This window comes from Paenibacillus tritici (genome assembly GCF_013204885.1).
GTDB lineage: Bacteria > Bacillota > Bacilli > Paenibacillales > Paenibacillaceae > Paenibacillus_AQ > Paenibacillus_AQ tritici.
The window spans coordinates 1-57,671 of sequence record NZ_JABMKX010000026.1 but is presented as its reverse complement, the minus strand read 5'-3'; the positions used below and the strand labels follow the sequence as shown (position 1 = coordinate 57,671).

General features: G+C 50.8%; 50 protein-coding genes and 16 tRNA genes (1 of these 66 running past the window's edge). 11 read left to right on the top strand and 55 right to left on the bottom strand.

Annotated features, from left to right (window positions below; genetic code table 11):
- The 15 genes from HQN87_RS29920 to HQN87_RS29850 all read right to left on the bottom strand — a co-directional run.
- Positions 1–5, bottom strand: partial view of a YwmB family TATA-box binding protein gene (locus HQN87_RS29920; protein ID WP_173140638.1) — the 5' portion only. The gene continues 820 nt to the left of window position 1, outside the view; 5 of the gene's 825 nt are visible here — the first part of the coding sequence; it begins with the start codon at positions 3–5; its stop codon lies off the left edge, out of view.
- 173 nt (positions 6–178) lie between these two features.
- On the bottom strand, positions 179–838 hold the full coding sequence (locus HQN87_RS29915; protein WP_173140636.1) for a response regulator: 660 nt from the start codon (positions 836–838) through the stop codon (positions 179–181).
- Between the two features lie 16 nt (positions 839–854).
- Positions 855–1,889: a sensor histidine kinase gene (locus HQN87_RS29910; protein ID WP_173140634.1), complete on the bottom strand. Its 1,035-nt coding sequence runs from the start codon at positions 1,887–1,889 to the stop codon at positions 855–857.
- Positions 1,890–1,926: 37 nt separating this feature from the next.
- Positions 1,927–2,574: a cell wall-active antibiotics response protein LiaF gene (liaF, locus tag HQN87_RS29905; protein WP_173140632.1), complete on the bottom strand. Its 648-nt coding sequence runs from the start codon at positions 2,572–2,574 to the stop codon at positions 1,927–1,929.
- 121 nt (positions 2,575–2,695) lie between these two features.
- Positions 2,696–3,403: a PspA/IM30 family protein gene (locus HQN87_RS29900; RefSeq protein WP_173140630.1), complete on the bottom strand. Its 708-nt coding sequence runs from the start codon at positions 3,401–3,403 to the stop codon at positions 2,696–2,698.
- A gap of 3 nt (positions 3,404–3,406) precedes the next feature.
- On the bottom strand, positions 3,407–3,886 hold the full coding sequence (locus HQN87_RS29895; protein ID WP_173140628.1) for a PspC domain-containing protein: 480 nt from the start codon (positions 3,884–3,886) through the stop codon (positions 3,407–3,409).
- 4 nt (positions 3,887–3,890) lie between these two features.
- Positions 3,891–4,571 carry a PspA/IM30 family protein gene (locus HQN87_RS29890; RefSeq protein WP_173140626.1) on the bottom strand — a complete coding sequence of 227 codons (681 nt, stop codon included), beginning with the start codon at positions 4,569–4,571 and terminating at the stop codon, positions 3,891–3,893.
- A gap of 47 nt (positions 4,572–4,618) precedes the next feature.
- Positions 4,619–4,921, bottom strand: a complete 303-nt coding sequence (locus HQN87_RS29885; protein WP_173140624.1) for a LiaF transmembrane domain-containing protein — start codon at positions 4,919–4,921, stop codon at positions 4,619–4,621.
- Positions 4,922–5,076: 155 nt separating this feature from the next.
- Complete coding sequence (locus tag HQN87_RS29880) at positions 5,077–6,039, bottom strand: EamA family transporter (RefSeq protein WP_173140622.1); 963 nt, start codon at positions 6,037–6,039, stop codon at positions 5,077–5,079.
- A 42-nt stretch (positions 6,040–6,081) separates the two neighbouring features.
- A complete protein-coding gene (locus tag HQN87_RS29875; protein ID WP_173140620.1) occupies positions 6,082–6,540 on the bottom strand; it encodes a hypothetical protein in 459 nt (152 codons plus the stop codon).
- A gap of 44 nt (positions 6,541–6,584) precedes the next feature.
- On the bottom strand, positions 6,585–8,942 hold the full coding sequence (locus HQN87_RS29870) for an ABC transporter permease (protein ID WP_173140618.1): 2,358 nt from the start codon (positions 8,940–8,942) through the stop codon (positions 6,585–6,587).
- A gap of 65 nt (positions 8,943–9,007) precedes the next feature.
- Positions 9,008–9,682, bottom strand: a complete 675-nt coding sequence (locus HQN87_RS29865; protein WP_173140616.1) for an ABC transporter ATP-binding protein — start codon at positions 9,680–9,682, stop codon at positions 9,008–9,010.
- An 89-nt stretch (positions 9,683–9,771) separates the two neighbouring features.
- Entirely contained in the window at positions 9,772–10,908 is a 1,137-nt protein-coding gene (locus HQN87_RS29860) for a HAMP domain-containing sensor histidine kinase (RefSeq protein ID WP_173140614.1), read from the bottom strand.
- A gap of 38 nt (positions 10,909–10,946) precedes the next feature.
- Positions 10,947–11,621 carry a response regulator transcription factor gene (locus HQN87_RS29855; RefSeq protein ID WP_173140612.1) on the bottom strand — a complete coding sequence of 225 codons (675 nt, stop codon included), beginning with the start codon at positions 11,619–11,621 and terminating at the stop codon, positions 10,947–10,949.
- Complete coding sequence (locus HQN87_RS29850) at positions 11,618–12,196, bottom strand: GbsR/MarR family transcriptional regulator (RefSeq protein ID WP_173140610.1); 579 nt, start codon at positions 12,194–12,196, stop codon at positions 11,618–11,620. Before HQN87_RS29850 ends, HQN87_RS29855 begins: the two co-directional genes overlap by 4 nt.
- Positions 12,197–12,419: 223 nt before the next feature.
- On the opposite strand from HQN87_RS29850, the gene HQN87_RS29845 reads away from it, so the two are divergent.
- From HQN87_RS29845 to HQN87_RS29825, 5 genes are all read left to right on the top strand, one after another.
- Positions 12,420–13,301, top strand: a complete 882-nt coding sequence (locus HQN87_RS29845) for a carbohydrate ABC transporter permease (protein ID WP_254075731.1) — start codon at positions 12,420–12,422, stop codon at positions 13,299–13,301.
- Between the two features lie 39 nt (positions 13,302–13,340).
- Positions 13,341–14,177: a carbohydrate ABC transporter permease gene (locus HQN87_RS29840; protein ID WP_173140663.1), complete on the top strand. Its 837-nt coding sequence runs from the start codon at positions 13,341–13,343 to the stop codon at positions 14,175–14,177.
- A 31-nt stretch (positions 14,178–14,208) separates the two neighbouring features.
- Positions 14,209–15,555, top strand: coding sequence for an ABC transporter substrate-binding protein (locus tag HQN87_RS29835; RefSeq protein ID WP_173140606.1), 1,347 nt, complete (start codon positions 14,209–14,211; stop codon positions 15,553–15,555).
- A gap of 35 nt (positions 15,556–15,590) precedes the next feature.
- Complete coding sequence (locus HQN87_RS29830) at positions 15,591–16,502, top strand: HAD family hydrolase (RefSeq protein ID WP_173140604.1); 912 nt, start codon at positions 15,591–15,593, stop codon at positions 16,500–16,502.
- Between the two features lie 81 nt (positions 16,503–16,583).
- On the top strand, positions 16,584–17,510 hold the full coding sequence (locus HQN87_RS29825; protein ID WP_173140602.1) for a metallophosphoesterase family protein: 927 nt from the start codon (positions 16,584–16,586) through the stop codon (positions 17,508–17,510).
- A 430-nt stretch (positions 17,511–17,940) separates the two neighbouring features.
- Here the strand turns inward: HQN87_RS29825 and HQN87_RS29820 are convergent, their stop codons facing one another.
- The 15 genes from HQN87_RS29820 to HQN87_RS29750 form a co-directional block, all read right to left on the bottom strand.
- Positions 17,941–18,768, bottom strand: coding sequence for a MetQ/NlpA family ABC transporter substrate-binding protein (locus HQN87_RS29820; RefSeq protein WP_173140660.1), 828 nt, complete (start codon positions 18,766–18,768; stop codon positions 17,941–17,943).
- A gap of 89 nt (positions 18,769–18,857) precedes the next feature.
- A complete protein-coding gene (locus tag HQN87_RS29815; protein WP_173140600.1) occupies positions 18,858–19,520 on the bottom strand; it encodes a methionine ABC transporter permease in 663 nt (220 codons plus the stop codon).
- Entirely contained in the window at positions 19,513–20,274 is a 762-nt protein-coding gene (locus HQN87_RS29810; protein ID WP_173140658.1) for a methionine ABC transporter ATP-binding protein, read from the bottom strand. Before HQN87_RS29810 ends, HQN87_RS29815 begins: the two co-directional genes overlap by 8 nt.
- A gap of 353 nt (positions 20,275–20,627) precedes the next feature.
- Positions 20,628–21,590 (bottom strand): carbohydrate ABC transporter permease, encoded by a 963-nt coding sequence (locus HQN87_RS29805; protein WP_173140598.1) that lies wholly within the window; start codon positions 21,588–21,590, stop codon positions 20,628–20,630.
- Positions 21,590–22,567 carry an ABC transporter permease gene (locus tag HQN87_RS29800; protein ID WP_173140595.1) on the bottom strand — a complete coding sequence of 326 codons (978 nt, stop codon included), beginning with the start codon at positions 22,565–22,567 and terminating at the stop codon, positions 21,590–21,592. Before HQN87_RS29800 ends, HQN87_RS29805 begins: the two co-directional genes overlap by 1 nt.
- Before the next feature lie 84 nt (positions 22,568–22,651).
- Positions 22,652–24,343, bottom strand: a complete 1,692-nt coding sequence (locus HQN87_RS29795; protein ID WP_173140594.1) for a type 2 periplasmic-binding domain-containing protein — start codon at positions 24,341–24,343, stop codon at positions 22,652–22,654.
- A 112-nt stretch (positions 24,344–24,455) separates the two neighbouring features.
- Entirely contained in the window at positions 24,456–26,003 is a 1,548-nt protein-coding gene (locus HQN87_RS29790; protein WP_173140592.1) for a response regulator, read from the bottom strand.
- A gap of 3 nt (positions 26,004–26,006) precedes the next feature.
- Complete coding sequence (locus tag HQN87_RS29785; protein ID WP_173140590.1) at positions 26,007–27,830, bottom strand: sensor histidine kinase; 1,824 nt, start codon at positions 27,828–27,830, stop codon at positions 26,007–26,009.
- A gap of 79 nt (positions 27,831–27,909) precedes the next feature.
- A complete protein-coding gene (locus HQN87_RS29780) occupies positions 27,910–29,451 on the bottom strand; it encodes a response regulator transcription factor (protein ID WP_173140588.1) in 1,542 nt (513 codons plus the stop codon).
- Between the two features lie 625 nt (positions 29,452–30,076).
- The gene (locus tag HQN87_RS29775; protein WP_173140586.1) at positions 30,077–31,480 is read right to left on the bottom strand and encodes an ADP-ribosylglycohydrolase family protein; all 1,404 of its coding nucleotides are present in this window, start codon (positions 31,478–31,480) and stop codon (positions 30,077–30,079) included.
- Between the two features lie 3 nt (positions 31,481–31,483).
- Complete coding sequence (locus tag HQN87_RS29770) at positions 31,484–32,440, bottom strand: nucleoside hydrolase (RefSeq protein ID WP_173140584.1); 957 nt, start codon at positions 32,438–32,440, stop codon at positions 31,484–31,486.
- A 115-nt stretch (positions 32,441–32,555) separates the two neighbouring features.
- Positions 32,556–33,491, bottom strand: coding sequence for an ABC transporter permease (locus HQN87_RS29765; protein ID WP_173140582.1), 936 nt, complete (start codon positions 33,489–33,491; stop codon positions 32,556–32,558).
- Positions 33,488–34,534 (bottom strand): ABC transporter permease, encoded by a 1,047-nt coding sequence (locus HQN87_RS29760; protein ID WP_173140580.1) that lies wholly within the window; start codon positions 34,532–34,534, stop codon positions 33,488–33,490. The genes HQN87_RS29765 and HQN87_RS29760 overlap by 4 nt, the downstream gene beginning before the upstream one ends.
- The gene (locus HQN87_RS29755) at positions 34,527–36,089 is read right to left on the bottom strand and encodes an ABC transporter ATP-binding protein (RefSeq protein ID WP_173140578.1); all 1,563 of its coding nucleotides are present in this window, start codon (positions 36,087–36,089) and stop codon (positions 34,527–34,529) included. The genes HQN87_RS29760 and HQN87_RS29755 overlap by 8 nt, the downstream gene beginning before the upstream one ends.
- A 141-nt stretch (positions 36,090–36,230) precedes the next feature.
- Positions 36,231–37,367 carry a BMP family ABC transporter substrate-binding protein gene (locus tag HQN87_RS29750; protein ID WP_173140576.1) on the bottom strand — a complete coding sequence of 379 codons (1,137 nt, stop codon included), beginning with the start codon at positions 37,365–37,367 and terminating at the stop codon, positions 36,231–36,233.
- Between the two features lie 326 nt (positions 37,368–37,693).
- On the opposite strand from HQN87_RS29750, the gene HQN87_RS29745 reads away from it, so the two are divergent.
- Positions 37,694–38,449, top strand: coding sequence for an AraC family transcriptional regulator (locus HQN87_RS29745; RefSeq protein WP_173140574.1), 756 nt, complete (start codon positions 37,694–37,696; stop codon positions 38,447–38,449).
- Positions 38,450–38,651: 202 nt separating this feature from the next.
- Complete coding sequence (locus HQN87_RS29740) at positions 38,652–40,892, top strand: AraC family transcriptional regulator (RefSeq protein ID WP_173140572.1); 2,241 nt, start codon at positions 38,652–38,654, stop codon at positions 40,890–40,892.
- Between the two features lie 448 nt (positions 40,893–41,340).
- On the opposite strand, the gene HQN87_RS29735 is transcribed toward HQN87_RS29740, so the two are convergent.
- From HQN87_RS29735 to HQN87_RS29725, 3 genes are all read right to left on the bottom strand, one after another.
- Complete coding sequence (locus HQN87_RS29735; protein ID WP_173140570.1) at positions 41,341–42,924, bottom strand: extracellular solute-binding protein; 1,584 nt, start codon at positions 42,922–42,924, stop codon at positions 41,341–41,343.
- A 111-nt stretch (positions 42,925–43,035) separates the two neighbouring features.
- Entirely contained in the window at positions 43,036–43,929 is an 894-nt protein-coding gene (locus HQN87_RS29730; RefSeq protein WP_173140569.1) for a carbohydrate ABC transporter permease, read from the bottom strand.
- Between the two features lie 36 nt (positions 43,930–43,965).
- On the bottom strand, positions 43,966–44,832 hold the full coding sequence (locus HQN87_RS29725) for an ABC transporter permease (protein ID WP_246553795.1): 867 nt from the start codon (positions 44,830–44,832) through the stop codon (positions 43,966–43,968).
- 559 nt (positions 44,833–45,391) lie between these two features.
- On the opposite strand from HQN87_RS29725, the gene HQN87_RS29720 reads away from it, so the two are divergent.
- Positions 45,392–46,273, top strand: coding sequence for an AraC family transcriptional regulator (locus tag HQN87_RS29720; protein ID WP_173140565.1), 882 nt, complete (start codon positions 45,392–45,394; stop codon positions 46,271–46,273).
- A gap of 13 nt (positions 46,274–46,286) precedes the next feature.
- Here the strand turns inward: HQN87_RS29720 and HQN87_RS29715 are convergent, their stop codons facing one another.
- Complete coding sequence (locus tag HQN87_RS29715; RefSeq protein ID WP_216857504.1) at positions 46,287–46,667, bottom strand: MerR family transcriptional regulator; 381 nt, start codon at positions 46,665–46,667, stop codon at positions 46,287–46,289.
- 156 nt (positions 46,668–46,823) lie between these two features.
- Between HQN87_RS29715 and HQN87_RS29710 the strand changes: the two genes are divergently transcribed.
- The gene (locus HQN87_RS29710) at positions 46,824–47,744 is read left to right on the top strand and encodes an aldo/keto reductase (RefSeq protein WP_173140563.1); all 921 of its coding nucleotides are present in this window, start codon (positions 46,824–46,826) and stop codon (positions 47,742–47,744) included.
- A 108-nt stretch (positions 47,745–47,852) separates the two neighbouring features.
- Here HQN87_RS29710 and HQN87_RS29705 read toward each other — a convergent pair whose 3' ends face one another.
- Positions 47,853–48,812 (bottom strand): carotenoid biosynthesis protein, encoded by a 960-nt coding sequence (locus tag HQN87_RS29705; protein ID WP_173140561.1) that lies wholly within the window; start codon positions 48,810–48,812, stop codon positions 47,853–47,855.
- A gap of 165 nt (positions 48,813–48,977) precedes the next feature.
- Here HQN87_RS29705 and HQN87_RS29700 point away from each other — a divergent pair, with 165 nt between their 5' ends.
- Together HQN87_RS29700 and HQN87_RS29695 are read left to right on the top strand one after the other, a co-directional pair.
- On the top strand, positions 48,978–49,547 hold the full coding sequence (locus tag HQN87_RS29700) for a TetR/AcrR family transcriptional regulator (RefSeq protein ID WP_216857503.1): 570 nt from the start codon (positions 48,978–48,980) through the stop codon (positions 49,545–49,547).
- 219 nt (positions 49,548–49,766) lie between these two features.
- The gene (locus tag HQN87_RS29695; protein WP_173140559.1) at positions 49,767–50,744 is read left to right on the top strand and encodes a serine hydrolase domain-containing protein; all 978 of its coding nucleotides are present in this window, start codon (positions 49,767–49,769) and stop codon (positions 50,742–50,744) included.
- A 94-nt stretch (positions 50,745–50,838) separates the two neighbouring features.
- Here the strand turns inward: HQN87_RS29695 and HQN87_RS29690 are convergent, their stop codons facing one another.
- The 20 genes from HQN87_RS29690 to HQN87_RS29595 form a co-directional block, all read right to left on the bottom strand.
- Complete coding sequence (locus tag HQN87_RS29690) at positions 50,839–51,633, bottom strand: ABC transporter ATP-binding protein (RefSeq protein WP_173140557.1); 795 nt, start codon at positions 51,631–51,633, stop codon at positions 50,839–50,841.
- 9 nt (positions 51,634–51,642) lie between these two features.
- The gene (locus tag HQN87_RS29685; RefSeq protein ID WP_173140555.1) at positions 51,643–52,656 is read right to left on the bottom strand and encodes a FecCD family ABC transporter permease; all 1,014 of its coding nucleotides are present in this window, start codon (positions 52,654–52,656) and stop codon (positions 51,643–51,645) included.
- Complete coding sequence (locus HQN87_RS29680) at positions 52,653–53,678, bottom strand: FecCD family ABC transporter permease (RefSeq protein ID WP_173140553.1); 1,026 nt, start codon at positions 53,676–53,678, stop codon at positions 52,653–52,655. Before HQN87_RS29680 ends, HQN87_RS29685 begins: the two co-directional genes overlap by 4 nt.
- A gap of 17 nt (positions 53,679–53,695) precedes the next feature.
- The gene (locus tag HQN87_RS29675) at positions 53,696–55,663 is read right to left on the bottom strand and encodes a helix-turn-helix domain-containing protein (RefSeq protein ID WP_173140551.1); all 1,968 of its coding nucleotides are present in this window, start codon (positions 55,661–55,663) and stop codon (positions 53,696–53,698) included.
- 257 nt (positions 55,664–55,920) lie between these two features.
- Positions 55,921–55,999, bottom strand: a tRNA-Leu gene (locus tag HQN87_RS29670).
- A 29-nt stretch (positions 56,000–56,028) separates the two neighbouring features.
- Positions 56,029–56,102 (bottom strand) — tRNA-Cys (locus HQN87_RS29665).
- A 7-nt stretch (positions 56,103–56,109) separates the two neighbouring features.
- Positions 56,110–56,184 (bottom strand) — tRNA-Gly (locus HQN87_RS29660).
- 6 nt (positions 56,185–56,190) lie between these two features.
- Positions 56,191–56,265, bottom strand: a tRNA-Gln gene (locus HQN87_RS29655).
- Positions 56,266–56,284: 19 nt separating this feature from the next.
- Positions 56,285–56,360 (bottom strand) — tRNA-His (locus HQN87_RS29650).
- Positions 56,361–56,408: 48 nt separating this feature from the next.
- Positions 56,409–56,484: transfer RNA gene (locus HQN87_RS29645), tRNA-His, on the bottom strand.
- Positions 56,485–56,511: 27 nt separating this feature from the next.
- Positions 56,512–56,585, bottom strand: a tRNA-Trp gene (locus HQN87_RS29640).
- A 5-nt stretch (positions 56,586–56,590) separates the two neighbouring features.
- Positions 56,591–56,676: transfer RNA gene (locus tag HQN87_RS29635), tRNA-Tyr, on the bottom strand.
- Positions 56,677–56,682: 6 nt separating this feature from the next.
- Positions 56,683–56,758: transfer RNA gene (locus tag HQN87_RS29630), tRNA-Thr, on the bottom strand.
- 15 nt (positions 56,759–56,773) lie between these two features.
- A tRNA-Phe gene (locus tag HQN87_RS29625) sits at positions 56,774–56,849 on the bottom strand.
- Positions 56,850–56,986: 137 nt separating this feature from the next.
- Positions 56,987–57,064: transfer RNA gene (locus tag HQN87_RS29620), tRNA-Asp, on the bottom strand.
- A gap of 7 nt (positions 57,065–57,071) precedes the next feature.
- Positions 57,072–57,145: transfer RNA gene (locus HQN87_RS29615), tRNA-Met, on the bottom strand.
- Positions 57,146–57,179: 34 nt separating this feature from the next.
- Positions 57,180–57,255: transfer RNA gene (locus HQN87_RS29610), tRNA-Val, on the bottom strand.
- Positions 57,256–57,275: 20 nt separating this feature from the next.
- Positions 57,276–57,350 (bottom strand) — tRNA-Glu (locus HQN87_RS29605).
- A 23-nt stretch (positions 57,351–57,373) separates the two neighbouring features.
- A tRNA-Ser gene (locus tag HQN87_RS29600) sits at positions 57,374–57,463 on the bottom strand.
- A 3-nt stretch (positions 57,464–57,466) separates the two neighbouring features.
- Positions 57,467–57,542 (bottom strand) — tRNA-Asn (locus HQN87_RS29595).
- Between the last annotated feature and the right edge of the window lie 129 nt (positions 57,543–57,671).

Sequence of the window (57,671 nt, the reverse complement as noted above, 5' to 3'; positions counted from 1 at the left end):
CCCACTTCGCATCTCCCTCTCAATCCGTTCTAGTAATCTACTAGACAGGATATCCAACTTGAGAGAAGGATATACTTCCTGAGCTTTCCCCACGCAAAAACACTTTCAAGAGAACTGCCCCGGTCCTGCGGCGGGGTGGTTCTCTTGAAAGTGCTCATCTGCGTCCATAGACGGAAGCTTATTCCGCCAGTCCATTCTTATATGCATAAATAGCCGCCTGGGTCCGGTCTTCGACACCCAGCTTGGCGAGAACATTCGTGACATGGAATTTCACGGTCTTGATTCCGATAATTAATTGATCGGCAATATCCTGGTTGGATTTGCCCTGAGCTAACAGCTTCAATACTTCCATCTCGCGTTCGGTAAGCTCTTTGTAAGCCGGCGCTTCTCCTCTTGCATTGGAACGGAACCGGTTCATCATCTTGGAAGCTACCTGTGACTCTAGCACTGACTGGCCTCTTGCAGCCGCCCGGATCGCATCTGCGACTTCGCTTGCCCGTGAGGTTTTGAGCAGGTAACTGAACGCCCCGGCTTCAATAACCGGATACATCTTTTCATCATCCAGATAACTGGTCAGTACAATAACCTTACAGTCCGGGTACAGTTTCAGCAGCTGTCTTGTCGTCTCGATCCCGTCCATCCCGTCCATCACCAGATCCATCAGCACCACATCCGGTGTATATTCCTGGGCCAGCCGGATGCCCTCTTCGCCGCTTCCGGCTTCACCTACGACTTCAATTCCATCCTCGGTGCCAAGCACCGCTGCAAGTCCGATCCGGACCATCTCATGATCGTCTACAAGCAGGACCTTAATTGCTTCCGCTTCATCTATCTCCATGGTTACACCTGCCCTCCTATTCATTGACTACCGGTACGGTAATGTCGATGCGCATTCCTTTGCCGGGGGCGGTGATGAACTGGATCGAGCCCCCGATCTCTGTGATCCGCTCCTGCATATTCGACAGCCCGTAGGATGTCTGCTTGCTGTCATCCATCTCGAAGCCGATTCCGTCATCGCGCAGCGTCAGCCGGACAGTATCGCCCCGGCGGTGCAGGCGGATCTCCATCTTCTCCGCTTTGGCATGGCGCAGCGTATTGGAGATCGCCTCCTGCACAATACGGAACAAATGATTCTCAACGCCCTTCAGCAGCTGCACTCCCTGATCCATCTCGAACACAATATCAATCGGAACCTTGATCTTCAGTTCCTTGATCAGCTCCTGCAGCCCTTCCTCCAGCCCCTTGCCTTCCAGGTATACCGGTCTCAGGTGCAGCAGGAGTGCCCGCATCTCCGACTGGGCGACAGCGGACATCTCTTCGATCAGCGCAATTTGCCGCTGTGCCTTATCGAAGTCCTTCTCCAGCGTCCGGCCTACAGCCGTTGCCGTCATAGAGATGGCGAACAGCTGCTGTGATACCGCGTCATGCAGCTCACGTGCCAACCGCTGCCGCTCCTCCATGATTGCTGTAACCCGCGCCTGCTCGGCAAGCTTCGCGTTATTGGTGGAGAGCCGCTGCAGCGTGTTCACCTGATTCTCCCACTTGCCGCTGATCCGCCCCAGCTGTTCCCCAAGCCGCCCCAGCTCATCGCTGCCGAGGTCCGGCATGGCCGGGTTAAGATTGCCCTTCTCCCAGGCTACCAGCGTTGCCCGCAACAATTCCAGCTTGCGCTTGCTGCGGAAGCCCTGATAGAAGCCATACCCGATGCCGAAGGCCATCGGCAGCAGAATCAGCGTCATTGCGGTTCTCAGACCTACCCGCCAGTTCTCAAACGGCTGTAATAATCCATATGTATACATAATATATGTAATAACGAGCAGCATGAACAAAGAGAACAGAGCCCCCTCGCCCATACTGCGCGTTACCATATTGCTATTTTTTTTACCCATGCGGGAGCCCTCCCTTCTCTCTGCCCTAACATACCCTTTAAGGTACCCGAATGTCCAGATCTCCCATCAGATAAGAAATGTTAAATTTCACTTTATGCTCACAGCTGTCGTAGTTGGGGGATCTCCAGTTCAGCCGGTTCAGCATCCCTGTATCACGGTTACTGCCGGACTCAATCGAGCCGAACAGCACGAACGCCTCAATCTCCACCCCATAATCCTCAGACAGCAGAATATCCACATCGCCAAAAATACCCTGGAACAGCATTATCGTCTCTTGCTCTTCCGCCATGGCCAGTGAAAGATCCACATCGGCCTCACCCAGCACATGCCAGGCGCTGAGGCTGCGCATGACCCAGGGCGAGAGATCCCAGTCGAATCGGGAAGAAAAGCTTTGCTTCTGCGTAAACCCCGCCTTGCGCTGCATTCGTTTGGATTTGACAAAGAACATCCCCAGCGAAATCAGGCAGATGCCAAGCACCAGCAGCAGATGGTCCAACAGCAGCAGCACTGCTCCGATTCCCAGGAGCTTATAGCCTTGCTTCACCTTCCCCGATGTCGTCCGGTGGATTCCCAGCAGCAGGAACAGGAGCGCGACAATGGAGAAGAAGCCGATCCATTTGCCAAATATCATCAAGCAGCCTACACCGATCAATCCAATGGCAATCAAACGGTTCCGTTTATCCATTTCGCACCTCCTTTAAGTTTTGCCGCATCCGCTACAAAAGCCATACCGGTATGGAGAATCCATACCGTATGGCTTTACCTTAATCAGCATATCATATCCGGCTGTTCTTTAGGAACAGGGATTATTGTTCTTTTTTGTTCAGGGGAGGGGCTGCCGGAGTGGAATTCAGCTTGCTCTTCAAGGCTGCGAGCTGTTCTTCCACTTTCAGTTCCTTCTCGTGGTCTACCGGCTTAGCATATGCGGTTGCCGAAGGGCTATACGGAGCGCGCATCACATCTGCTTCCGCTTCGAGCTGCATGATCTTTTCTTCCATACGGTGGAATCCAAGGGATGCACTTCCGCTCTCGATGGAATGTACGCTGCTGATCTGGGACATTTGCTTCTTGGCTTTGGCCATTTGGGCGCGGGACACCAGTTCATTCCGTTTGTTGCGCAGCTTGTAGAACTCATCCTTCATATCATGAAGCTGCTGCACCAGTTCCTTGGCCTGAACTTCAGCCTGTGCATGAAGCTCGCCGTATTCGGTAAACTTCTGATCGAAGTAGATCTTCTCCTCCAGCAGCTTACGGGTAACTTCTTCCTGCCCGTTCTTGAGTGCAAGCTCAGCCTGTGCTGCGCGTTGTCCGGATACCTTAGCGGCTTCATCCACACGCTGTTTCATCCGGCGTTCATTAGCCATTTGCTTCGCTACCGTTACTTCAGCCTCATGGATCTCAGCCTCCATATCGCGCAGGTATTGATTAAGCATCACAATCGGGTCCTCTACCTTATCCAACATATCATTTACCGACGCTTTAGTCATATCTTTAATCCGTTTGAATACTCCCATGATTTACACTTCTCCCTTCTCGTATTTAGACAGTTTTTGTTTGAGCTCTTCCACTTCTTTTTGCAGGGCCTTCTTCTCAATATCCTTCATCATGGCATCCAGACCGGAATCTGGAGCCGCGTGAGTGCTAGCCTTGTCATAACCGGGATTGTAGCCCGGCTGCCCGCCATATGGGCCATATCCTTGAGGACCTTGGTGGGGTCCCTGTGGTCCGCGGTGATACTCAGGTCCGCCGGCGTAAGGGCCACCGTATGGACCGCCCGGCGCACCAGGTCCGGGACCGAACGGGTTATACTGGGTAGGTTCTTTGGGAATTACCATTGCTGCGATAAGATATACCAGGATTGTGGCTCCTCCGCTAAATGGAATACTGACCACCAGCAGAATTCTGAACAGTGTAGAGTCGATGCCGAGAGTCTCGGACAATCCGCCTGCCAGCCCTGTCATTACTTTGTCTCTTGTTGAACGATACAATCGGGTCATACTACTACTCCTTTCTGCCATCATTGTTCAGCTTCTCCTTTAGACGGGCCATTTCTCTTTCGAGCACGGTTGCCACTGTCTCTCCAGCCTGCACCGCATATTCCTGTCCCATCCGGCGCAGGTCGCTCAGGCTTTTGGCTTCAAGCTCCCAGTCGGTCATCTTGTCTTCCAGACGGCCGAACATCTTGGGAACATCCCCGCCGCCGCCGTAAGCACCGGCTCTTTGATTCATGCGCTGCTGAAGCCGCAGTGACTCCATCCGTGCTGCATAGAACTGGCGTTTGCTGTATACCGTCTGATACTCGATTTTGAGTTCATTCAGCTGGGTTTCAAGCTCAAAAAGTGATTGCTGGCTGGTTTCCAGCAGCCCGCTGTATTGCTCCAGCTTTTCTTCGTGGATAATTTTCTCCTGCAGTGCCAGCTTGGCCAGATGGTCTTCGCCTGCCTTGAGTGCGAGGAGCGCCTGCTCTTCACGTTTGTTCCTCATGGCGGTTGCCTGATTCACCTGCTGCTGCAATTGCTTCGTATGGGAAGCGTACTGCTGGTACAGCCGTTCGGCCTCCCCGATCTCTTCACGGGTTGAATGTAGAAATTGATCAATCAGCTTCACGGGATCTTGGCTCTGCTCCAGACGTTCATTCAGGTTGGCTACGGTGATATCCCTCATTCTGCGAAAAACACTCATGATTTCCTGCTCCCTCCCTGCCTTTTAATAAGTATGAAATGTAACAATTAGTATGTTCTGCTTTGTCTGCCCTTCAGCACCGAGATGCCCCATACTACCAGAGCCACACCAAGCAGTGGACCAATAATCCAGGAAAGCTTGGATATCAGGGTCATGATCCCGATGAACATTACCACCCAGCCGATAATCTTGCGTCCGCTCTTAATTCCGTAGTATCCGAGAACCACCAGTACTGCCGGGAACAAGATGCCGAAGATGCCGTGGATCAGATGAGGCAGAATCCCTAGCAGCATGACCGCTCCGATTATAATCAGCGCAATCGCAATTCCGTTACCTTTGTTTCTTTGCATTGTTTATCACCGCCTTTCGCTGATCTCTTTCTTATATCCTTATTCTAGGGCAATCCTCAGATTTTCAAAACAGACTGTGGACGGTTTTATGTACTGGACCTTAGTCGGGGACGCTTGCACGACTACAGGCGGCTGTTCCCAGGCTCTAAGTGTACTTACTGCTGCTGCCCTTGTATATCAAGCGCTGCTTGAGTATCCGCCCGCTCTGGCTTGCCGCGAAAAACAGTCACCAAAACCACAGCCCCGATAATGATGACAGCAGCGATCAGGGTGTTCAAGGTAAGCTGTTCACCAACCAGCAGCCAGCCAAGCAGCACCGCCACTACCGGATTAACGAAGGCGTAAGTGGAGACGAGTGCAGCGTCAGCATTCTTAAGCAACCAGATGTAGGCCGTGTAACCAACAATGGAGCCGAATGTGATCAGGTAGGCCAGAGCCAGATACGATCGCATAGAAATGCCGGAGATATTAAGTGTGGACCAGTCGCCGGTAAAATAAGAGAATATCACCAGCAGCGCGCCTCCTGTTAGCATCTGCGCCGCTGTCGCCATCAAGGGTGAACCCGGCATGGCCGCGCTTCGGGAGTACATCGACCCTACGGCCCAGCTGATGGAAGCTGCCAGCACGGTAATAATTCCGAACAGATCGGTAGCAGTGCCCGTCTCCCCCTTCCCCGGCTGGAAGACCAGTACGGCGATGCCGAGGAGTCCAAGTACAATTCCGGCGATGACACCGGCAGTCGGACGTTTGCCGCCTCGGCCAAACCAGCCCATCAGCATCATCCAGACAGGAACGGCGGCCACGATTAATGAAGCGATGGATGAAGAGACTCTTTGCTCTGACCAGGCCACCACCCCGTTGCCCCCAAGCAGCAGCAATGCGCCAACAATAGCAGAGGACCGCCATTCACGCCCGGCTGGACACTTCGCCCCGCTTAATCTTGCAATAATATACAGCACCACACCCGCCGCAAAAAAGCGGACACCTGCCATCAGAAAAGGCGGCATCGTCTCGATGGCAATCTTCATGCCGACATAGGTACCTCCCCAAAATAAGTAAACAAATAATAGCGCAGTCCCTACTGCGTATACCGAATTGACTTTCGATTTCTGCTTCATGCAGCATCCTCCTTCTCTCTGTTGCTAAAATCACATTATACTCTAAGAATCTGCTGTGTATCTCAATGTCAGCGGCTGCTCCTCATTAATTCCTATATTCGTTATATCTCCATCTTCAATGACGTTGTTTATAAATAGCTTCCATTGGTTAGTTTGATTATTCTCTATCTCATCCACCTTAACTATTTGTCCTTTCTGATCCTTTTCGATTGTCATCCCCTGTTCAGCATGGTCTGAGATGGCCTGAAGTGCTTTCCACACTGTAGGGTGATCATCAATAACCTTAACCGTCTGCAGAAATAGAACCTCATCTTCATTGTAAATAACCACATTAACTTTTGTTTCCAAAGTACCTTGTCCTGTGTACTTTACGCCATTATACTCAGGAGCAATACCTTCTCCCTTGTTCGTTCCGCATGCTGTTAAGGAAAGTGCAATCAAGATGAATACAATTAAGCAACCGTAGCAAGGTTTTGTAAATTTCACTTTATACTGATGCACAGTTATAGTCCTCCTATAAAATTCAGTTATTTGCTTTCCCTCATTTATTCACTAAACCGGATTCGTTCCATTAGGCTCTCCTTGCTGAGGCGCCACTGCATATAGAAGGTAGTCACCACTTGAACTGTACAATAGGCGCATACCAGGGTCAGCATGGCTGCCATTGGCAATTGATACTGAACATAGCTGGCTGATTGCTTGAACATTCCCACGCCAAAGTATCCGGCAGGTATCCCCAATGAAAAGGTGATTAACAAGCTGAACAGAATGACAATGAAACCTTCACTGCCTAGCTGCATGGTTAGTTGACTCCGTGACATGCCAATGGCTTCAACTAAACTAATTTCCCGCTTCCTGGCATACATACTGGTCAAATTAGAATTAATTAAGTTAAATATACTGATAATCAGCAATGCTGAAGTAAGGCTATTAGCCGCCAACTGGAGTACTTTCTTCATTCCATTGAACTCCTGATAAGTCTCCTGGAACGAAGTGAATGTTATTCTTCGATCAGCAGTTGCAATGCCTTTTAAGTTCCGTTCCACTTCCCCTTGTTGTCCTTCATTAACTTGAACGCTAACCTGCTTGATACGCTGATCCAGATCCAATCGTTTAAACAGGTCCTGATGGGCAATAAGAACTCCTCCATCTGAAGAATTACCTTTATACGTAACATAGTTGGGCAATACACCAACAATAGTGAATACACGTTCTTTCTGTCCTTCGCCAAACTTTGCCAATCGTATTTTGTCTCCCACTTGGTACCCTCCATCTTCCGCGACCGCAATGAGATTATCGCCACTTCTCAGTTCTGTAAGCATAGAATCATCTTTCCCAAGCCTTTTGAGTGTACTTGTCATTAAGGCGTCATCGTAAGCATAGATATCCGTTCGAATATCCGGGTTTTTCATACTTGCCAAGTCCTTGAGATGAAGGTTTGCATCCTGCTTGTTATAAATTAATACATCATACATTTCGGTCAATACAGTTGTGACCCCAGGCATAGTCTTCACTTGCTGCATAACCTTATCGTTCAACAAATCGAGTTGTTCGTCAGAGTCAAGGTTAGCAGCACTTAGTTTATAGTCTCCAGGCACCATACTTCCAGCCATATTATCAATATTCATACTACTGAAGATACTCCCTGTGACCACAAAAATAAAACCCGTCAGCGTAATGGATATTACAGTTACCCAGGTACGTTTACGATATCGAATAAGCTGTGCCGACACCAGGGAGAACCCGCTAATTGAATTTTTCAATTTGCTCTTGGTGTCGAGGCTTCTCTTTCCCAGGGGTCCAGCCGGATTATAACGAATCGCTGCAATCTCTGTAAGGCTTCCTACTTTTCTAGCAGGCATATAAACAGATAGCATAACGAGAATCAGACCCATAACAAAAACAGCACAAGCAATATAAGGGGACAATTCAACATATAATGCGGAGTTTCCACTAGCCATATTTCCTAAGAAGGGAATGAATGCCGTGCTTCCCCCTCCCCCCAACAGAAGACCCATGGAGCTGCCCGCCAGTGAAATAATAAGCCCTTCTGTAAGTATCATGCTCCGTAGTTGCTTAGGAGTCATTCCTATCGCTTTCATCATCCCGAATAAACGGATCTGCTCGGATAGATATATATTGAAAATATTATAAATAACCATGGCTGCACTAATTAAAATTACAAATACAATTATGGCTGCTTTCAGAATAGATACAGGATTCTGCTCATATGCGCCGCTATAACGCTCATTGATTTGGATTTGATCTTCTTGTAACTTAGCTCCCTCACCAATTTTGTGTGCCGTTGATGTGGCATTGAAGTCCGAATTTAAAAGAGCAAATATAACAATATCCGGATCAGGACTATAACGCTGGGAGAGGGTTTTGGAAATAAACATTAGGCCGGCCCTAGCCGCCTTACGTACAGCTATATCATCAACAATGCCCACCAGCTTAAAACTTTTTGTTATATATTCCGTTTTCCCTGTACTCTTAATTTGTAAATCTAAGGGTATTACTTCTCCCAGCTTGGAGGGAAAACCCATTTCCTCTATGACCCACTTATCCAGTACCATTTCGTCGTCCGTTACCGGGGCTCTTCCTTCCCTTAATTGAATCAGCCCTGCATTAATTCCTTCCATATAACCTATAGCCATATTAATATTCAGTTTTTCAAATAAGCCGGATTTAACATTTTTACTGTTATAGGAAAGATAATGTTTTTGGATCTTGGGATTATTCACAATTTCTTCTTGCTGCTTCGGTGACAGATGCTCATATTGCACATGATAGGCACCTAGTTCATTAGTCGCTTCCCGTTTACTCCGCTGGTCATCGGAATAGAAATAAGTCAGCACTACAAAAATCAGGGCTACAGCTAAAGCAACTGTACCTACAGTCAATACTGTCCTGCTTTTGTGATGACGTAAATTTTTTAGGGATACCTGGTGAACCGAAATCCTATTTTTCATTGTTCTACCTCTGCTGCAATGGAACCGTCTACTACCCGAACCGTCCGGTCTGCAAGCTTCGCCACTTCGTCATTATGCGTTACAACAATCAAAGTCTGATTGTATTTCTCAACCGATAAACGCAGCAGATCCAACACGTTGTTACTGGAACGGCTATCCAGATTTCCTGTGGGTTCATCTGCGAGTACAATAGCCGGTCTGGCTGCCAAAGCGCGTGCGATTGCTACCCTTTGCTGCTGCCCGCCAGACAATACTGTGGGCAGACTGGTCCGTTTTTCATAGATCCCCAAAGTATTTAATATATCTTCAATATAGCTAACCTCTGCCTTCTTTCCATCCAGCCCGATGGGTAAAATGATGTTCTCCCACACATTAAGTGAGGGTACCAAATTAAAAGCCTGAAACACAAATCCGATCTGGCGGCGGCGAAATACGGCTAATGGACTCATTGGCATTGTATAAATAGAAGTCCCATTGATGATGACCTCACCGCTAGTAGGTGCATCTAAGCCGCCAATAATGTGCATTAATGTGCTTTTTCCAGCACCCGACTGCCCGACAATAGAAATAAACTCCCCTTTTGCCACAGCGAAATCCACATCATGAATGGCCTTCACTTGACTCTCTCCAGTGCCATAATATTTGCACAATTTCTTCCCTTGCAGAATCATATCGGCGCCTCCCTTTATATATGGATACAAAAATATCCTCCCCCAGGTTGTTCTCTAGGAAAGGATATCCAATAAATATCTATTTTTTATCAACTTTGGTGCAGCATTATCCATACTTTCACACAGGCGCCGCCTGACTTGTGGTTTGTTAGCTGAATACCGCCCCCCAGCTTCTCAGCCAGTACCTTGCAAATATTCAACCCCATGCCGTAATGGCTCTCCTCAGCTTCCGTCCTGCTAGTATAAAACGGAGTGGTAGCGAGCTTCAGATCCTGGCTTGAGAACCCTTTGCCATCATCACTGACTGTAATCGAAAAGAATCCCTCATCCATTTCAAATCGGACAGAAATCGTCTGACTCGCATAACGAAGGGAATTGGCAATCAGGTTTTCGTATATCCTGGTAACCATTCCTGTATCCAAATACAAAGATGGTTCAGATATATGATTTTCAAATGAAAGTTCCAGTGACTGTTCCCGTGCCAGAAATTCAGCTAAACTGCTTAGTTGTTCCAAAAAAACGGAAACCTCTACTTTGGTCCATGCTACCGAGATATCGTCGAGTTTTTGGGCCTCGCCCATAATTTGCACGTAGTTCTCCAGCCGTAATATATGTGTACTCATGGTTGATATCGTATCCAGCAGCTTCTCTTTGCTTATTTTATCTTCTGGCAGATATTTATTTAAAAAATCCGCGTAACCTCTTAGTACTGTCAGTGGTGTCCGCAAATCATGTGAAAAAGCTGCATTTAACTGTTTTCTATCCTCTATGGATCGCCACATCTGACGGTTATTATCCTCCAGCGCGGCTCTCATGCGCTCGAAAGACCCGCATAGCTGTCCCATCTCATCTTCACTAGCTTGCGGAATATGAAAGTTCAAGTCGTTGCCGGATATTTTTTGAGAAGCCTCGCGCAAAGTCCTAATCGGTTGTTTGAGCTTATTATGGTAAAACAACCAGGAGGCCAACAAGGTAGCCAACCCAAAAAATATCAAAATGGACCAGGAGTCCAGAAAACTGCATAACTTAATAATTTGTTGATCTTTATACGAATAGTCTGTATTGAAGTCCTTCATATTATAGATAATTGCCGGGTTCTCGATATCCGCTGAGGTGTAAGACGCATTATACTTCAGGAACATATTATTACGTATCTGGCCTACCCCAGTAATGGTAATCACACTAAGGAGTCCGGCAATAAGTACAAATATAAGCATATAGATCATAAATGTCACCCTGATGGATAAGTTACGAAAACCTTGTCTTAACCTACCCATTTATAGCCCACACCCCATACTGTTGAAATGTATACATGATCACTAACCTCAGTGAACTTAACCCGGATTCTTCTGATATGCTCTGCAACAACGGCGCTGTCTCCTTCATGCTCCAGGCCCCAGACCCTTTCAAAAATATGTTCCTTATCAAATACTTGACCGCTGTTCATGGATAATAATTCAATGATCCCAAATTCTTTCTTGGCAAAAGATATTGGACATCCTTTGCAGTAAACCATTCTGGAAGAATAGTCTATTACTAAATCCTCTGAAAATTTGGTTTGTGTCTTAATGGACTGTCTCTGCTCGCGGCGCAGATGTGCCTCCACCCTCGCTCCAAGCTCGTCAATGCTGAAGGGCTTCACGATATAATCATCACCACCGGCACGAAAGCCATTGATTTTATCAATTTCTTCTATTTTGGCGGTTAAGAATATAATAGGGCAGGATACATAATCCCGTATGCGGGCGCACACTTCAAGACCATTAATCTCCTGCATATTAATATCCAATAAAATAATGTCTGGACTATACGCTACCTTTTGCAAAGCCTCCGTTCCACTTCGTGCGGTTAAGACCTGATAACCATTGATCTCAAAATAATCTTGCAGCAGCTTAATAATATCCGTCTCATCATCAACGATCAAAATTTGATTGGTCATAGCTGATATTCCGCCCCTCCACCCGGCAACTCCCCGCCGAAGATCTCCCCTTCCGCAAGTCCTGACACGAAGCGCTGCAGCCAAACATAATATTCAGCCGCATGTTTCAGCTTCTCCAGATCCCGGAGGCAGGTCTGCCGCTCCTCTTCGGGAGTGTCCTCCGCGCGGGCCAGCGCCTCCAGCGCGGGCATTGCTGCCCCCATGGCTTCCTGCATCACATCGATCTCCCGCTGAAGCTTCAGGGTGAAGAAGTTGCGGAAGGCCTGGAAGAAGTCCGTCTCCGCTGTGTACAGCTCCTTCCGCTCACGCTTCTCCGGCAGCTTCGTTACCATCCGGGAGGCGATCAGGGAGCGGACACCGTAGCTCATGTTGCTTTTGCTCATATTCATTACCTGCTTCATTTCCTCCAGCGTCATCGGCTTGTCCTCAAAGAACATCACCCCGTACAGCTGTCCGAAGGAATAATTCGCTCCATATAAATCCATCGTCTGCGCTATGGCATCAATCATCGGGCCGAGCAGTTGCTCCCGGGGTGAACGATGCGGCTTGTCCCCGCCAAATGCGGCCTGCTTCATCAGGTGGCACCTCATTTTCGGATAGAATCGTTCCCTCTACATTACACAATACTGAAGCTTTAAGGCAGTCATTCTACAAATTTTACACAAATTCCGACTCGGCTTTACTCCCGCTTGACCATAGGTCTGCTTGTTGAGTGTACAATTTTTTTTGAACAGAGGAACTGGCCTCTGCATTATATCGCATCAAACAATGTGAATGGAATGGGGAATCCGGACGAAAATGACACGTTCAAAGTTTATCGGCGGCTTGAAGCCCGTGCTGTTCACCCTGCCGGCCATGGTCCCGTTCGCTGTGTTCTGGCTCGCACCGCTGCTGTATGTGCTGTATCTCAGCTTCACGGAATGGGATTTCATGAGCCCGGAGAAAACCTTTGTCGGCTTGCAGAATTATACCGATCTGCTCAGTAACCCGGCTTTTTACAAGGCGCTCAAAGTCACTGCGCTCTTCTGTATCGGCAGTGTGCTGCCAGTGATCCTGCTGGGACTAGGGCTCGCCCTCCTAATGAACCGCAAGCTGAAAGGCTCCGCCCTCTATCAGGTGCTGCTGTTCTCGCCCTGGGTGACGCCAACCGTAGCAGTCTCGATCGTCTGGTCCTGGATTTATCAGCCTGAAGCCGGGCTTGCGAATGCTGTACTAAATTTCTTCGGCCTGGAGTCTATCGGCTGGCTGCAAGACCCCAAATGGGCATTAACCGGCGTCCTGCTGGTGACCATCTGGAAATCGGTAGGCTGGGCAATGATCTTCTATCTGGTGGCGCTGCGGAATGTGCCCTCTGATCTGCTGGAAGCCGGGGATCTAGACGGGGCAAGTCCGTTGCAGAAGTTCCTGCGGATCACGCTGCCGCTTATCTCGCCAACCACTCTCTTCCTGTTCGTGGTTCAACTGATCTCGGCGCTTCAGGCCTATGACCAGATCAATGTGCTGACCCAAGGCGGTCCGTCTGGTTCCACCCGTACGCTGCTGTATCTGTATTATCAGTCCGCCTTTGAATCCTTCCAGATCGGCGAAGCTTCATCTGTAGCGGTTGTCCTGATCTTCCTCTGTATGCTGCTGTCTGTCTTCTCATTCAGCATCAGCAAGCGCACTACTCATTATCAATAGAAGCTTCATTATTCACAAGGAGGTCTCACCGCTTTGCGTATGCTCTCATCTCTCGGCGGGCTGGCCCGCCAGATTTTGTTCGCCGCACTGGCTCTCTTGATGGCCTTTCCGTTCTACTGGATGGTCACCAGCGCCCTCAAAACCAATGATGAAATCTGGCGCTCCCCGCCCACTCTCTGGCCCGAGGTGCCTCTGTGGGGGAACTTCGCCGCAGCCTGGAACGAGGCTCCGTTCGCCAGATATATGGGTAACAGTATCTTTGTCGCAGGCTCCATTGTCATCCTGCAGATCATCAATTCCGGGATGATGGCTTATGCGCTGACGCATATGAAATTCCGCCTGAAGGGCGTTTTTGCCGGAGTGATTCTGTTCGGTTATATGGTTCCCGCTACAGCAGTCTACCTGCCGGGCTACCTGATCCTGTCCGAGCTTCATCTGCTGAACTCTTATGCGGGACTGATTCTCTCCAACTCTGTGAGTATCTTCGCCATCTTTCTGATCCGGCAAGCCTTCCTCCAGGTCTCGCATGAGCTGGTGGAGGCCGGTGAAGTGGACGGTGCCTCGCATATGCGGATTCTATGGACCGTACTGGTGCCCGTCACCAGATCATCGTTCGCCGTGCTGGCGCTGATTACCTTCATTGACCAGTACAATAATTATTTCTGGCCGATGCTCATTACGAAGGACCCCAGCCTGCAGCTGGTCTCGGCCGGTCTGCGCAGCTTCTTCGTGGAAGGAGGTGCATACGGACTGAAATGGCCGCTCATCATGGCCGCCAGCGCCTTCACCATCGCCCCGTTGCTCCTGGTCTTCCTGCTGGCCCAAAGGACGATTATGCAAAGTGTCAACATGACCGCAGGCTCAAGCAAAGGCTGAAACCTAACTTAAACCCCAGAGGAGAATGATGATGAACGTATTCAAAAGGTTGTCCGCAGTATCCATGATCGCCGGTCTCTCCGTACTCACCGCTTGCGGCGGGAATGCTGCTTCGGGTGAGGTTACAGCAGCAGACGGCGCAGCAGCAGTCCCTGCTGCCAATGCCGCTCCGGCAGGAGGCGCACCGGTCACGATTGAATTCTGGTATGGGCTCGGCGGCAAGCTGGGTGAAAATATGGAATCGCTCATTCAGAAATTCAACGCCTCCCAGCAGGAGGTTATTGTCAAGGGGATCGTGCAGGGGGATTATACAGAGACCGAACAGAAGCTTCAGGCAGCGATTGCTGCCGGGCAGGTCCCGGCGGTGGTCCTCTCCTCCAATATCGCTTGGGCGCGCAAGGGTTATTACGCCCCGATGGATGAGCTGATTGCCGGGCAGCCGGACTTCAATAAAGAGGATTTCGTCCAGACCTTCCTGAACCAGGGCCAGGTGGACGGCAAGCAGTATTTCCTCCCGATGTATGGATCGACCCAGGTGATGTACTACCGTAAGGATGCTTTTGCGAAAAGCGGCATAGACGCCAGCCAGATTAAGACCTGGGAAGACCTCGCTGCGGCCGCGAAAAAGATGACCGTCTCCGAAGGCGGCAAAACCACCTTCTACGGCTGGGAACCGATGTGGGGCCCCGGCAATATGGTTGATGCCGCTCTCAGCAAAGGAGGCAGTATTCTTAGTGAGGACGGCACCAAGGTCACGATTGATTCCCCGGAGTGGATCGACACCTGGGAGTTCTTCCGCAAGTCGATTCATGACGACAAGATCATGCGTATCCACTCCGGCGGACAAGGCTGGGAGTACTGGTACAAGACGATTGACGATGTGATGAAAGGCCAGGCGGCCGGATACACCGGCTCCAGCGGCGACCAGGGCGACCTTGATTTCAGCGTCGTCTCCGCTATGGAGCAACCGGGCTGGGCCGGAGCCGGCGAAGCCAAACCTGTCGCCGGGGCGAGTATGGCCGGTATTCCTGCCCAAGCCGGAGACGCCCAGAAGCAGGCAGCGATGAAATGGCTGGCCTACTTCACAAGCTCCGAGAATACCGCGTTCTGGTCCATCCACACCGGATATATTAGCGTCCGCCAGTCTGCGCTGGAAGATCCGGCATTCGTCACCTTCAGTGAGAGCAATCCGCAGATCAAAATTCCGCTGCAGCAGGCAGCTCACGCCTCGGCCCCCTTCCAGGACCCGACCGGCGGCAAAATTAATGATGCCCTGACCATCGCAGCGGATAAGGTGCAGATCGAGAATATCCCGGCAGCCGAGGCGCTGAAGGAAGCGCAGCAAACGGCGCAGGCGGCTCTGGATAAGCTGAAATAAACGAAAAAATCGTGAAAGGCAAAGGGGAATGCAGCATGACTGAGCTTATCACTCCGCAAGGGAACTATCCTGTATCCGCCATTCTGTTCGACAAGGACGGAACACTGCTGCAGTTCATCTCCCTCTGGGGAAGCTGGGGCGAATGCTTCCTCACCCAGTTCAACCGTCAGCTTGAGCAGCGCGGCCTGAGGTTCCCCATGCAGCATCTGGCCTCCCTGCTGGGAACGGTTCATGATGCTGAGGGGAGGATTACAGATTATGACCGTAACGGCCCCCTCGCTATGGGTACGATGAGCGATCTGTATGCCATTCTGTCCTGGCAGGGTTATCTGCTCGGCCTATCCTGGGCGGAAGCGGTGGTGCTGGTGGATTCCTGCCGCCAGGCGGCAGATGCCATGCTGGAGCGGAGCCGTCCGGTCCGCCCTCTTTCCGGTCTGGTGCCTTTTCTGGAAGAGTGCGCTGCGCAGGGTATTCCGCTGGCTGTAGTGACTGCCGATGAAACGGCTGCGGCCGAGAGTCACCTCCGCTGGATGGGCATCCGCCAGTATTTCACCGCCGTGATCGGCACGGATCAGGTGGAGCGGGGCAAGCCCTTCCCCGACATGGCGCTGCTGGCCTGCCAGCGGCTCGGGGTATCTCCGGCTGAAGCCGCCGTCATCGGCGATACGAACGGAGATATGCGGATGGCTAAGGCGGCTGGTGCTGCTGTAGCCATTGGGATTGCCGGCGGGATGACCGCCGGACAGGCGGCTGGCGGCAGCCCGGCGGTGGCTGAGAGCCGGGTTACCGCCACGGCAGACGCTGACGGAAACGGGCAGGCTGATGCCGGTGGACCTGCTGACACTGCAGGAAACGTGCAGACGGCTAATGCACAGTCTGTCCGCAGTCTTTTGCCGGATGCAGATTGTGTGGTGTCGTCTTATGCGGAGCTTGGCGTTATGATTTGAAGAGCGGCTGACTCTCTTCCCTCTCCTATGAGGACCATCATTGTGGCCGGAATCATTACATTAAGGAGGAGTTTCTTACAGATGAAGACATCAGGCACACCAGGCGGACAAGATCCGCTGCTGACGTTCCAGATTATCACCGATACCCATGTCACCGCCGATCCGGAACACGAGTACAACCAGAACTTCGGGCGGGCATTGCAGGATTTGGCCTTACACGCACAGGGCAGCAGCGGCATCATGCATATTGGAGATATTACGAACAATGGCTTCCCGGAGGAGTATGAGGAGGTCCAGCGTATTCTTGAACAGCATCAGGCCTCACTGCCGCAGATTCGTTACACCCTGGGCAACCATGACGTCGGCCTCGGCCATTGGGATTCCCGTCTTGCGATGTATACTTCCCGCATGGGGATGCCAGGTCCTTATCATGATCACTGGATCGGCGGGTATCATTTCATCTTCCTGGGTACTGAGGAAGGGCTGCAGACGTTCTGCCATTTATCCGGCGGGCAGCTCCAGTGGCTGGACCGGAAGCTTGGGGAGAGCGCCCCGGACAACACGGAGCTTGGCGGGCCAATGGAGCTGGATCTTGGTACAGTACCACTGCATGATCGGCCCGCCTTCGTCTTCCTTCACCAGCCGCTGAAGGATACCGTAGCCGGTTCGCTGGAGTCTCAGGAGTGGTACGGAGTGACTCAGGATCAGGAACTGCGCTCTATTCTATCGCGGCACCCGCAGACCCTGCTGTTCACCGGGCATACCCACTGGGAGCTGGAAGTCAGCAATACCATGTATCCCGGCAACGGACAGACAGCCACGATGTTCAATGCCGCTTCTGTAGCCTACCTCTGGACGGATCGGGATGAACATAAGAGCGGCAGCCAGGGCTTCTATGTAGAAGTTTATACCGATAAGGTGCTTGTCCGGGGACGGGATTTCACTACGGGCACCTGGATCGAATCCGCCCAGTATGAGGTGGCCTATCCCGTCAGCGCTTTCCTGTAACTCCTCTATAGGGCTGAAATTCAAACGTTAAAAAAGCAGCGATTCCCGTTATTGGAGAATCGCTGCTTTCTGTTTTTGGTCCATTGCTGTTTGCTTTAATAGATTATGGGCGAGCAAGCAAACTATTGAATGTACAAAAGAAACCTGGTTTCCTTTTGTGATTTTAGAAAGATGTGAAGAACCTTTTTCCGCTTAAACAGCGGAGAGGACGGACTGATTGTGGAAAAGCGGCAGCGGTCGCCTTGGTCTCCGGATTTTCACCGCTAAGGGGAATGAAAAAAATCTGGAGACCACAGTGATTGGAACAACGGTCCGTTCGCGCAGCGTTCACCCAGACGCTCACGTTGATCCTTCTTAAAAACATAGGGCTATCCCAAAGCTTTTGGGACAGCCCCTTACCCTTTTATATAAAATTTAATTCGTGTATCTACTATTTAAAAGCAGGCAGCGCTATGTCCGCATAATTGTCCTCAAGGAACTTCTTCACTTCCGGACCGCTGATGGCCTTGGCCAGCTTCTGGATCACTTCGGAATCCTTGTTGTCCTCACGGGCAACGAGTGTAATGGTGAATGCCGAATCCTCACGCTCGGTGATCAGCGCATCCTTCTTGGGAGTCAGGCCCAGCGGACTGGCATAGGCCGGAGTCATGGCGACCAGATCGGCATCATCCAGCATCCGGGCCAGCATCAGCAGATCGACTTCCTCGAACTTATAGTTCTTGGGATTGCCGGTAATATCGGCCTGCGTAGCCTGAATCCCTACCCCTTCCTTCAGCGTAATCAATCCGGCATCTGCGAACATTTGCAGGGAGCGCCCAATGTTGGAGGGATCATTCGCCATTACGAGGGTAGCACCCTCAGGCAGATCAGCGATGGCCTTGAACTTCTTGGAGTACCCGCCATAGATGGCATCGTATACAGGTTGAACAGGCACCAGCTTTGCCCCTTTGCTGGCATTGAATTGTTCCATGTACGGGACATGCTGGAAGAAGTTCGCGTCCACCTCTTTGTTCGCCAGCGCCTCGTTCGGCTGCACATTATCGGACAGCACCACGATCTCCATATCCACGCCTTCTTCCTTCAGAACCGGCTTCACAAGTTCGAGGATATCCGTCATTGGCGGAATCAGCGAGGCTACTTTGATCTTCACAGGTCCGGTGCTGGTAGCTGCCGGTGTCTCCTCAGCTTCTTTGCTGTTGCCGCAGCCCGCAAGCGCCAGTGTTAATACAAGCAGTGTTAGCGCGAAGGTGGTTACCATTCTTTTTCCTGTTCTCTTCCCCGTTGCGGTCCTTACAGTCATCGCCTTCTTCATGATTTATCCCAAGCCCCCATTATTATATAGTTTGTTTAGCGCTTATCCAGCAGTCTGGCCACTGTGCTTCCTGTGAATTGGATGAGCTGCACCAGCACAATCATCACGAGTATGGCGTAGACCATCACTTCTGTCTCGAAGCGCTGGTATCCGTAACGGATGGCGAAATCTCCAACCCCGCCGCCGCCGACAACCCCCATGACGGTTGAAAAAGAAATGAAGCTGATCGTAGACGCAGTCAATCCCAGCACCAGTCCCGACCGGGCTTCTACATACAGAAACTTGAAGATAATCCCCGGCTTCGAGGCGCCCATCGACAATGCCGCTTCAATTGTTCCTCTGGGCACCTCCAGCAGAGACTGCTCCACCAGCCGTGAATAATAGGCAATGGCGACGATCGACAGCGGCACGGTTGCCGCCAGGGTGCCAATCGCAGTACCCACCACCAGCCGGGTGAACGGAATCAGTGCAACCACCAGCAGCAGGAACGGAAATGAACGGATTACATTGACCATGCTGTTCAGCACGAGTGACAGATTTCTATTCTCATATAACTGGCCTTTGCGGCAAAAATACAGCAGGGTCCCCAGCGGAAGCCCCAGCAGCAGCGCAGCACCTATGGAGATTCCGACCATGACAAAGGTCTCTCCGATCGACTGCCACATCTGATCCTGGTATTTCAGCATGCTCTCAAACATAGGGTTCCCCCGTTCTGCCCGTAATCCGCTCCCGGAAGGAACCTGAATGCGTTCCAGGCGGAAGAAATCCGCCCTCCTCCCGGGAAAAGGAATCCACGATCCGTCCGCCCTCCATGACAGATACCTCTGAGCAGATGCTCCGCACTACGTCCAGCTCATGGGTAACGATGACTATGGTTACACCGAGCGAAGCATTGATATGGCGGAGCACGCCCAGAATATCCGCCGTGGTCCCCGGATCAAGCGCAGAGGTCGGCTCGTCGCACAGCAGCAGCTTCGGACTGTTCGCCAGCGCCCGGGCAATAGCCACCCGCTGGCGTTGCCCGCCGCTGAGCTGGGCCGGATATTGCCCGGCTTTGTCTGCAAGCCCGACAAAATGCAGACATTCCATAACCCGCTTCATCCGCCCGGCACGCGGGACTCCGGCAAGCTCCAGCGGAATGGCTACATTCCGGCTGACGGTGGCATTGCCTACCAGATTGAAATGCTGGAAGATCATGCCGATTCTCTGCCGCTGCTCGCGCAGCGCCTTGTCCCGCAGCTCCGTAAGCCGCTTGCCGTCTACAGTAACAGTCCCGGTGTCGGGCCGCTCCAGCAGATTCATCAGCCGCAGGAGTGTCGACTTACCCGCGCCGCTTGCCCCGATAATACCGTGGATGGCACCGGCCTTCACTGCAAGCGATACCTGATCAACAGCCGTATAAGGGCCGTCCTTCAGCATGAAGCTTTTACTAACCTGACTCAGCGAAAGAATACGAAGCCCTCCTCTACCCACTGCCCAGACTTCCCCGCTTACCCTCGGGGCCTATTGTACTATAATTATTTAAAATCTGTTTCATTAAAAATCTCTTTAAATAATAAGGTATTTCTTGCGCTGTGTCATTACTTTTTTCAAAAAGTTCTATAAAGACTGTTAAAAGCAGAAGGCATTATAAGGATGCTCGGAGCCGATTGGGATTATTCTACAGTCCAGGAGGAAACCAAACAACGTTGTGCCTATAAAGCTTTCATCCAACCAAAAAGGGCGCCGCCCCTGATAGGACAGCACCCTTTTTCAGTTAAAATATAAGCAATTCCCGGCCAAAACCCGGCTATAAGGCAAGCGTCTTATTCTTTGACACTGCCGACATTGAGGCCCACTACGAAGTACTTCTGCATGAACGGGTACACCAGCAGTATAGGTACGGAAGCCACAACCGTAATTGCTGCGCGGATCGACAGCGGCGTCACCATCGCCCTGGCTGAATCCTGATCCATCCCCACCCCATTGGACACGTTAGGGTTACCGTTGGAGTTCATCGTTGAAGACAGCAGCTTCATCAGCTCATACTGCAGAGTACTCAGATGCTGCTTGGAAGAGGTGTAGATAAAGGCGTCAAACCAGGCATTCCAGGCTCCGACAGCCACAAACAGTGCAATGGTTGCCAGGACTGGCTTACAGAGCGGGAAGACTACCCGCATGAATATTTTGAAATCCCCGGCGCCGTCAATTCTGGCTGATTCCATCAGGCTCTCCGGTATAGTCCCGATATAAGTGCGGATAACGATCATATTGAAGGCGCTGATCATCGAAGGAATGATATAGACCCAGAAGCTGTTCAACAGATTAAGGTCCTTAATCAGGAAATAGTTCGGGATCAGACCGGCGCTGAAATACATCGTAAGCACGAAGACTACAGTAATAAACTTACGGAATACGTACTCCCTGCGGCTTAAGGTATAAGCCAGCATGGTGGTCAGAAAAATATTAAGTAACGTAGAAATCACTGTACGGGCTACTGAAACCAGGAATGCATCAAATATGGTTCCGGTAGCAAAGATCGCTTTGTAATTCTGAACGGTCCATTGTCTCGGCCATAAGTAGATGCCGCCGCGGATCGTATCATTTCCTTCATTGAATGATACAGCTATCGTATTGATGAATGGATATAAAGTCACAATCACCAGACAGACCATGAAGACCGTATTGAAGGAAGTGAACAGGAACGGTTCAAGTCTGCCGGTGCCCAGGTTCTTTTTCGCTGTAAAGCCTGCTCTATGCCCGGGGCTAATCTGCCGGTTATCCGCCATTATAACAACCTCTCTTCCCCAAGCCGCTTGGAAATCCCGTTAGCCATAAGCAGCAATGTTACGCTGACAACCGTTTTGAATATACCTCCAGCTGTTGCGAGTGAATAATTCCCTTGGGCAAGCCCGTATTTAAGCACGAAAATATCTATCGTTTCGGCCCAGTCTACTACAAGTCCGTTGCCAAGCAGGTACTGCACTTCAAAGCCTGCTTCCAGGACATGTCCTATGGACATAATCATCAGAATTACAATGGTTGCCTTGATGCCGGGCAGGGTTACATACATCATCTTCTTGTAACGGTTCGCACCGTCAATCTCGGCAGCTTCATACAGGGCAGGATCAATGGAAGCGATGGCCGCCAGATAAATAATAGTGTTCCAGCCCACTTCCTTCCACACATGCGAAGCCCCTACGATTCCCCAGAAATACTTGCCTTCACTGAGCCACAGAATCGGCTCTTTAATCAGATGCAGCTTCATCAGTACGATATTTACAATCCCGTCATTGATGGACAGCGAAGTGGCCACGATTCCGGTAACGATAATCCACGATAAAAAATGGGGCAGATAGGAGATCGTCTGCACGGTTCTTTTCCAGAATACTTTCTTGATTTCATTAAGCAGCAGTGCCAGCACGATGGCGGTAACAAAGCCGAGAATCAGATTGATAACCCCCATGGCCAGCGTATTGCGCAGTACACGAATGAAGTTATCATCGGTGAACAAAAACTTGAACTGCTTCAGTCCTACCCATTCCTGCTCGCCGAAGGACTTGGCCGGCTTGTAGTTCTGGAACGCCATGGTCCAGCCCCAAACGGGAACATAGGCAAAGAGAATAATGTAGAGCATCAAAGGCACAGACATCCAGATAAGCTGCCTCTGATTCTTAATCAAGCGCCAGGTAATCGGCTGCTTTTTTTTCTTCCTGTTCTTCTTCGGACGCCGGACGACAGTATCTATTTCTAGGGTCTCATCCATATTCGTTGTCTCCTACTCCATCATATTAAGGTAAGTGGAAGGCCAGTCCGGCCCTCCACCTTATGCCCTGTACCAGACCTTCCGTTATTTACTCCAGTTCTCAATTCTCCACTTAATCTGCTCATTGATCTTGTCTTCGTAAGCCTTCACATTGGCCTTCTCGATCTGTCCGGTATAATCGGCCCAGACGGAATCGAATTCAGCCGGCTTGGCAAGGATGGCTTTTGGCAGGAACTTGGTCTGGAGCTCATTCAGCTTGGTGTTGGCGATTTTGGCATCCGAGCCTTCAATCAGGTCGATGGACCAGGCAGGATAATAGACCGGGTTAGCAGGCGGTTCGCTGAAGAAGTCTACATAGGAGTTGAAGCCATAGGCATCAAGGACTTCCTTATCGAACGGCTTCAGACCCGCTTTGTATTCTTCAGGCTGTGCAGCAGCATCCGTTGAGTTGCCGTCGCTGTAGCTTCCTTCTGTTTTGGGCAGATACTCAAACAGCGATTTCGCTTTGTTGCCAAGCTGCCACGTAGCATCGGCTGCATTATCACGCTGTTCCTGGGTTCTCATGAATCTGCCGTTCTCAACGATATAATCCTCGCCTTCCACACCCCATGAGAACAGCTTCTGCCAGTCTTCCTGGATCAGCGTGTCCAGCAGCTTGATGATCTTCACCGGATCTTTGGCATTAATGCTGATACCGAAGCCGTTGTTAAGGTTAAGCACCGCAAGATCGCGGTAGTGGTCCTTGGTCGACTCTTCGTATACAAGCGGAAGACCTACATACGTGCGTTCAATTTTATTTTGGGTCGTCAGTGAATCCTCAGCCGCATTGAAATTCCAGTGCTGGTCGAACATCCCCAGGACGGTGCCGCTGGACAGCTTTGCCATATACTGGTCGTAATTCTGTACGAAGGTTTCTTTGTCGATAATCCCTTTTTCATTCATCTCATTCAGCTTCTGATAGTACTTTTTGGCATAGTCCTTGTTCGCAAAAACCTCTGCCACGCCGTCCTTCACAACTACGCCGCCATCATTCGGATGTCCGATCAGATGCTGCGGAGCGTTGAACAGACCCCAGTTCTTCCAGTCATAGTTCAGAATTTCAAACCCGATGGTCGGGCTGCCGTCAATTTTCGGATATTTGGCTTTATATTGCTCGATCAGGTCAAAATACTGATCCAGAGTCTTCACCTTCGGATAATTGAATTCCTTAAGGACTGCTTTTTGAATCCAGAAGGCAGGTCCCGAATACCATGAACTGTTGACCTTACCGTTGTATACGCCGTAGTTAGGCAGGATATAGATATGCCCGTCGTTCGGGTCCTTCATCATGTTCCAGTAGTCTGCATAATGCGCTTTCAAATTTGGCGCATGCTCTTCAATCAGGTCTTCGAGCGGGATATAAGCTCCTGCTGCGGTAAGTTTGGTGCTCCCGGTCATAAGATCCGGATAATCCTGGCCGGCAATCATGACGCCCAGCTTCTGGTTAATGTCGCCTGCTAAGAATTCCATATCGAAGCTGGCTCCGGTTTCTTCCTTGATCTTCTTGTAAATCTTGTTATCCGGTGTCGGCTGTTGCCCGGCTACACCGATAAATGCACTTACTTTAAATGGTTCAATCTTTCCTCCCGTGTTAGCTGAAGCAGATTCTGTGGATGCTGGCTCCTTAGCTTTGCCTGTAGTAGCAGCATTGTTGCCCCCGCAGCCTGACAGTGTGAAGCTAAGGGATAACAGAGCAATCAGGGAATACTTGTACGTAACTTTCAACTTGCCCCCCATAAAGCACCTCCATAGTGTATTTTCTTTAATTTGTAAGCACTTACACAAATGAATTATAGAGGTGAACCGTCTCTTAAAATACGACCGAACTAAAGGTATACCCCTGAAAAGTTTAGAACTTGGCATGGCGGTACTCATTCGGACCCATGTGCATCTCCTTCTCAAAGCGTTTCAGAAATTGCCCGTAGTTGGCATAACCCACACGTTCGGCAATCTCTGATAGCTTCAGCTTGCTCTCGCGCAGCAGCACGGCCGCAGCCTGAATCCGCAGATGATGCAGCTGCTCATTGAAGGTTATCCCGTTCTTCTTAATCAGTAATTGCCCCAGGTATACCGGATGCAGGAAGAAGATCTCGGCCAGCTTCTGGATGCTCAGGCTCTCCTGGTAATGCTCCCCGATGTACTGGTTAATCTCCCGGACAATCCCATGCGACTTATAATTCTGCTCGCGCACCAACAGATCTATCGCCTTCTCCCCGCAGGACAATAAGCGGCTGAGCAGCCCGCTCAGCGGGGTCATCGTCTGCTGAATCTCTGAGACTTCAAGGCTGGAGGCTGTCCCGTGTCCTTCGCCTGCGGATTCCGCTCCGGGCGCGACTCCGAATATCCGGTACATGAGATGGATAACGAATTTGCGCACCACCTCCGGCGCCACCAGCTGTTCCCGGAAGCTTCGTGCCGCCGCTTCGAGTGCCTTGCGGTAGCCGTCCGCGTCCAGGAGATTCACGCAATCCAGCAGGGCATCCATCAGCCCGATATGATCATAATGATAGCTGAAGGGCTTGCCCTGCACCCCGTTGTAAGCCAGAATTCCCGCCCCTTCCGGTTCATAGAAGAAATGCAGCAAGGTCTCTTTGGCTCTATGATAGCTGTCCTCTATGCACAGCAAGGAGTTCTCTTGTGTTCCCACGGCGATATGAATGTTCGCTCTGCCATATTCCTGCAGCAGGATATCCAGCGCCTCCGTGATTCCGCCGTCCTCCCCCCTGCCTGTAGTCATTCCGTATACGATTCCGAGCAGCCCCGCCTCCAGATCCATGGTCACGGCTGCCTTACATCCGGCCAGCAGAGAGACTGCCTTGCAGCGCACCTCTGGACATAGCTCCGGGACCGTCTGGATCAGGCAGATATTCCAGGCCACGCTCTCCCGGAAGCCGGGCAGCGTCTCCAGCAGATCCATAAGCTCCGGGTCTCCCTGCCTCCCGTACAACAGCCCTTTGATTAAGGCGGCCGCCTCTTCCCCGGAGGCTGTCTCATGAATCCTTCTGCGGTTCGCCTCCTGCTCCAGCTCCAGGCGGATCTCCCGCAGCTCCTCGGTCGCTTCCTCCGGGAAGACCGGCTTCAGCAGGTAGTGGTTAATCCCGTAGCTGATTGCTGTGCGGGCATATTCAAATTCACTGTAGCCGCTCAGAATGACGAACTTAATGGAATCCGTCTCCTCCTGACGCCATTCCCCGATCATCTCCAGGCCATTCATCAGCGGCATATGGATATCGGTAATGACCAGATCCGGCTGCAGCTGCTTCATCAGCTGCAGCCCCTCCCGGCCATTGCCGCAGGTTCCGCACAGCTCGAAGCCCAGCTCCTGCCAGTCAATCCACATCTCCATACCTTCAAGAGCGCTCGGCTCGTCATCAATCAATAATACTTTGTATTTCATGGTCTATACCTCGCTTTCCGGGGAATGAGTCGTCTCAAGCAGCCTCAGGGGAATGCCGAAGGTCACCACGGTTCCCTGACCCGGCGTGCTGGAGATCTCGAAGCGTACCTGATCCGCGTAATTGAGCTCCAGTCTACGGTATACATTGCGGATACCGATGTTCGCTCCGGAGTAATCCTCCTTGCGCACGGCAAACATTAATTCCTTCAGCTTCTCGGGTTCCATGCCTTTACCGTTGTCAGATACCGTAATCTGCAGCCGGTTATCCAGAACGGCTGCAGCAACCTTGATCACACCCAGCCCCTCAATGGTCTGCAGGCCGTGCTTGCAGGAATTCTCAACCAGCGGCTGCATACTCAGCTTCGGGATTTTATAATTCAGGGATTGCTCATCAATCTCGAACGTATAATCGAATTTATCCCGGAACCTGAATTTCTCAATCTTGAGATACATGTCGATGAATGCGATCTCCTCGCGCACGGACACCAGGTCTTCCTTCCAGCTCAGCAGTCTGCGCAGCAGCCTCGACAGGCTTTTCACAATATCGGTGACATCGTTATATTTGTTCTTGGTACATACCACCAGAATCGCATTCAGCGTATTGAACAGAAAATGAGGGTTCATCTGGCTCTGCAGGAAGTTCAGCTCCGCCCTGACGCGCTCCATCTCCAGGTTCTTGCTTTGGATCTCCAGCTTGTACACATCGTTGATCAGCGAATGGATTCTGGAGGTCATCCGGTTGAAGTTGCGGATCAGCCCGCCGATCTCATCCCGGCCCTCATCAATGGCGATCAGCTCGAACTTCTCATTCGTCACCTTCTGCATATGCCGGGACAGGCGTTTCACCCGGTAGTTGTAGGAGCGCAGCATCATGTATATGAATCCGCTGGTCAGCAGGGTAAGCGTTGTCGCCAAGCCCGCCGCATATAGCCGGATATCCAGGATCGCCTGGGAGATCCGCTCCCCTTGCGTAATTCCGACAATCCGCCAGCCCTTGAGATAGTTCGCCGTGCCTACGGCCATTACCCGCACATTCTCGCTATCATCCCGGCTGTCGCCCCATTGATCGAATACCGGATAGGGATCATTAGTAATATGCTGATAGCCACTGTCCGCTGACATCACAATCTTGTCCTCCCCGTTGATCAGATAGAGGCTCAGGTAATCTCTTTCCCGGACAATAATGTCATAGATTTCGTTAAGGTCCAGATCAATCCGCAGCACTTTCTCATAGGTGTTCAGACTGCGGTAATTATCCATCGTCTCGATCACACTCAGCGTAGGGGTGGAGGAGGCCAGATTCTTATTCTCCGTGGTGCGGTAAGCGGTAACATAGACCTGGGTGCTGGCCTTCTTCGCCTGCCGGTACCAGTCACTGAACCATACCTTATCGTTCATAACCTGATAATTCCCTCCAGACACAACCGTCTGGTTATTGGTGTATATGCTGATCCGTTCGAGCTGGTTGTTCACCGGCATATAACTGTTCATCCGGTCTCTCAGCTGTTCGTTGAACATGCTATAGAATTCGATAGAGTCCGTATACGTCCGGTCCAGCATCTCGTACAGGTTCTTATCCGCAGCCAGCGTGTAGCCGACAGACACCCCCCCTTCAATAAAATCATGAATATCCTTGCGCGCCCGCTCCATGGAGATCTCCAGATTCTGCTGCTCTCTCGATTTGATGAGATCCGTGATCCGGTCCAGGAACACAAGATTCAGCACCATGATCGGCAGGAGCACTCCCACAATGTAGATGAGATAGAACTTGTAGCTAAGCGGAATATCATTGATGATGGTGCCGAATTTCACCCTTCTTGTAGCCATCCCTCACACCCGGCTTTCTTAAGATTTCGGGGTCCCCGCACAGTATCTGAGTAACCTTCGACGGCAAAGCCGTTTCCACTTAGAGCTGCTTATTCTTATGGGCATTCTTGTACACCGAAGGGGATGAGCCCACTTTACCCTTGAACTTGTCGATGAAATAATCCGTATTGGAAAAGCCCACCTGCACCGCGATATCCGATATTTTGAGCTGGGTGCGCTTCAGCAGACCCTTGGCCGCTTCGATCCGCTTCTCATTCAGATAATCGCTGAAGCTGCGGCCCGTCTCCTTGCGGAACAGCTGGCCCAGGTAGGCCGAATTCATATGAAACTGCCTGGCGAGATCCTGAAGCTGCAGCTTGCTGCGGAATTCAAGGTCCACGTACTGGATCACATTATAGATGGTGTTCCCTTCGTTGCCTGCCCGCAGCTGAGCCAGATAGAGCGCTGTCTCCTGGCAGAGCTTATCCACATACAGGCTCAGCTTGTAATAATCCGCAAGGCCGCCCAGATTGCCGTATTCCAGACGCATGGCGCTCATAATCGTATCGGGATCTCCCTGCATTTCAGCGATGCTCCGGCACAAGGTAATCTCCAGATGGGCGACCTCTGCCCGGGCGGCGTCTATAGTCACCCGCTTCGCAGTCATGGCAGCAAAAGCATCCCTGACAGCAGCCCGGATCTGCTCAGGCCCTCCCTCCTTCACCTCATCCAGCACACGCGTAAAGTGTCCTCCTGCGGATTCGGGAGACAGGCGGGCGGTTCTCAAATCGTTGTAATAGAAAATCCCGCCCTGCTCCTTCCGGTATTTGAGGCCCCAGACCTCCAGGGTCTGGGCGTACAGCTCCTGGATGGAGCGCAGACCTGTCCTTCGGCCGCTGATCATTACAGCTACCGGCACCCCCAGCTTCTCAGACTGCACCCTCTGCACTTGGACGGCTGCCGCCTCAAGCGCCTCAGAGGATAGTCCGTCAGACCTTACAAGGAGTCCGGCCCTTCCCGCCGGGTCTTGAAATACATACCCGAGATCCCCAGGGAATCCTTCGGTATTTCCTTCGTTCAGGCCCACCGTGCCTGAAATGGCAGCAGCAAGAATGCACTGCAGCTCCGTATCAGGCTGAAGTCCCAGCAGACTGTAGGCTGCGCGCTCCAGCTCCTCATTCCATTCCCCCTGGAGGCAGCGGCTGATCAGATTATGTACCAGGAGGTTATGCTTCTTGCGCCCCTCTAATCTGGAAGCGGTTTCATTTTGAATAATAGCTCTGATCTTCCCCAGGAGCTCCTCAATCTCCTCCTCATCGACCGGCTTCAGCAGGTAGCCGTCCACCTTATGGCGCAGCGCAGTCCGGGCATAGTTGAAATCATCATACCCGCTCAGAATAACGAACCGGGGCGGCGGGTCCAGCACTTCCTTCACCGCTGCGATCAGCTCCAGGCCGCTCATCACCGGAAGATTAATATCCGTAAGCAGCATATCCGGCCTGTGCTCCCGGATCAGCCGGAGAGCATCCCCGGCGTTAAGCGCTTCGGCGCATACCTCGAACCCGGATTTCTCCCAGTCCACCATCGTTCTAAGTCCTTCCAGAACCCAGGGTTCATCATCCACAATCATGACTTTTAGCATGAGCTCCGCTCCTATCTCCATAATCAAAATTTGGTAAGTAATTGAATTACAAGTAATGCTAACATACAAGTTGAATCATGTGAATGTTAACTTAAAACTCAAGCTTGGTCATCACTGCGGTGAACACTTGGACTTCCGGCCGCTGTTATATTTGGATTTCATGATGGAAACCACTCCTCGCGGGAGAAATCCAAATATAAAGACGGTCGCTACCGCTCCTACAGTTCCAAATTTCCCCTCCGCTTCTTTTTGCTTTTTGACATTTCCAGTTGTGACATTGGCCTATATACAGCCCACTTACCTTAACAACAGCACATTGTGTTCGATTTTCCGATTACATTTGGCTTACGCGGTGCACCCAGTCCAATTGTATTCGGTTTTTCGATTACATTTGGCTTACGTGGCGTACCCAATCCAATTGTGTTCGGTTTTTCGCATACCATTTAGGCTCCTCACTCTAGATGCGTCTGAGCACTTATCCCCCAACTGTATATCATCCAGAACAAGTGAAGGTAATAACTTCCCAGACGACAAAAAAGCCGCCCAATCGCACCAGCTGTTTTCCCCTGAAAACAGCTGGTGCGAGGCGACTTAAAAAAGCGCTCAAATATAATTAGTATCTGTATTAACCCTGTTGCTCTTCTCCAAGCTCCGCCCGTAGCTTCAGGAACACCTGATAGCTCCGCTCCGCGACCTCAGAGATGGGAATCGGGTGGAAGCCCGGCAGATCCGCATACAGCAGGTCGTTCAGCGGTGCGGTCCAGCTGGCGGGAAGCCGGGCAGCGCCCAGCTTCGCTCCCATGATGGAGCCGACCGTGGCCCCGTTGCAGTCGGTATCCATCCCGGCTGATACCGAGGTAACTACGGCTTTCTCGAAGTCATCGCCGCCGTATATTAGCGAAGCTGCCACGATCGCTGCGTTGTTGTTCGTATGCACCGGGTCATAATGACTGAACTCGTTCCATAGTGTGCTGACCAGCTCCCGCTCACTGCGAGCCTGCTGCGCGATCTCCATACCCCGCCGCACATCCCGGGTCAGCCTGCTGGTCTGCGGGATCTCGCTCAGCCCGATCTCTACAATCTCTTCATTGCCGAGGCCCGCGAACGCAGCAGAGATCATCGCGGCATTGAACATTTCGCCGTAGATTCCGTTCTTCACATGCGAGAAGGACGCATCCCGCCAGCCCAGCTCTGCCGCCAGCTCGGGGCGGCCGGCCACTCCATAAGCCAGGCCGTCCGCACGGATGGCTGCACCGATCCATTCCCGGTACGGATTCAGATGCATCCGCACCCGCTCCTGCCGCAGCGGCCAATCCTCCGGCTTCTCCCCGTGCAGATGGGAGGTCTCCCCGGCAAAGTTCATATAGGCCTGGGTCTCCGCCGTACAGACCTGGGCGTAGGTCAGATGCCCGTGCCACAGCTTGCCGATATCCCAGGAATCCCAGTCCAGCCCTTTTTGCTCCAGCAGCATCAGGCCAAGAACCGTATAACGGATATCGTCGTCACTCTCCATGTAGCTGATCTTCTCGCGTGTACTGGTGAAGGACCAGTCGCTTAAGCCCAGACCATATTCCTCCCGGGCGGTGGAGAACTCGGGTGTATACCCTGTAATCGGCCAGGCATCGGCACCCCGAAACCACAGCTCGATGTTCTCCCAGCCGGTACGGCCGTCCTTCCCGTACAGATAATCCCAGTATTCCAGCGGCTTGCCCAGCGCACAGCCGACACTCCGGCCAAGCCAGGCTCCATAGAACCTGTCCCGCCACTGGTCCGGCGTCCAGTCCACCGCAAGCTTACGCGGACCTTCGGGACGCAGCCGTCTGATCGACGCCAGATCCGAAGGCTCCTCGTAAGGGAAGTCCTCCGCCACGGGAAGGGCCATCAGCTCCCGGTAGACCTCCATGAGCTTCTGCTCATCATCGCCGGCAGCGGCCAGCTTCTCAACCAGATTGCCTGGCTGGCAGCCTTCCTCGATCCGCTGCTGCAGCTCGAACCGTACCGTCTCCTGCAGACGTTCCCAGCCTGCCATCTCCTACAATGCTCCCGCTGAAGATTCAAGCTCCCGGTCTAACCGGTCAAGTGAATCATACAGCAGCTTGATGAAGGCTTCACGATCTACGCCGAGCAGCACCTCCGTATTGGCAGGCAACTCGGGCTTCTTGCGCCGGTCGGCAACGGTCATTCCCCGGGTCAGCTTGCCCTCGGTCTCCACGGTAACATGCAGGTGCTCGGATTCAAACAGCTCCGGATGCAGCAGCCAGGCAATCGCACACGGGTCATGCAGCGCGTTGCCGACAAAGCCCATCTTTTTGCCATAGATCGAATAGAAATCCAGCAGCTCTCCGACCATTACGGATACGGGTCCACGCGTCTTCAGCTCCTGGATCTCCTCTTCGAATATAGCCGCTTTATCCGTCACATCCAGTCCGCTCATCACAATGGGAATCCCGGATTCAAAAACAATCCGCGCCGCCTCCGGGTCCACATAAATATTGAATTCCGCCGTCCGGGTCACATTGCCGTAAGCCAGCCCGCCACCCATCAGTGAGATCTTCTCGATTCTGTCCTTCACCTCAGGATAAGCGGTGATCAAGAGGGCGATATTCGTCAGCGGAGCTGTAGGCACCAGGGTAATCTTCTCTTCAGAAGACCGGATAATATCCAGCATGAATTCCACCGCTCCCTGTTCCACCGGCTTGAACTTGCTCGCCGGAAGCGCCGGGCCGTCCATGCCGGACTCCCCGTGGGCTTCCTCTCCGGTAACCAGCTTGCCGAGCAGCGGCTCTGCCGCTCCCTTGGCCACGGGAATATCCGCATTTACAAAGCTGAGGATCTTCAGTGCATTATCGGTGATTTTGTCCAGAATCTGGTTGCCGCCAACCGTGGTAATGCCCCGGATCTCCAGCTCTCCTGGATGGGCCAGCGCAAGCAGAATGGCAATCGCGTCATCATGCCCCGGATCGCAGTCAATTATGATAGGTGTTGGCATCGTCGTCGCTCCCTTAGATTAGTCATGTGAAAAGCTATATAAAAGACGCACTTAATTTTTGAACTTGAAGCTTCATCGTCACTGCGGTGAATTTGGACTTTCTAATATATTTCGTTTATTTAGCCGTCGTCTTCAGCTTCCTGTTCTTCTTCCGCGTCTCTGAGACCGCGTAGATGATCAGACCGATCACCGTTGCCACATAAGGAAGCGTAGCAATCAGCTCAGCCGGAATCTTCAGCACCTGCAGAGCATTGGAGAGCGCATCAGCTGCCCCGAACAGCAAGGAGGTCAGCGCTGTACCTACAGTTGTACTCCGGCCCATGGACTCTGCAGCAATCGCGATCCAGCCCCGGCCGGCAATCATATCACGGGTGAACAGTGACAAATACCCCATCGACATATAAGCTCCGCCCAGACTGGCAAAGAAGCCGCTGAGCAGCAGCGCACTGTACTGGATACGCACCACACTGACTCCGACGGACTGGGCCGCATGGGGATTCTCACCCACCGAGCGGATACGCAGCCCCAGCGGCGTACGGTTCAGCAGATAATAGACCACAAGTACAGACAGGATAGAGAAATACGTCAGAATATGGTGTCCCGACAGAATCGGCCCCAGCACCGGAATATCCCTCAGGAGCGGAATCTCTATACTCGGCAGCACTTTACTCGCCAGGGAGGTGGAGGAACCCTTGTCCCCGCTGAGCAGATACAGAATAAACACCGTTCCCCCTGAAGCGAACATATTGATCGCCACACCGCCGAGAATGATGTGGGTCTTGAATTTCAAGGTAAAGAAAGCCAGAATCCCGGCAATAAGCGTCCCCGATAATACTGCGCCCAGCAGCCCGACCCAGGCACTTTGCGTATACGCGCTCACAATGACCCCGGCCAGCGCCGAGACCAGCATAATCCCTTCCATCCCGATATTGATGATTCCTGCACGGTTCGAGATGAGCGCCCCCAGCGCTGCGAACAGAATCGGCGTAGTCACACGCAGTACAGAGAAGGCAAAATCCGTCGTCAGAATGACATTCAGCAGACTGTTCATGCTTCCTTCGCCTCCTTCAGCAGCATGCGGTTCTTCCAGAACTTAAGGAACTGCTCCGCAGAGATCAACAGGATAATTACAGCCTGAATGATCGAGATCATCTCGGACGGCACATCGGACAGGCGCGCCATCATGTCGGCGCCTATACGGATATAGGCCAGGAAGAGCGCCGAGACAATGACAGAGAGCGGATTATTCTTGGCCAGCATGGCCACCAGCGCACCATCCATACCGTAGCCCGGCAAGGAGGTCCATTGAAACCGGCTGTACATCCCAAGCACTTCCACCGAGCCGCCCATACCGGCAATGAACCCGGCAATCAGATGGACCATAATGATGACCTTGGCTGTCTTCATGCCTGAATAACGGGCGAATTCCCGGTTGACCCCGGTCATACGCAGCTCATACCCCCACTTGGTCCGGTAGAGGAACAGGTGGGCCAGCACAATAAGCACCAGTACGATAATAAGTCCGGTATGAATCCGTGTACCTGTGAACAGCTTGCTCAGCTGTGCCGTCTTCTCGAATTTAAAAGATACATTGGCGAAGGCCTTGGCATCCCGCAGATGATAGTTAAGCAGGTACAGCCCCACCCCAAACAGAATATTATTGAACATCAGCGAAGTCACCAGTTCGTTGGCATTCCACTTCGCCTTGAGAATGCCGGGAATGGCTGAGAGCAGCGCTCCCACAATCGAGCCGGCGAGGATCGCCACCAGCGGATGCAGCCAGCTGTTCAGGCTAAGATGAATCGCCAGTACCGTGGTCACAACACCGGAGAAGTAGAAGATCCCTTCCGCCCCCAGGTTGAACATATTGGCCCGGAACAGCAGGGAGACGGCAAGTCCGGTGAACATCAGCGGAATAGCCATCTCAATGACATTCCCGATATGCCCCTTCGTGGACAACGGCTCCCAGAGGAAGATGCCTATCGTCTTCACCGGGTGGTCACTGACCAGCGAGATGACCAGGAACGCGATAACCAGTGCAATGATAATGACTGCTGCCGTCCGGATTGCCTCGAAATATTTTACTCTAAACATGATTTACGGCCCTCCCGGTCTGCTCTTTGTCCTGCCGGTTGATCCCCAGCATATAGAGCCCCAGCTCTTCCTCACTGACAGCCGAAGGATGATCGAAATATGCCACGATCTGACCCTCATACATGACAAGAAGACTGTCGCTCAGTTCCAGAATTTCATTCAGATCCGCCGATACCAGCAGGGTGGCACAATTCCCCGAACGCAGCTCCAGCAGCTTCTGATGGATGAACTGGGCAGCCCCGATATCGACACCCCGGGTCGGCTGCTCCGCGATCAGCAGCTGCGGATTCGTTGAGCATTCCCTGGCCACGACCACCTTCTGCATGTTGCCGCCGGACAGCATCCCAATCGGCTGCTGCGGACCGGAGCAGCGCACTTTGAATTCCTCCACCAGGGCTGAGGCCAGCGCGGCGATTTTGGAACCGTGAAGAAAAGGCCCCTTATTCATATCCTTCTGGCGGTACCGCGTAGAGATCAGGTTGTCGGCAATGCTGGCCTCTCCGGCCGAGCCTTGACGCATCCGGTCCTCAGGGATATAAGAGACTCCCAGGTTACGGATATCCAGAATATCCAGCTCGCGGATCTCCTCCCCCTTCACCCGTACCGATCCGCTGCCGGTAACACCGCGGAGACCGCCGGTCAGCGCTTCAATAAGCTGAGTCTGTCCGTTCCCCTCCACGCCGGCAATGCCGACGATCTGTCCTTCACGGACCGAGAAGCTGATCTCCGAGAGCAGCGCTTTGCCCTGACTGTCGGATACATTCAGCCTGTCTACCGTAAGCACCGGCTTGCCATGAGGTATAGTGCTCTTGTCGTACTTCAGCACAACATCCCGGCCGACCATCAGCCGTGAGATTTCCTGCTCGGTCACTTCACGGGTCTCGAAGACCCCTTCGCTTCTGCCGCCGCGCATGATGGTGATCCGGTCACAGATCGCCTTGACCTCCTTCAGCTTGTGCGAGATGAACACAATCGTGTGCCCTTGCTCCTTCAGCTGCTGAAGCTCGCGGAACAGCTCCTCCGTCTCCTGCGGAGTCAGCACGGCTGTAGGCTCGTCAAGAATGAGGATTTTGGCCCCGCGCACCAGTGCCTTCAGAATCTCCACCTTCTGCTTCATGCCGACGCTTAAGTCCTCCACCTTGGCCTTGGCATTCACCGCGAGGTTATATTTACGCGCCGTGGCCTCCGTCAGACGTACAGCTTCACCAACATTGAAGCCCACCCCTTTGCGCGGCTCCATGCCCAGCACCATATTCTCGGCCACTGTAAAAGAAGGCACCAGCATGAAATGCTGATGGACCATACCGATGCCGCGGTCAATCGCGTCCTGCGGGGACTGCAGCTTCACCTGTTCCCCCCGGATGTAGAGCTCGCCTTCACTGGGCGACTCCATGCCGAACATAATCTTCATCAGAGTCGATTTACCGGCTCCGTTCTCACCCGCAATCGCATGGATCTCCCCCTCACGCAGGGAGAATTCAACGTCCTTGTTGGCTACTACGCCGTTCGGATATACTTTGGTGATTCCCCGCATTTCCAGCAGAGCATTTGCCATGGGTCATCATCGCCTTTCAACTTGGGTGATCTGCAAAAATAGGCAGCGGAAGCCCTTCCTAAGAGAAGAGCCTCCATCTGCAGACTGCCTGTTTCCATTCAAGCCAAATATTTTATTCAAGCCAAAATTCTATTCATGTCCTTAAGGTTTAACAGCATTACGGATCGCTTCGACTTCAGAGGTTTCCATGCCCATAGCATTATCCACCTTAATTTCCTTATTGATCAGCTTCTGCTTCACTTCTTCAATCTTGGTCTGCAGCTCTGCCGGGAACGCTTCCTTGTAGATCTCATTCTCGGCAATGCCCACGCCGTCTTCGACGAAGCCAAGCACATCACGTTTGCCCATCTCCAGTGTCCCGTCTTGCAGCTTCTTCACTGCGCCAAGGATGGCGGAGTCGATCTTTTTGATCGCAGAGGTAACGATCAGGTTCGCTTTCACACTATCTGTATCCTTCAGCAGCATGGCCTGGTCAGAATCGACGCCAATCGCATATTTACTTTTTTCCTTCGCAGCATCGAAGATGCCCAGTCCCGTACCCCCGGCTACGTTGAAAATAATATCCACCCCGGAGTTGTACTGGATCAGCGACAATTCCTTGCCCTTGGCCGGGTTCACGAAATCTCCGGCATAGGATACCGCTACCTTCACCTCAGGATCAACATATTGTGCTCCCTGGATGTACCCCACCAGGAAAGCATTGATCCCGGGGATGTCCATTCCGCCCAGGAATCCGATTACGTTGTCCTTGTTGGCATTAGCCATATCGGACTGGGTAGCCAATGCCGCTGCCGCTCCGGCCAGGAACGATACCTCATTGGTCGAATAGGACATGTTGTACATATTTTCAGGTGCTTCTTCAATGTCAGTGTCGTAGTTGATGAATTTTTTATCCGGATTGGCTTCTGCGGTCGCATTGAACATTTCCGTAATTTCCGAGCCGCCCGAGATGACAACATCCCAATCCTCGGCAGCGATATCATTGAACGTCGGCTCCCATTTCGTCTTGTCCGCGCCCATTTCCACCACTTTGGTTTCCGCGCCAAGCTCGCTTTTCACTTTTTGCAGACCATTGTTCGCCGCATCAAAAAACGACTTGTCCCCCAGTGTCCCCGGAATCAGCAGCACAACCTTGAGCTTGTCCCCCGCAGTCGCGCCTCCGCCTTCCGCATTCGTACCTGGAGTGGCTGTATTTCCATTACCGGACTTGCTGTTTCCGCATGCAGTGACCAGTACCATAACCGCCAGCAGCAATAAAGTGAGCATTTTCTTGTTCATCTCTTAAGTTCACACCCCTGTTTGTAATGGATCAACCCTGTGAAGTAGCATAAAATCCCAGTTACACGTTTTGTTGGTCCCATCCAATCGGGTACCATGAATAACTGAATGTTGAAATTCTGAAAATTAGCATTTTACTCTGAAAACCAAACATTTCATGTTACATTTCGTCAAAAAACCGTGAAATATCCGAACAAGATGGCCAGTCCAGTTGAGAATCTTCGGTTTTATTGATAAGATCATATCAAATGAAAACATAAATATTTATATATTTTCGGTCAACTTTTTGTACGATTCGGCTAAATGACCAGGAATGGAGGCTCATCATGGATCGTGTCCTATATATTGTAAATGCAGAGCACGAGGCAGGTACGTATATCCCCCCGCATCAGCATGAATGCTTCGAGCTTGTGTATTACATTCAGGGTCAGGGAACCTGCAGCATCGGTCAGCGCAGCTATCATTTCCGGCCCTCTACCTTTGCCCTGATTCCGGCGGGCTTCAAGCATGACGAGAATCACCAGCCCAGCCCGGAGGTGCTGTTCGTCGGTTTTCACTGCGGGAATCCGGTGATCAACTCGCTGTCCGGTGTTTTTGACGATGATAAGGAGCATACCGTCCTTCAGACCCTGCAGCGGATGAATGCAGAATTCAAGCGCAAGCGCGACGGGTTCACCGAGCTGCTGAATCTGCAGATGAGCGAAATTACCGTCTATCTGCAGCGGCTGCTGAGCGCCTCGGACTTCCATTCCCCGGCAGAGGATCAGATGCAGTATGTGCTGAATTATATGAACGAGCATTACCGTCACAAGCTTTCGGTAGCCTCCCTGGCAGAGATGTCCGGTTACAGCTACGATCGCTTCAGGCATCTGTTCAAGGAGAGATTTCAGCATTCGCCACACCGTTATCTTTTACTAAAACGCCTGGATTATGCCAAGTCGCTCCTGCTCCACAGCCAAATGCACATATCCGAGGTCTCTGCGGCGGCCGGATTCGTCAATGATGCCCAGTTCTGCAATATGTTCAAAAGAGAGATCGGCCTCTCCCCGCGCACCTTCCGTATTCAAAGCAGAGTCATGTAGGATAGATAGAGCCATCCCCCGCTCTGGTAGCTTTTGTACACCAATCTTGCATTTGTTCACTGCCCGGCGGCCCGGTCTGTTCACTGATGTTATCTTGTTCCACTGTCCTGTTCATAGCTTGAAGCTTATAATCGTACTATGAACAATTCGGATGAGAACAGTACCTGCATGAACAGACAGTAAGTCAGGGGGGCTACTTGAGATGAGACTGAACAAGATCGGCAACCAACGGGCACTATACAGCAGATTATTAATTAGCATTACGCTTTGCGTCTCCTTAACCTTCCTTGTCTCCACCATCATCTATTACAACTACTATATCGGCGTCGAGAAGAAGCAGACCTTCCAGTCGGATCTTGGCAACCTCACGCAGACCAGCAGGGAAGTCGTCAACATGACCGATGCTGCGCAATCGCTTTCTTTTCAAATTTACCGTAACAGCACCATCTCCAAAATTGTGTTCTATGACAAGCCCGATATCTATGATGTCACAGCGGCCATGTCCGAGCTGGGCAACTATCTGAGCTCCATGCCATATATCGAATCTATTTATGTATATAATCCCAAGGGCGGGCAGCTGTATATCGCTTCCTCCCATGGCCAGAACGGTGTATTTACCGAGCAGGAGCTGGTGGACACCTCCATTCTGGATATCCTGAGCCATTATCAGAACTACAGAGCGTTCACTCCGATTCCCAGAGTATATTCCAATGGGGCGCAGGAGAATGATCAGGTGCGTGCTTACACCTTCCTGTGTCTGGATGCCATCGGCTGGGACCGGGCCATTAATTCGGCGGTTATCGTCAATATTTCAGCCCCATGGATCAACAAAGAAATCGCCAGTCCCGCGGATTCAACCAGCTCCACTTACATTTTGGACGATCAGGGCGCCTTCCTGTCCAGCAACAGCCTGAAGCAGCAGGAACTCACTCCAGAAGAGGCCGGATTCATTGAACAGCGGATCAAAGGCAAAGAAGCCGGTTATTTCATCGCTCCCTTCGGAGGCGTGAACTCGCTGATCTCGTATACGGCACCGGATGACCTAAGCTGGCAATATGTACGGATTACACCCTATGAAATCATTACGCAGCAGACCAACACTATCCGCAACACCACCCTGCTCATTGCAGCCCTTGTTCTGGTGGCCGGTATCGGTCTCTCCTGGATTATGTCCAGAAGCCTCTATCTGCCGATTGACCGGATTGTCAGCGAGATGAATATTCTCGAAACAGAGAAACGCGACAGCATGTTCATGATCCGGCAAAATACACTGCGCGACCTGATTCTTGGCCTGAAGCCCCTGCAGTCCATGCAGCAGGTGGAGAAGCTGCGCCAGCTCGGGATTCACTTCACCTTCAATAATGATTACCGCCTGATTCTGCTCCGGATTGATCATTACCAGGCGTTCAGGGAAGCCCGTTCCTCCTACCTGCTGGCCTCGAAGTTTGCCATTATGAACATCGCTTCGGAGATTTGCGGCCAGACCTACCGCGTCGAGACTGTGGATATGAACGATGACGGCATCCTGGTGCTGCTGAATATAGTCGATCCCGTGGAATACACGGATACCGGCCTGATTGAGGCGCTGCTCCGGCAGATTCAGCAGGCCTGCTCCGATTATCTGAAGCTGAGCCTTACACTAACCTATAGTCATATTGACCGTAACGCCACTCAGCTTCACCAGCTCTATAAGCAGGTCCGTGAGGCGTCGAATCACCGCCTGTTCTATGGACATGGCTGTATCATTAAGGCCCAGGACATCTGTGCGCTGGAGTCCAGCACTTATCATTATCCCGCCGATAAAGAGAAGAAGCTGGCCGACGCGCTGCTGAGCGGTAAGCTGGATGACGCCGCCGAGCAGTTCAGCAGCATCATCCGGGAGACGGAAGCCTTCCCCTTCCAGACCGTTCAGCTAACCGTATCCAGACTCAGCGTGACCGTCCGGGAGCTTGTGAATACCGTACAGACACGTAACCGCTTACAATACGATGGACTTCACGAGCTGCCTGGTCTGGAATCCGTTGAGACCCTTGCCGAGCTGGAGGAGGCCTTCTCTACCCTCTTCCATACCTTGCAGGAGCAGCTCGCCGGTAAAAAAAACGCCAAGCAGCATGATCTGATCTGCCAGATTAACGCCAAGATCAACGAGGATTACATGAAACCCCACCTTAGCCTTAACCAGATCGCCGATGAGCTGAATATGTCTCCCATCTACGTCAGCCGCCTCTACAAGCAGCAGACCCTGAACAGCATCGTCGATGTCATTCTGGAGGTGCGGATGCGGGAGGTCTGCGTCCTGCTGGAGAACACCGACCTGCCCGTAACCGCGATTGCCGAGCGCTGCGGCTTCACCAGCAGCTCTTACCTGCACCGGATGTTCAAGCGCAGCTTCGGCACGACGCCTACGGATTACCGGCGGTTAAAGAGTGCGCGGATGAACTAAGGTTGCTTTGGTGGAACACCAAGCCATCCTTTGCCTTGCCTTGGCCCTTGACCTTGCTTTGGTGGAACACCAAGCCTGCTGTTCGCTTTGCCTTGCAGTTGCTGTGTGTGGAACACTAGCCCGTCTCCAGATACATGGAGACGGGCTTCTGCTCTCCCCTCCTGCCCCGGAGGCCTTAGGGCTGACGCGGCCTCCGCGGCTGAGGTCTCGTTGCGCCGAGCGCTTAAACAGCGGAGAAAACGGAATGAATGTGGAGAAGCGGAGCGTTCGCCTTTGTGTCCGGATTTTCACCGCTAAGGTAAAATCAAAAAATCCGGACACAACAGCGATCGGAACATCATTCCGTTTTCGGAGCGTCCACCCAAGCGCCCAAGCACCAACCTGCGCCCCAAGCGCGCCCGCCACAGCAAAAAGCCCCAAAAGCCATACGGCTTCCGGGGCACCACCTCTACTTTACATAAGCTTCCCACTGCTTCGTCCACTCCGTCTGGATCTTCTCCAGGCCAGCCTGCTTGGCCTTCTGCATGAAGGTCTCCAGGCCCTTATCCACATCATCCACGAGTCCGGCTTCCAGAGGGAACAGGTACTGCTTCTCAACCTGCTCCAGCGCGGCCTTCTCCGCCTGATAGGAGGTGTAGTCTTCGGCGAAGCCTAGGAACAAATCCGGCTTCTGGATTTTGTCCAGCTCATCAAAGATGGCCTTCACCCCGTCGAAGCCCTTATCCAACAGCATGAATTCCGGGTTTCTCCACGCCCAGCCGTTCATACCCTCACGAGTGAAGCCATTCGATGTACTGGTGCCGACCAGCTTGTAATACCCATCCTCTACAGTGTAGTTCTTGCCTTCAATTCCGTATTGCGTCAGCTGGTTATACCGTTTATCCAGAACCATCTTCTGATAGAAGGCCAGCGCTCTTTCCGGGTTTTTGCTGCTCTTGGGAATAGCGAACCCGTTATGAATCGGATGTACAGGTGTAGCATAACCGGTGGTTAAGCCGAAGGGAGAGTACGCCAGCTCCCAATCCGGATGGGTGGTGCTGATCTTCATCTTCATATCATTGAAGCGGTTAGGGTTATCCCCGAACATACTGGCCGCTTTACCTGAAGTAACCGGGTCCTGCATCGTATCCTTGATGTTCAGCACGTTCTTCGGAATGAAGCCTTTGTCTGCCCAGCGCTTCATCATTTGGAGCTCTTCTTTTTGCTCATCGGAACCCCAGTAGGAGTATACCGTCGTAGGTGAATCATACTTCACACCCATGCCGTACGGCAGAGCGCCGATCATTTTATGCAGCTCCGTATAGATATAGTGCAGGTTATTGCCCACATCACTGTTCAGTGACATCGTCATCATATCCGGCTCATTTTTGGCGATGCCGTCCATATAGGCCTCATAGCTGGCCAAGTCCTTGGGCTCCGGAAGATTATATTTCTTGCGCAGATCCTCGCGGTAGACAAAGCCGTTCGTTACATATTCTTTGAAGGTGGCAGGAACCGTGTAGATTTTACCGTCCACCTTCACATCCTCCCACATCGGCGCAGGAACGAATTGTTGCAGCTCGGGAGCCGCCTTAGGGAGCAGATCATCCAGTGCCAGGAAGGCACCGCGCTTCGCATAGGATTGATATTGAGTCCAGTCCGCGGTAAAAATCAAATCAATCGCCTGGCCGGAGGACAGCAGCAGCTTATATTTCTGATCCCAGTCCGTCCAGCTGGTGTAGTTGAACTTCACGGTAGCATTCAGCTCTTCCTGGGCCATCTTGTTGATCTCAGCCTGAATCGCCGGAAGATCCTTCGGAGCATCGCCGAGCATGTAGAATTGCAGCTCCACCTTCTTCGAGGTGTCGATACCGGTATCCGCTCCTGTGGCTGCAGCCCCCTGTGTTGCGGCCGCAGTGCCGGGGTTGCTGTCCGTCCCGGTGCTGCCGGTGCTTCCATTACTGTTGCCCCCGCCGCATCCCGCCAGAAGCGATAGAGCGAGCACGCCTGTTGTAAGCGTTACCAGAGATTTTCTGCCTGCTTTCTTTCTCATAAATGAACCCTCCTAAAAGTTTTGTGAGCCTATACTTCCCCGCCCTGGCATGTAACTCTATGTTAGCCGAAATAACAGATATACGGTAAGGGTACATTCTGTCAGATGGTTCTAACCTTTTACCGCCCCGATTGTCAGCCCCTTCACGAAATAACGCTGAATAAACGGATACAGGAACAGAATCGGACCCGTAACTACAATGGCCATCGCCATCTTGGTAGATTCCGTAGGCAGATCACTGCCCAGGCTGACCCCGGTACCCGCGCCCATATTAGCGATGAAGGATGCCGAGTTAATTACATTGTACAAGTGGAACTGCAGCTGATATTTATGCGGATCATTGATGAACAGTGAGGAGGAGAACCAGTCATTCCAGTAAGCCAGAGCCAGGAACAGACCTACAGTAGCGATGCCGGGCATCGAGAGCTGCAGCACAATGCGCCAGTATATTTTGAAATCCCCCGCCCCGTCCATCTTGGCCGATTCGAACAGCTCCTCCGGAACAGCCGAACGGATGAAATTCTTCATCAGAATAATGAGGAACGGCGTCATCAGCCCCGGAAAGATCAGCGCCCCGTAAGAGTCCGTCAGATGCAGGTATTTGGTGATCATAATGTACCAGGGCACCAGCCCCCCGCCGAACAGGGTCGTGAAGTAAATATAGAAGGAGAAGGTATTGCGGTATTTGAAATCCTTACGGGCCAGCACATAACCAGCCATAGTCATAAAAAACAGCCCCAGCGTCGTCCCTATCACCGTAGTAAACAGCGTCACCCCATACGCCCGCAGCACCTCATCGGGGAATGTGAATACCGTCTTGTAGCCCTCCAGCGAGAACTGCGCCGGTATGAAATGATAACCGTCCTTGATAATGGAATCATTGGCCGTCAGGGAGGCGGAAATGATCAGCAGGAACGGAATCAGACAGGCCAGCGAGCCCAGGATAATAACCGTGTAGGCCACTCCCTGCAATAGCCGGGTATAATGATCGTCTTTGATAGTCATGCTCTTCTTCTCCTTCCGCGTCAAGTTCAGCACCTTCTAGAACAACGCGTAATCGTCATTTATTTTACGGATAATATAGTTGACCGTCATGATCAGGAAGAAGCCGAACAGCGATTGATACAGACCGGCCGCAGTAGCCATCCCGACATCGAAGGTCACCTTCAGCGAGCGGAACACATACGTATCCAGAATATCTGTTGTATTGTACAGCACCCCGTTATTGCCGATCAGCTGGTAAAAGAGGTCAAATTGACCCTTCATAATACTTCCCAGCGAGAACAGCAGCAGCATGACAAAAGTCGATTTCAGCATCGGCACCGTGATATACCAGATCCGCTGAAAGATATGCGCTCCGTCGATTTTGGCCGCTTCATAATATTCCTCGCTGATGCCCGTGATGGATGCCAGGTAGATCACCATGCTGTAGCCGAGATTTTTCCACAGATAAAAGAGAATAATCAGCAAAATCCAGATGACCGGATTATTGTAGACATCTACAGGATTCGCCCCGAATTGCGACAGCAGCGTATTGAGGAAACCGTTATCATAATTGAACACGTTGTAGACGATAACACTCAGTATAACGAACGAGACGAAATACGGCAGGAACATCACCGATTGGGTCAGCTTCTTGAACCATTTCACCCGCAGCTCACTGAGCAGAATAGCACAGACAATCGCCAGCACGTTCCCCAGCAGGATGAAGGCCAGGTTGTAGCCGATCGTATTGAGCGTCAGCTTCACCAGCGTCCCGGATCTCCAGAGGAATTCAAAGTTCTTCAGCCCCACAAAGGGAGCGTTGAACAGCCCGGAATTGAAGTCAAATTGCGTGAATGCATAATACACCCCGACCATCGGAAAATACGAATTAACCAGGAAAAACAGCAGTGTGGGCAGCAGCATCAGGAACAGCACCCGGTTATGGACCAGCTCATGCCAAAAGCCCTTCTTCCTTCCCTTACGGGTGCCGGACACGATCTGCGGCGATAGCCCGCCCGTTCCCTTCAATGGAAGCTGGGTGACGAGCAGTATACCGGACTTGCGTTTGCGGTGTCTCAAAGCCTTCACTCTCCTCCTATGCCTATATAAGTTGCCGCGGTACCGGTCCGAAGCCTCCGCCCTTGATGGCCCTTATGGCTTCGTCCAATGGATGACCCCAGTATAGAAGCTGTGGCCTGCGGCTGAATAGTGAAGCTTCCGGCTATTCCTGTATTTTATTGCCAACTGGGCTGTGCACATATCATACTTTTGTGCAGTAACTGCAGCTGAACGCAAATAAGCCCCGGAATGCGCTCTTGATCAGAGCAGCATCCGGGGGTAAAGATCTGTATAGGCCACAGAGAGGGCAGATTTGCGATTTAAACTTGCTTGAATTAAATTATAGGTGATATACTCGGGAAAATGTACTAATTCTCCAATCTAAACTTTCATTATCTAAACCATGCTTCAGGAGGCCATCCTAATGAATCCGCTTCTATTCCGTATCCCTCCCCTGCCGCATTACATTGCCAGCGGCTTCAATCACTGCCAGCCCGGCTATCAGCACCGGAGCCGCCAGCATATCAAGGTATTTGATCTGCTGGTAGTCCGGCAAGGCAGCTTATATATCGGCGAAGAGGATCAGCGGTTCGTCGTGAAGGAAGGCGATGCCTTAATTCTGCGCCCGGACTGCCACCACTTCGGAACCGGAGGCTGCAAGGAGGAGACCTCCTACTATTGGCTTCACTTCCAGACCTTCCATGACTCACCTCCATTATCCGTAGCCGGACCGGATTCCGGTAATCCCAACGAATCTGCAGGAGAGCTTCCTGCCTCATTCTTCAATATCAGCTCATTTCATCTGCTGTTATCGCAGTTTGTCACCCTGCTTCAGCCGGACAAGGTATATGAGGTATTGACCCGGCTGGAGCAACTGCAGGACACCGCTCACCTCGAAGCCGTCCGTTTCAGCCAGCAGATTCTCTTCCAGGATATTCTGCAGCACCTGGCCGCCTCTGTGAACCCGGAGCACCGCAGCTCCCAGTCTACTGTATGTGCCGAGCAGGCTGCTTCTTATCTCCGTGCCCACTACCGTGAAGAGATCACTACAGCCATGCTGGGAGACAGCCTTAACTTTCATCCGGTCTATATCGCCCGCTGTATGAACAAGGAATATGGCTGTTCGCCCATGGAGTATCTGCTCCGCTACCGGATCGGCCAGAGCAAGCTGCTGCTTATGCAGACCAGCTTCCCTATCGCCCGGATTGCCGAGGAGGTCGGCTTCAACCAGGCCTCTTATTTCAGCTCCAGCTTCATGAAGCTGGAAGGGTTATCGCCGCGGGAATACCGCCAGCGTTTCTCATGAGACAGGCCAGGAATCAGGAATTTGCTGCTTTTGCCTCATTCGCCAAGGAGGAGAAATAAGCGATTTTATGATCTATTTTCTGGGCAAAGCTCTGAAAGAACTGAATCTTCTCCTCTATATGCTGTTTATGCTCCTGCAGTAACCTGCATTGGTCGGACAACGCATCGCTGCCTTCCTTCGAAAGAGCAATGAATTGCTTAATATCGGCAATCGCCATTCCGGTATCCTTGAGACAGCAAATTAACGAAATCAGCTCCAGATCCTCATCATCGAAACACCGGTTGCCGTTAACATCCCTTGCCACAACCGGCAATACGCCCTCCCGTTCGTAGTAACGCAGCGTATATTGGCTCAGTCCACTTTTTTGTGCTATGGTTTTGATGCTGTATCCCATCAGTATAACTCCTTTCCGGGTAAAGCTTTGCTGGCTTCACTTATAAAATACCACTGATCCGTTTCTATGAAAAGGCTCTCTATAATTCTATTGACTTACACCTAACTCTAAGGTCTAAGCTGAAGACAGTACTTTCATTGAAGGAGTGAATAATTAATGGTAAAAAGAATTAACGTGGCTAATGGTGCACTTGAAGTGGCTGAGATTTCACTAGGCTGTATGCGGATTGCAGATTTATCGCCAAAAGAGGCCGAAGTACACATTCATAGCGCTCTTGAAGTTGGCATAGACTTTTTTGACCATGCTGACATTTATGCCGGCGGTAAAGCTGAAGAAGTGTTCGGCAACGTTCTGGCTGCCAATCCCGGCATGCGGGACCGGATGATGATTCAGGCCAAATGCGGTATCCGCAACGGCTTCTTCGACTTCTCCAAAGAGCATATTGTAACTTCGGTTGAGAACAGCCTGAAGCGGTTACAGACCGATTATGTCGATGTACTTCTCCTTCACCGCCCTGACACGCTGATGGAGCCGGAGGAAGTAGCGGAAGCCTTCGATGATCTGGAGCGCAGAGGTCTGGTCAAGCACTTTGGGGTGAGCAACCAGAACCCGTTGCAGATTGAATTGCTGAAGAAGAACGTTAAGCAGCCCCTGCTCTTCAATCAGCTTCAGCTCAGCATTATGGTTACCGGCATGATTGACTCCGGCTTCAATGTCAATATGACCAACGCCGGTTCTGTAGTCCATGACGGAGGCATCCTGGAATACAGCCGTCTGCATGACATGACCATCCAGCCTTGGTCCCCGTTCCAGCATGGATTCTTTGAAGGTGTATTCCTCGGCAACGAGAGATTCCCCAAGGTCAATGAAGTAATTGACCGTCTCGCTGCGGACAAGGGTGTAGCCGATACGGCTATCGCTATCGCCTGGCTGCTTCGCCATCCGGCCCGTATGCAGCCGATTGTCGGCACTACCAACACGGCCCGTCTGCTCGATATCGCCAAAGCCTCTGACATTACCCTCAGCCGCCAGGAATGGTACGAGATTTACCGCGCTGCCGGAAATGTGCTGCCATAACGAAGAAGCAAGGTTAGATTGGTTATACGCATTTAGGACTGGAGCTTCCAAGAAAACACCGCTGGCTTTAGACGAAAGAGGTCTAAAGTCTGGCGGTGTTTTCTTTAACTACTTCGCGATCGGACTTGCTTTTTTACCCATCTTATAAATTCCAATCCAGGCTAACATTAATAAGATCTGAGCCAGAACGACCAGCCACAATACTTCCGTGAAACCTCCTATCAGGCAAAATATTGTATTAACCAGTGGGAACCCCAAGAAAGTAAACATGATCGGAAAATCTTTTTTGGGAGTGATTGAATAAATAACCTTCCGGTCCCAGAACTTTAGGAAAGCTAATGCTAAAACTCCGATTGTAATTACAGAAAGTGCAATCAAATTCACCCATTGCATATTAGAGGTTCTTTCGAAGAACGGCCCCATATAGTTAAAAAAGTTAGATAAAGGTGAGAACATACAAGCCAATGACGCAATGGCCGCCAGAAACGGATAGATGTAACCAACGGATTTACTGTAGCCTTTCTTTTTATGCCACCATTCCCCAATTAGAATAAAGACTGTCCAATACCCCGCTATATAAATCCATCCTGTAAAATTCATCACTGGTTCCCCATAGATTTGAGGTTCACCGGCCAGCGGATAATAAGTCCATCTTGCAATGCTTCCTTCCATGGTCTGAAATACCTGTTTAACGGCCACCGGGTCCAATGAAAAGTCAAACACCATAGCGCTTAATCCCGTAATAAATGGTTTCGTCCATGATGGTATATTTATAGACTTTAGAACACGCAAAGTGGAATAAATGATCAGAAACTCAATAATAGGGACAGTAATCGGTATATTAAATAACATTAAAATACTCCGCCCATATGCGTAGAAACCTTCCCCAAGCGATGACGCAGTAATTTCAAAAACGGCTGCGTAAAAAAACACAAAACCTATAAATTGCAGTAGAACCGTTTTAGGATGTGTTTCTTTATCAAGGATATAGAAAACCATTAGAACAGCAGCTATTAAGACGATAATGTCTTGAATAATCCATACAGGCACTACAGTTATATCACTCATTTTTTCCCTCCATTTAGTTTAATTTGAATCGAATGTTCAAATAAATTATAATATCACTGTGTTAGTAAAACAACAGGCTGTTCGTTTGACTTCTGTTAGTTATCATACAAATCACATTAGATTTGTTCATTTATTATTTCATTATTTTAAATTTGGGAGGATAATATGTCAGACAAAAAAACAGATCACAGAGTGAGGTATACAAAAATGGTTATAAAAGAAAGCTTGTTGAAGCTTTTGACAGAACAGTCTATCAATAAAATTACAGTAACCGACATTTGCAGAGAAGCAAATATTAATCGCAACACCTTTTATTCACACTATGCGAATCAGTTTGAGCTTCTTGCAATGATCGAAAATGATCTTTACGAAGAAATTAAGCAAGTTGGGATTAGTTCTTCAAACCCTCAAAAGCTATCTTATGAATTATGTAAATATATAAAAGCGAATAAAACGATATGTGAGGTTCTGTTCTCAGAGCATGGCGATAAAGAATTATTAGAAAGAATCCTTTATATCAGTCACGATTTAACCATTGAGCGATGGAAGCAGGAATTAAAATATTATGATCCACAATTGTTTGAGTCCTGGTATACGTTTGCCGCTCATGGCAGTATAGCCATTATTAAAAAGTGGGTGAGCAGCGGTCTGAAGGAAAGCCCAGGTAAAGTTGCAGCTTTTATTGATAAAGCCACAGAGGCAGTCTCCAAAGCATTTTATGCCGAAGAATTATAAATCATTTCATTCTATTCCTTCAGCCGCCAGGAATGGTACGAGATTTACCGCGCTGCCGGAAACCTGCTGCCATAAGGCAAAGCATCTGTATGACAAAACCCGCACACCTCCTCTTTAGTATAGGGGGTGTGCGGGTTTTTTTATCGCTTGCAAAAAATTTTATATCATCATACGCTTTTCACAGACATCGATGTACTTATATTTCGAAGGAGAACAAGGGTGAATAACAGAATTGAAAATTTCGAGAATCTGATTAAAACAGACTATGGCAATATTGCTGGTATTGTAGTACTGATCGGCAGCGAAAAGGTATATGAAAGCTATTTTGACGGCTACACCGCTTACGATACAATCCATGTTGCATCCGTGACCAAGAGCATTATTTCTGCACTTATCGGCATTGCCATAGATCAAGGCTTTATTAAAAGCATAGATCAGAATGTATTGGAATTTTTTCCGGATTACACGATCAAGCGCGGCGAAAAAACGATACAGGATATCACAATTAAAAATATGCTGACAATGACCGCACCGTATAAATACAAATCGGAGCCCTATACAAAGGTCTATACCAGCGGGGATTGGACCAAAGCTGCGATGGACTTGTTGGGTGGCAAAGACAATCCTGGAGAATTCAAGTATTCCACAATCGGCATACAGGTCCTGTCGGGAATCCTCACCCATGCAACAGGCCAATCTGTACTTCATTTTGCCACCGATCATCTGTTTGAACCGCTTGGCATTAAAGCACCCGCCAGTGCAATGATCCATTGCAAAGAAGATTATTTGGCTTTCCTCAAAAATAAACATGTAAGCGGTTGGATGATGGACCCTATAGGCACCCATACTGCCGGTTGGGGGCTTGCCTTAACCGCCATGGATATGGCAAAAATCGGCCAAATGTACTTAAATCAAGGATGCTGGAACGGCAGACAAATTCTATCCTCAACATGGATCAAAGACAGCACCCAAGAAAGCAGCCGATGGGGAGATTTACCGTACGGATATTTATGGTGGATTGTTAGCAATGAGGGATTAGGTTGTTATGCGGCTTTGGGCGACGGCGGAAATGTGATTTTCGTAAATCCCGCGAAGAAAATGGTAGTTGCGATTGCTTCCCGTTTCATGCCGCGTGCGAAGGACCGAATCGAATTAATTAGAACGTATATTTCACCGTTGTTTGAAGAGAATCAGTGAGGTAAAGTCTCGCAGGTTTTTTCGCAGAAGAGGAGTCAAAAACCCGCGAAAAGCCTTGTGAAATAAAGGTTTTTCGCGGGTTTTCATGTTTTTATCAACGATGATCACGCAACAGCTCGTACGTCACATACACCGGTCGTCCTGTTCGTGGTTCAAGCATAATTTCGGCATCAATGGCAAACACCTCACGCAGCGTCTGTACCGTCATTACGCGCTCTGGCGAGCCATGCTCCACCACTTGGCCCTCACGGATTGCCACCATGTAGTCGGAGAAGCGTGCTGCCAGATTCAGGTCATGCAGCACCATCACAATCGTCACCTGCTGACTTCGATTCAGTTCAAATAGCAGCTCCAGCACTTCAAGCTGATGCGCCAGGTCCAGATAGGTGGTCGGTTCATCCAGCAGGATCAGATCAGTCTGCTGGGCGAGCGCCATCGCAATCCATACGCGCTGACGCTGACCGCCAGATAGTGTATCCACCTCACGATGCTCAAACGCAGTAAGCTGTGTAACCGATAAGGCCCAGGTGACGACATGCTTATCCTCTTTGGAGAGCTTGCCGAAGCCCCGTTGATGAGGGAAACGCCCATAGGCGACTAATTGGCCAACCGTCAATCCGCTCGGTGCAGTCGGTGTCTGGGGCAGAATCGCCATCTGCTTGGCCACTTCCTTGGTGGTCAGCGTACCGATATCAGCTCCATTCAGATAGACCGCACCATTTTCCGTCTTGAGCAACCGGCCTACTGCCTTAAGTATGGTTGATTTACCGCATCCATTGGGACCAATAATCGAGGTAATCTGTCCGCGCGGAATCTGTAAATCCAGTTCTTGTACAATAAGCGTGTCATTATAGGCAATATCGAGTTGTTGCGCTGTAATACTATCCATGATGTCCTCCTAGTTAGCCTTCGCCAGCAGATACAGAAAGTACGGAACACTGATGACCGTAATGATGATTCCCGTCGGCACATCTCCTCCAAGGCTAACCGTGCGCGTAATCGTATCCGCAAGCACCACGATTAATCCCCCGGTCAGGCTGGCAGCCGGAACGAGCATTTTGTGATCGGGTCCGACCAGTTTTCTTGCCATGTGAGGAGCGATCAAGCCCACGAAGAAGAAGCTTCCGCCTACAGCCACACTGCCAGAGGATAAAGCAACAGCAGCGATCGACAACCCCAAGAACTGCCGCTTCACGGCAAGACCCAGCCCTTCTGCTGTCTGATTGCCCAGATGGAGAACATTCAGCATGCGAGACTTGTAGAAAATATAACCGAGTATAATCAAAACCAATGGTGCCAGTATGGAAATATAACGCCAATCATCGCCCCACAGACTCCCAGCCAGCCAGTTCAGCATAAAGTTCATCTGCGAATCATCCAGCTTGAGGGTCAGGAAGGTGGTCAGCGCCCCATATCCGCTTCCGAGCGCAACCCCGGTTAAGATCAAGCCGATGGGCGAGATGTCCCGGCCACGGCGATACGACAATAAGAAGATCAAGCCCGCCGCGAGCAGTCCGCCAACCAAAGCCAGCAGTGGCAGAGCAACAAAGGAACTCCTTCCTGTCGATGCGATGAATACGACGAACAACAGGACAAACAAGCCTGATCCCGAACTAATCCCCAGTGTTCCCGGACTAGCCATATCATTGCGCAGCAAACTCTGCATCACGACCCCTGCCGCTCCCATTCCCAGACCTACCAAGATCGACAATACGATTCGTGGCATTCGAAAATCAAACACAATCAGATTTTGCTTGTCGGTACCATTTCCCAGGAGAACATTCAGCACTTCCAGCGGTGAAAGATTCATCTTGCCTGAATTCATGCTAATGACCGCAAACATAAAGATAAGCACCAGTAGCACTACATTGACGATGATTCCCCGTTGCACCGTATAACGCTGCCTGATCATTCAAATTCCCTCCTTTGCCTGCGAGCCAGGAAGAGGAAGTACGGCACCCCAATGATAGAAAATATAATACCAATCGGTGTTTCGAATGGCTTATTGATCAAGCGGCCAGCCAGATCGGCTGATACCGTCAACAACGCACCATATATCGCAGCTGCCGGAATAATGTACCGGTAGTCGACACCCACCATATATCGCACCATATGCGGTGTAATCAGACCCACAAAACCAATCGGGCCAACCACAACAACAGCCAGTCCGGTCAGCACGAGCACAACAATCGTCGATAACCCTTTGACCAGTCCGCTGCGGATACCAAGTCCACTTGCCACCTCATCCCCCAAACTGAGCAGGGTAACAGAAGGAGATAACGCCAGAGCCAACAGAACACCACTAACAAACAGCGGAGAGATGATCAGTAATTCCTCCCACTTGGCCCCCGCTGTACTTCCTGATGTCCAGAACGCCAATGCTCTCCCCAGATTGTAATTGATCGCTAAATACTGACTGAGCGCGCCAAACAGCATGGAAATGGACAAACCTGCCAGTACCAGCCGCTGGGGCGTCATCCCTCGCTTGCCTAGTGACGCAACGAAGTAAGTGATCCCGGTGGCGAGCGCTGCCCCCAGACAAGCCAACAGCATCATCTGCCCATACGAATAACCCGGCATGAAGGCCAGGCAGCATGCAATTGCGAAGGCTGCCCCAGAGCTGATCCCCATCAGTCCGGAGTCGGCCAGCGGATTGCGCGTCGTCCCCTGCATGATCGCACCACAAACTGCAAGGCTGCATCCGACAATCAAATCAGCTACGGTACGCGGAAGACGCAGGGTCTGAATAATTTGATGCTCAGTGAGTGTTGGATCAAATCGGAAAATAGCCTCCCATGCAGTTGCTAACCTCATATCGGCGGCGCCGAAGCTAATCGACGCCGCCGATATGAGAACCGTTAACCCAAGCCCTACCACCATATACATGGTGAATTTAATCGCCCCGCGGCGTTTTTGTTGAGGCTTGTTTGTCATTATATTTCCCAATCCCCTTATTTCGCTAATGCCAGCAATTGATTCACAATATGATCTATCAATGCACTGGAAGTCATTATATCAGTGGACCAAGATAGCGATGAACCCACCATTACGATCCGATTTTGTTGCACAGCCGGTAGCAATTTCCAGATTGCCTGATCAGCAGGAACTTCCGTATCTCCTAAAGCGATCAAGTAATCCCCCATGTAAGCAGGCAGAGCCTCCATAGAGACTTCTCCCCAATATTTATCTGCAGCAATGATATCAGATTGGACTTTTGGCGGTGCCTTCATTTGAAGTTCATTATAGATAAGCACACCCACTGCATGTTTGGCTCCAGCGACGGAGCTACTTTTATCACTGAATTCTCCTAGAGTCACTGTCTTGTCTGAAAGGCCTGCATTTGTAAAAGCCAGCTTCGCTTCTTCAATTTTGCTCGCATAAGCATTCAACACAGCCTCAGCCTCCTCCGGCTTATTCAAAATATCGCCCATAAAACGGATTCGCTCTTCTGTAGTCATATCACCATAAGGAACATAAATGGTTGGAGCAATTTTGGATAGATCATCATAATTCTCTTCGCCCCAGGCTAAGATGATTAAATCAGGCTCAAGACTCATCACATCTTCCGGCTCCATCTTTATGTTAACAGAATCTTTAATCTGGTTAGAATATACAGCCTCTGTCTCCCCCCTTGTCGCTCTCGCAACACCTAGTGGAGTTACACCTAAAGCCACCACATCACCAACCAGATAATCGACTACAACACGCTGAGGGTTGCTAGGTACCTCAACATCACCTTTTACTGTGGATATCGTTCTGGTCTGCGAGGCTGCTTCGGAAGCTTTCGTCTCCGGTACTTCCGTTTGCTTCGACTGTTGTGTCTCTGCGGGCGGATTCACCGTTCCCCTGTTATTCACTGGCGTCCCCGACGTACATGCCGTTAACAACAGCATCAAGCTCATCGCCGCCGCAAAGAGCATTTCTTTACTTCTAACTTGTCCAAACATGCTTGATTCCCCATCTCTATGAGACTTGACCAGATTCGCCAGTTCCCTCTCATTGTAATGAATATGAGAATCATTATCAATACCATCAACCTGCATAGATAGTGCGTTTATTTTCCGGTAATCACTCGGCGTCATTTTGTAATACTTCTTAAACATCCGAAACAGGTTCTTCTCATCCACAAAGCCGGTTCCTGCTGCGATTTCTTTAATGGTTGCTTCTGTATTCTTTAAGCCATGGCAGGCAGCTTCTATCCTCCTCTGAATGAGGTACTCCTGTAAGCTCATCCCTTCCTTCTTTTTGAAGAGCCGCGTCAATTGCCCGCCGCTAATTCCAAACATATCGGCAATTTCTTTAAACATAATCGGCTCTCTATAATGTTTATCAAGATACACCTTCGTAGAAAGGGATGGATCTGGCTGGAGATACCGGACCTCACCCTCCTCAAAATCTCTGTACACCCCATGAATCAATTGATATAGAAAACTTTTGGCCTGCAACTGATTCATCGCCTTGCCGCCGTTCCAGGCATTCATCATCTGTTGGAACAAATCGAGGACCAAGATGGGGTTACTTGGCGTATAACCATACTGTTGAACAAATGGATTCACCTGATCCAGTAATTGCTGCAGATACCTTTTGAGAAAAAGAGGTGATTCTGCTTTATAAAACACCATAAAGGTCCTCACACTCTCTCCTGTAGGCGAAATGCTAAGCAGGCTCCCCTTCCCGCCGTGAACCAAACCGAAACGTTCTATACCAAATGCGGTTTCATTCAGTTGAATTTGCGCTTCTCCTCCACATGCATAGATAAACATGCTACTAGGCATTTTGTAATGTTCCAAGGGGTATTGGGATACTATATTCTGAACACGCACATCTATTAAAGTAATGATCGAACGTGCCCATATACGGGCCATCGTATCAATGATCTCTGGTGTAACCATCTGGCTTACCTCTGCTTTTTCTTGCACCAACCCGCACTCCCTCATCTCACTTATTTCTAATTTATAAATCTAAATTATTATCACTCTAATATATATCATCCCAATATTATGATTTTGATTATCATTATCATTTATAATAGATCAAGTATATCATCATTTGGTGATCTTTGAATCCAAATTCCAAATTGATAATTCGGTGGCTCCTTGGCCGCCAGCTATATGGGCAAGAACGCAAAAAAAGTCCACCAGATAATGTATCTGATGGACTCTTAGCTTTAATATAATACCGGCGAGAGGACTCGAACCTCCACGGTTTCCCACTCGATTTTGAGTCGAGCGCGTCTGCCATTCCGCCACGCCGGCGTATTCATTGATTAGTTCAAAAATAAAAATGGAGGTGCCACCCAGATTTGAACTGGGGATAAAGCTTTTGCAGAGCTTTGCCTTACCACTTGGCTATGGCACCAAAATAATGGAGCGGACGACGGGAATCGAACCCGCGACCCTCGCCTTGGCAAGGCGATGCTCTACCGCTGAGCCACGTCCGCATATAATGGCTGGGGATATAGGAATCGAACCTATGAATGACGGAGTCAAAGTCCGTTGCCTTACCGCTTGGCTAATCCCCAATAAGTTGTTGAATAAAAATGGGGCGACTGATGGGTCTCGAACCCACGAATGCCGGAACCACAATCCGGTGCGTTAACCCCTTCGCCACAGTCGCCATATTAAGCTTTTTGAATGATATGCCTTATAATTCTTATAAAAGAAATGGGGCGACCGATGGGTCTCGAACCCACGAATGCCGGAACCACAATCCGGTGCGTTAACCCCTTCGCCACGGTCGCCATATTAAGCTTTTATAGGAAATTACTTGGCAGGGGCAGCAGGAATTGAACCCACACCAACGGTTTTGGAGACCGTTGTTCTACCTTTAAACTATGCCCCTAAAAATGGTGGAGGCTGATGGATTCGAACCACCGAACACGTACGTGAGCAGATTTACAGTCTGATGCGTTTGGCCACTTCGCTAAGCCTCCACGGGATGGTGCCGGCGAGAGGACTTGAACCCCCAACCTACTGATTACAAGTCAGTTGCTCTACCAATTGAGCTACACCGGCATATTAAATTGTGTATGGTGGCGCGGGAGGGAATCGAACCCCCGACACAAGGATTTTCAGTCCTTTGCTCTACCGACTGAGCTACCGAGCCATATAAGTTATTTCATAAAGATAAAGATGGCGGAACCGACGGGATACTCTTCACTTCGTTACGAGATTGCGAAGTATTCCTTACGATGCCTATGCTTCAACGAACCCAGGGAATTCTCATCCCTTAAGCCATTAAAATGGCGGAACCGACGGGATTCGAACCCGCGATCTCCTGCGTGACAGGCAGGCATGTTAGGCCAACTACACCACGGTTCCAAAACAATTGCGGGGGCAGGATTTGAACCTGCGGCCTTCGGGTTATGAGCCCGACGAGCTACCGGGCTGCTCCACCCCGCGTCATTGGTAAAGATCTATTCAGTTAAATCATAGATGGTGGAGGCTGAGGGGTTCGAACCCCCGACCCTCTGCTTGTAAGGCAGATGCTCTCCCAGCTGAGCTAAGCCTCCATGTATCAGTTCCAAAAAAATGGTGACTCGTATGGGATTCGAACCCATGTTACCTCCGTGAAAGGGAGGTGTCTTAACCCCTTGACCAACGAGCCATGCTGTATAAAAAGTATTGCTACGGAGAGAGAGGGATTCGAACCCTCGAGACGCTTGTGGCGCCTACACGATTTCCAATCGTGCTCCTTCGGCCAAACTCGGACACCTCTCCATATGGCTCCCCGAACAGGACTCGAACCTGTGACAACTCGATTAACAGTCGAGTGCTCTACCAACTGAGCTATCAGGGAATATACATCAGGCTTGATCGCCTGAAAACTGAATCCGAAACGAATTTGTGTGTTAGTGTATTTGGATAAGCCCTCGACCGATTAGTATTGGTCAGCTCCATGCATTGCTGCACTTCCACCTCCAACCTA

Coding starts and splice junctions, on each gene's coding strand:
- HQN87_RS29895 (WP_173140628.1), bottom strand. CDS start 3,886: ATGACCCGATTGTATCGTTCAACAAGAGACAAAGTAATGACAGGGCTG.
- HQN87_RS29840 (WP_173140663.1), top strand. CDS start 13,341: ATGCTCTCATCTCTCGGCGGGCTGGCCCGCCAGATTTTGTTCGCCGCA.
- HQN87_RS29790 (WP_173140592.1), bottom strand. CDS start 26,003: ATGAAATACAAAGTATTATTGATTGATGACGAGCCGAGCGCTCTTGAA.
- HQN87_RS29685 (WP_173140555.1), bottom strand. CDS start 52,656: ATGATCAGGCAGCGTTATACGGTGCAACGGGGAATCATCGTCAATGTA.
- HQN87_RS29750 (WP_173140576.1), bottom strand. CDS start 37,367: ATGAACAAGAAAATGCTCACTTTATTGCTGCTGGCGGTTATGGTACTG.
- HQN87_RS29700 (WP_216857503.1), top strand. CDS start 48,978: ATGTCAGACAAAAAAACAGATCACAGAGTGAGGTATACAAAAATGGTT.
- HQN87_RS29780 (WP_173140588.1), bottom strand. CDS start 29,451: ATGCTAAAAGTCATGATTGTGGATGATGAACCCTGGGTTCTGGAAGGA.
- HQN87_RS29755 (WP_173140578.1), bottom strand. CDS start 36,089: ATGGCAAATGCTCTGCTGGAAATGCGGGGAATCACCAAAGTATATCCG.
- HQN87_RS29770 (WP_173140584.1), bottom strand. CDS start 32,440: ATGCCAACACCTATCATAATTGACTGCGATCCGGGGCATGATGACGCG.
- HQN87_RS29880 (WP_173140622.1), bottom strand. CDS start 6,039: ATGAAGCAGAAATCGAAAGTCAATTCGGTATACGCAGTAGGGACTGCG.
- HQN87_RS29865 (WP_173140616.1), bottom strand. CDS start 9,682: ATGATTCTGCAAGGGAAGAAATTGTGCAAATATTATGGCACTGGAGAG.
- HQN87_RS29760 (WP_173140580.1), bottom strand. CDS start 34,534: ATGTTTAGAGTAAAATATTTCGAGGCAATCCGGACGGCAGCAGTCATT.
- HQN87_RS29830 (WP_173140604.1), top strand. CDS start 15,591: ATGACTGAGCTTATCACTCCGCAAGGGAACTATCCTGTATCCGCCATT.
- HQN87_RS29730 (WP_173140569.1), bottom strand. CDS start 43,929: ATGACTATCAAAGACGATCATTATACCCGGCTATTGCAGGGAGTGGCC.
- HQN87_RS29705 (WP_173140561.1), bottom strand. CDS start 48,812: ATGAGTGATATAACTGTAGTGCCTGTATGGATTATTCAAGACATTATC.
- HQN87_RS29835 (WP_173140606.1), top strand. CDS start 14,209: ATGAACGTATTCAAAAGGTTGTCCGCAGTATCCATGATCGCCGGTCTC.
- HQN87_RS29845 (WP_254075731.1), top strand. CDS start 12,420: ATGACACGTTCAAAGTTTATCGGCGGCTTGAAGCCCGTGCTGTTCACC.
- HQN87_RS29710 (WP_173140563.1), top strand. CDS start 46,824: ATGGTAAAAAGAATTAACGTGGCTAATGGTGCACTTGAAGTGGCTGAG.
- HQN87_RS29900 (WP_173140630.1), bottom strand. CDS start 3,403: ATGGGAGTATTCAAACGGATTAAAGATATGACTAAAGCGTCGGTAAAT.
- HQN87_RS29775 (WP_173140586.1), bottom strand. CDS start 31,480: ATGGCAGGCTGGGAACGTCTGCAGGAGACGGTACGGTTCGAGCTGCAG.
- HQN87_RS29815 (WP_173140600.1), bottom strand. CDS start 19,520: ATGTTTGAGAGCATGCTGAAATACCAGGATCAGATGTGGCAGTCGATC.
- HQN87_RS29680 (WP_173140553.1), bottom strand. CDS start 53,678: ATGACAAACAAGCCTCAACAAAAACGCCGCGGGGCGATTAAATTCACC.
- HQN87_RS29725 (WP_246553795.1), bottom strand. CDS start 44,832: ATGCTGCTGCCCACACTGCTGTTTTTCCTGGTTAATTCGTATTTTCCG.
- HQN87_RS29785 (WP_173140590.1), bottom strand. CDS start 27,830: ATGGCTACAAGAAGGGTGAAATTCGGCACCATCATCAATGATATTCCG.
- HQN87_RS29825 (WP_173140602.1), top strand. CDS start 16,584: ATGAAGACATCAGGCACACCAGGCGGACAAGATCCGCTGCTGACGTTC.
- HQN87_RS29910 (WP_173140634.1), bottom strand. CDS start 1,889: ATGGGTAAAAAAAATAGCAATATGGTAACGCGCAGTATGGGCGAGGGG.
- HQN87_RS29890 (WP_173140626.1), bottom strand. CDS start 4,571: ATGAGTGTTTTTCGCAGAATGAGGGATATCACCGTAGCCAACCTGAAT.
- liaF (WP_173140632.1), bottom strand. CDS start 2,574: ATGGATAAACGGAACCGTTTGATTGCCATTGGATTGATCGGTGTAGGC.
- HQN87_RS29765 (WP_173140582.1), bottom strand. CDS start 33,491: ATGAACAGTCTGCTGAATGTCATTCTGACGACGGATTTTGCCTTCTCT.
- HQN87_RS29915 (WP_173140636.1), bottom strand. CDS start 838: ATGGAGATAGATGAAGCGGAAGCAATTAAGGTCCTGCTTGTAGACGAT.
- HQN87_RS29805 (WP_173140598.1), bottom strand. CDS start 21,590: ATGGCGGATAACCGGCAGATTAGCCCCGGGCATAGAGCAGGCTTTACA.
- HQN87_RS29855 (WP_173140612.1), bottom strand. CDS start 11,621: ATGACCAATCAAATTTTGATCGTTGATGATGAGACGGATATTATTAAG.
- HQN87_RS29820 (WP_173140660.1), bottom strand. CDS start 18,768: ATGGTAACCACCTTCGCGCTAACACTGCTTGTATTAACACTGGCGCTT.
- HQN87_RS29800 (WP_173140595.1), bottom strand. CDS start 22,567: ATGGATGAGACCCTAGAAATAGATACTGTCGTCCGGCGTCCGAAGAAG.
- HQN87_RS29735 (WP_173140570.1), bottom strand. CDS start 42,924: ATGAGAAAGAAAGCAGGCAGAAAATCTCTGGTAACGCTTACAACAGGC.
- HQN87_RS29740 (WP_173140572.1), top strand. CDS start 38,652: ATGAGACTGAACAAGATCGGCAACCAACGGGCACTATACAGCAGATTA.
- HQN87_RS29850 (WP_173140610.1), bottom strand. CDS start 12,196: ATGAAGCAGGCCGCATTTGGCGGGGACAAGCCGCATCGTTCACCCCGG.
- HQN87_RS29860 (WP_173140614.1), bottom strand. CDS start 10,908: ATGATCTATATGCTTATATTTGTACTTATTGCCGGACTCCTTAGTGTG.
- HQN87_RS29715 (WP_216857504.1), bottom strand. CDS start 46,667: ATGGGATACAGCATCAAAACCATAGCACAAAAAAGTGGACTGAGCCAA.
- HQN87_RS29690 (WP_173140557.1), bottom strand. CDS start 51,633: ATGGATAGTATTACAGCGCAACAACTCGATATTGCCTATAATGACACG.
- HQN87_RS29745 (WP_173140574.1), top strand. CDS start 37,694: ATGGATCGTGTCCTATATATTGTAAATGCAGAGCACGAGGCAGGTACG.
- HQN87_RS29885 (WP_173140624.1), bottom strand. CDS start 4,921: ATGCAAAGAAACAAAGGTAACGGAATTGCGATTGCGCTGATTATAATC.
- HQN87_RS29720 (WP_173140565.1), top strand. CDS start 45,392: ATGAATCCGCTTCTATTCCGTATCCCTCCCCTGCCGCATTACATTGCC.
- HQN87_RS29795 (WP_173140594.1), bottom strand. CDS start 24,343: ATGGGGGGCAAGTTGAAAGTTACGTACAAGTATTCCCTGATTGCTCTG.